Here is a 55,030-nt window from a genome sequence, read left to right on the forward strand (position 1 = left end):
ATCCGTCTCATGCTCCACCGCCTCGCTCACCCGAACCGCAAGCGACTTCCTGCCCCGTAGCTTTCAAAACAGCCTTTTAGATATCGGCCTGCCGCAACGCCCGGCCCGTCACGCTGGCACTACCCGCGCATTTCCGGGCATCCATGCTCGGGATCGTCAGCCGGACCGGAGGTAAAGACCCGGCTCGGCGATCAGGCCGAGCCTCACCCCGAGGACACCATCATGCGCTACTGCGAGATCGTCCGGCGTCCAGCCACGACTAACAGCCATGCCTTCACGGCCGACATCGCCGTCAATCCTGCCACCTTCGACGACTTCGAGCGGGCCATGAAGGACCGCCACGATGTCCGGCGCTTGGCCCAGATCGATCGCCCAACGTCTGGGTGACGCCCATTGCCTGCACGACCGAGAGGGTCAAGGCGGAGGTGCGGGGCGCCTGGGGCTGAGCGTCGCCTGCTGCTCTAACCTTAGTCGAGCGTAAATCCGACCTTGAGGGTCACTTGGTAATGCCCAACCTTGCCGTCCTTCACCTCGCCACGCACTTGGACGACCTCGAACCACTTGATGTTGCGGACAGTGGCGGCCGCTCTCGTGATGGCATTTTGAATGGCGTCAGAGACGCTGGCACCAGAGGTGCCCACAAGCTCCACCAGCTTGTAGACGTGCTCGGTCATGATGGGCGCTCCATGCGCTCCGCTCGGTCCACCCGGTGAGGCGCCCATCGATCCTGACTTCCACCGTGGCTCGGGACAAGCGCGGCCTAGACCCGGCTCGATCTCGGAATCGTGAGTAATTCCGCACCACCGACCCTGACCATCCGACATGAACAAGGCAAGGCTTGGCCCCAGGCGTTCTGGCCCAGAGGTAAAAAGACCGCAACTCCCACAATCGTCGTTGGCTTGAACAACCTGGCCAAGCTGACCGCGCCGGTATTGGCGGCCTGGGCAAAAATCCTCGCCGCCCTGCCGGAGGCGCGGCTGGTGCTGCGGACCCATGCGCTGGGCGAGGCGGCGGCGCGGGACCGCTTCGCCCAGCGCCTCGGCGCGGCCGGCCTGCCGATGGAAAGGGTGGCGCTGGAGCCAGGCCTGCCGCATGCCGGGCTGATGGCGGCCTATGGCGGGATCGACATCGCCCTCGACCCCTTTCCCTATACCGGCGGCCTCACCGTCTGCGAGGCGCTGTGGATGGGCGTGCCGGTGCTGGCCGTGGCCGGGGACAGTTTCTGCGGCCGACATGCGGCGAGCCATCTGGGCAATATCGGGCTGGAGGCTTGGGTGGCGGCGACGCCTGAGGCTTATATCGCCCAGGCCATCGCCCGGGCGGGGGACCTGCCGGCGCTGGCGGCTCTACGGGCGGGGCTGCGGGGCCGGGTCGCCACCTCGCCGCTGACCGATGCACCGCGCTTCGGGCGCAACTTGGCGGCGGCGCTCCGCCAGGCCTGGGAGGGGGCTGCTCCGTAAAACGTCATACCGTGCTGTTAGGGTTCCGGTAACCTTCGTCTCGGCAGGCGCGAAGCCGCCCCCATTTAGGCGGAACCGGTCGGTCCCTGAGATCGTTCCGCACCGTGGTGAGGAAGGAAGCAGGAGCGCCCATGACCCTTCTCGACCAGCATCTGCTCCCGACGACCAGAAACCTGTCGGAGCGCTATGCCGCCATCCGGGACCGCACCGAACGCCTCGCCGCCCCGCTCTCGCCCGAGGACCAGGTGGTCCAATCCATGCCGGATGCCAGCCCGACCAAATGGCACCGGGCGCATGTGACTTGGTTCTTCGAGACCTTCCTATTGCTGCCGCATTTGCCCGGCTATCGGCGGCTGCGAGAGGAGTATGCCTTCCTCTTCAACTCCTATTATGAGGCAGCCGGACCGCGGCATGCCCGACCCAAGCGCGGCATGCTGACGCGGCCCTCGGCGGCGGAGGTCGGCGAGTATCGCGCGCATGTGGATGCTGCCATGGCCCGGCTGCTGCGCGACCCACCGCTCGAGGTGCTGCCGCTGGTCGAACTCGGCCTGCAGCATGAGCAGCAGCATCAGGAGCTGTTGCTGACCGATATCCTCCATGCCCTATCGCAAAACCCGCTGCTGCCCGCCTATGACCGCGACTGGCGCGATCCGGCGCCGCCCCCTGGCGGGATGCGGCTGCTGGAGGGGCCGGAGGGCGTGCAGCGCATCGGCGCCGAGGGATCCGGCTTCGCCTTCGACAATGAGACGCCGCGGCACCGGACCTGGCTCGATCCCTACCGCATCGCCGACCGGTTGGTGACCAATCGGGAATGGCTCGAATTCATGGGCGATGGCGGCTACCGCACCGTCTCCCTCTGGATGAGCGAGGGCTGGGCCGCCTGCCAGGCCGAGGGCTGGGAGGCACCGCAGTACTGGCACCAGGGCGATGGCGGCGGGATGCAATTCGGCCTCGCCGGGCTACGGCCGCTCGACCCCGGCGCACCTGTCCATCACATCTCCTGGTACGAGGCGGAGGCCTTTGCCCGCTGGGCTGGCCGCCGTCTGCCGACCGAAGCGGAGTGGGAGGCGGCGTGCGGTCTGCCCGGCTTCCTTCAGGCCCATGATGTGGCCTGGCAATGGACCGGCAGCGCCTATCGGCCCTATCCCGGCTTCCGCCCCTGGGAGGGCGCGGTCGGCGAATACAACGGCAAATTCATGATCGGACAGATGGTGCTGCGCGGCGGCTCGCTCGCCACCCCGCCGGGCCATGCGCGGCCGAGCTACCGCAACTTCTTCCCGCCCGGGGTGCGCTGGCAATTCAGCGGGCTGCGCCTCGCGGCGGATGCGGCATGAGTGCCGCCACCGCCCGTGATGCCGCGGCGCAGCAGCGCGCCGCCCTCATCGCCGATGCGCTGGCCGGGCTGACTGCCCCGCGCAAGACCCTGCCCTGTAAATGGCTCTACGATGTAGAAGGGTGCCGGCTGTTCGAGGCGATTACCCGCCTGCCCGAATACTACCCGACCCGAACCGAGATCGGCATCCTGACCGATCAGGGCGCCGCCATCGGCGCGGCGGTGGGGCCGGGTCGGGCGGTGGTGGAATTCGGGCCCGGCGATGGCGAGAAGGCGGCGCTGCTGCTCGGCATGCTGGTACGGCCAGCTGCCTATGTGCCGGTGGATATTGCCCCCGAATGGCTGGAAGGCGCGGCCAATCGCGTGAGCCTGGCGCGGCCGGGCCTGCCGGTGCTGCCAGTGGTGGCGGATTTCACGGCTTCCTTCCCGCTGCCGGCGCGGATCGGCGCGGCGCCGCGGCTCGGCTTCTTTCCCGGCTCGACCATTGGTAATTTCGAGCCCGAAGGGGCGGTGGCCTTTCTCCGCCGGGCCCGGGTGACGCTCGGGCCGGGGGCGCGGATGCTGCTGGGTGCCGATCTGGTGAAATCGCCCGCGGTGCTGGAGGCGGCTTATGACGATGCCGCCGGCGTCACCGCCGCCTTCGACCTGAACCTGCTGCACCGGCTGAACCGGGAGGCGGGGGCGGATTTCGATCCCGGCGCCTTCCGGCACCGGGCCGTCTGGAACGAGGAATTGGAGCGGATCGAGATGCATCTCGTCTCGGAACGGGCGCAGGTGGTCCATCTGGCAGGGCGGGCGATCCCCTTCGCCGCCGGCGAGACCATCCATACCGAGAGCAGCCACAAATACCGGCCCGAGCGGCTGGCGGAACTCGCCGGCGCCGCCGGCTGGCGGGTCGCGCAGCGCTGGACCGATCCGGATTCGTTGTTCGGACTCTGGCTACTCGACGCATGACGGAGATCGCCAGCCATCGGGGCGGGGCCATCCTTTGGCCCGAAAACAGCCTGCAGGCCTTCCGCCAGGCCCTGGCCCTGCCGGCGGAGCAATTGGAGATCGATGTCCATCTCACCGCCGATGGCGAGGTGGCGGTGATGCATGACGCGACACTTGACCGCATGACGGATGGACGTGGGCCGGTGCGGGAGCGGAGCCTGGAAGAGTTGCGCCGCCTGCGGGTGAAGGGCACGGGCGGGGAGGGGGTGCCGAGCCTCGCCGAGGTGGCGACGCTGGTGCGCGATGCAGGGCGCATCCTGCGGCTGGAGATCAAGGCGGACAGTGCCGGCCGGCCCTATCCCGGCATCGTCCCCGCCTGCCTCGCGGTGCTGGATGGGCTGGAGATGCGCCGGCGCACGGTCCTGATGAGCTTCGAGCCGATGACGGTTGCCGCTGCGGCCGCCGCGGGCGGCTTTCACCGGCTGGTGCTGCTGATGGAGTCGAAGCCCTGGCGTGGCATGGGCCCGGAGAGCGCCATTGCGCTCTGCCGCGCCTGTCGGGCGGAGGAACTTGGCCTGCCGATCAGCGAGTTGGACCGCGATGCGGTGGCCGCGCTGCGCGATGCGCGGCTGGCGGTCAGCGCCTGGGGCACGAATGACGCGGCGACGATCGGGCGGGGGCTGGAGCTCGGGCTGGACGCCATCGCCACTGATGACCCCGTGCTGGCGCTGCGGCTGCGCGGCTAGAGCAAACTCCGATCAGGTGGAATCAGCTGATCGGAGTAATTTGCTCGCTCAAACAACAACCTAGAGCGGCTTCGGTGAGCCAAGGCGAACGGAAACCGCTCTAGGCTCCAAACCCAATCAGCTCTGGCGGCGGTGCGGCTGGATGTGATTCAAGCTGCTGGGTGACGGAGCTTGGGTCATGGCGGGAGAGTTTTGGCTGTCGGACCGGCAGTGGGCGGCGATCGAGCCGCTGCTGCCGACGAACCAGCCCGGCGCACGTCGGGTGGACGACCGGCGCGTCATCAGCGGCATCGTGCATATGCTCAAGAACGGCGGGCGCTGGCAGGACTGCCCGGCCTGCTACGGCCCCTCGACCACGATCTATAACCGCTACCATCGCTGGTCGGGCCGCGGCATCTGGGCGGGCATACTGGCCGCCCTGGTCGAGGCGACGCCGGGCGGGCTGCAACTGATCGACAGCACCACTGCCAAAGCGCACCGTTCGGCCGCGGGCGGAAAAGGGGGGCTGACCTCCAGGCCATAGGCCGCTCGCGTGCCAACCTGCCGCCACCTGCCTTCTGCGCCGCCGATGCCGCCTACGACAGCAACGGCCTGCGCCACTTCCTGCTCGGGCGCGGCACCACGCCCGTCATCCCGAACAACCCCACCCGCAAGACCCCGCATCCCTTCGACGAGCGCTCCTACAAAGCGCGAAACATCATCGAGCGCACCATCGGACGGCTCAAGGACTGGCGACGCATCCACACCCGATACGACAAGCTCGCCGCCAACTTCGCCTCAGCCGTCGCCATCGCCGCCATCCTCCTCGGATGGACCTGATTGAGTCCGGACCCTAGTCCCGGCGGCAGACACCGTCGAGCGCCAAGGCAATATGGACCGCGACGATGTCGTCGCGGCCAAGCCGGCCGCTGGGCCGGTACCAGGTGCAGACGCCGGTCAGCATGGCGAGCATGGCATAGGCGGCGACCCGGACATCCTCCACCGCGAGCAGGCCAGCCGCCACGCCTTCCTCCAGCAGCGCGATCAACCGTGCTTCATAGTCGTGGCGGAGCCCGAGGATGACCGCGGCATTGGGCGGGTCGAGGGCGCGCAACTCGAAATTGGCGATATAGACCTCGCGCTTGCGCTCCAGGTGATAGAGCACGTGATGGCCGATGAAGGCGCGCAGCCGGTCCATGAGGGCTGGGCCGGCGGCGGCGAGCGCTGCATCGGTCTCCGCCAGCAGCGTCGTCATGTGCTCATGGACCAGGTCGAAGAGCAGGTTCTGCTTGGTCCGCATATGGTTGTAGAGCGAGGCGGGGCTGATGCCGACCTCGGCCGCCAGCTCGCGCAGGTTCATGGCGGCGAAGCCCTGGCGATGGATCAGCCGCAGCGCGGCGCGGCGGATCAGGGCAGCCGTCCTCTCCCCGTTCGACCCGGCGATGCGTCCCATTGCGGCCTTTCCGTCCCAGCTGGAAACTGAAGTCGGAATCCCCTTGCGGTCAATCGGAAAACGAACATATGTTCGTTTAGCAGCGGATCGGCACAGATCCGGCGGGAGGGACGGAACGGTGGCACCAGACGCGCCGATTCTGGCGGCGGAGCAGGTGAGCCTGCGCTTTGGCGGCGTTCGCGCGCTGACGGATGTCTCCTTTGAGATCCGGCGCGGCGAGGTCTTCTCCATCATCGGCCCGAATGGTGCTGGCAAGACCTCTATGGTCAATTGCATCTCCGGCCGCTATCGCCCGACCGCAGGGCGCATCCGCTTCGATGGTGAGGACATCACCCGCCTGCCGACCCGCAAGCGCGCCGCCATCGGCATCGGCCGCACCTTCCAGAACCTGGCGCTGTTTGGGCACATGACCGTGCTCGACAATATCATGGTCGGCCGCCACCATCTGATGCGGCACGGCTTCCTCTCCGGCATGGCCTACTGGCTCGGCGGCGCGCAACGCGAGGAGATTGCGCACCGGCGCGAGGTCGAGGAAATCATCGACTTCCTCGAGATCCAGCATGTGCGGAAAGCGCCGGCCGGCACGCTCTCCTACGGCTTGCGTAAGCGGGTGGAGCTGGCGCGCGCCATTGCACTGCGCCCGAAGCTTATCCTGCTCGATGAGCCGATGGCGGGGATGAATCTCGAGGAGAAGGAGGACATGGCCCGCTACATCCTCGACCTCAACGAGGAATGGGGCATGACCGTGCTGATGATCGAGCACGATATGGGCGTGGTGATGGACATCTCGCACCGCGTCATGGTCCTCGATTTCGGCAAAAAGATCGCCGAAGGCGCGCCGGACGCGGTGCTGGCCGATCCGCATGTGCGCCGCGCCTATCTGGGTGAGGCCGATGAGGTGGTGAGCGAGCCCGAGGAGGCGCTCGCACCATGACCGATACGCTGCCCAAATTGCTGTCCCGCAATGCCCGGGAGCATGGCGGCGAGGTGGCGCTGCGCGAGAAGCAATTCGGCATCTGGCGCGCCTTCACCTGGACGGAATACGAGGCGCGGACGCGTGCCTTCGCGCTCGGCCTCCAATCGCTCGGCCTCGGCGCCGGCGATGTGGTCGGGCTGATCGGCGATAACAGGCCGGACTGGGTGATGGGCGAGATCGCGGCGCATGCGATCGGCGCTCGCTCGCTCGGCATCTATCGCGATGCGCTGGACGACGAGGTCGCTTACCTGCTGGAACATAGCGGCGCCAAGGCCGTGATCGCCGAGGATGAGGAGCAGGTCGACAAGCTGCTCGGCATGGGCGAGCGGGCGCCGGCGCTGCGGCACATCATCTATTCCGACCCGCGCGGCATGCGGAAGCACCAGGACCCGCGGCTGCTGCCGGCCACCGAGCTGGTGCGGCTGGGCGAGGCGGCGCATGCGGCCGATGCGGGGGCCTATGCGCGGCTGGTCGAGGCGACACGGGGCGAGGACATCGCCGTCCTCTGCACCACCTCCGGCACGACGGCGCGGCCGAAGCTCGCCATGCTGCGCGGCGGTGCGCTGGTGCGGCATTGCGAGAGCTACCTCAAGGCCGATCCGAAGGGGCCGCAGGACGAATATGTCTCCGTCCTGCCGCTGCCCTGGATCATGGAGCAGATCTACGTCCTCGGCTGGGGTCTCATCGCCCGGATGAAGGTGAACTTCGTCGAGGAGCCGGAGACGATGATGGCCGATTTCCGCGAGATCGGCCCGAGCTTCGTCCTCTTCGCCCCACGCCTCTGGGAACAGATCGCGGCCGAGGTGCGGGCCAAGGTCATGGATGCCTCGCCGCTCAAGCGGCGGATGTTCGAGCTCGGCATGCAGCGCGGCCTGGCGGCGCTCGACCGTGGCGGACGGTCGGGCCTGGCCGATACGCTGCTGTTTCGCGCGCTGCGCGACCGCCTGGGCTTCAGCAACCTCCGTTCGGCCGCGACCGGCGGGGCGGCGCTGGGGCCCGATACCTTCCGCTTCTTCCTGGCCATGGGCGTGCCGCTGCGCCAGCTCTATGGCCAGACCGAATTGCTCGGCGCCTATACGCTGCACCGGCCGGAGGCGGTGAATTTCGACACGGTCGGCGTGCGCTTCGATGAGACCATCGAGATGCGGATCGACAAGCCCGACCAGAATGGCGTCGGCGAGATCGTGACGCGCCATCCCAATATGTTCAGCGGCTATTTCGGCACGACCGAGACCGGCGACATGCGCGACGGCTGGCTGCATACCGGTGATGCCGGCTATTTCGACAAATCCGGCCATCTGGTGGTGATCGACCGCATCAAGGACATCGCCACCACCAGCCGCGGTGACCGGTTCAGCCCCCAGTACATCGAGAACAAGCTGAAATTCAGCCCCTATGTCGCGGAAGCGGTGGTGCTGGGCGACGGGCGGCCGCATCTGGCGGCGATGATCTGCATCCGCTTCCCCATCGTCTCGAAATGGGCGGAGCGCAACCGGATCGCCTTCACCACCTATACCGATCTCTCGGCCCGCGACCAGGTGCTGGAGCTGTTGCGGGGCGAAGTGGCGCGGGTGAATGCCACCCTGCCGGAAGCACAGCGCATCCGCGACTTCGTCCTGCTTTACAAGGAGCTCGATGCGGATGACGACGAGCTGACCCGCACCCGCAAGGTGCGCCGCGGCGTCATCAACCAGAAATACGCCGAGATCATCACGGCGATCTATGCGGGGGAGGCGGCGATCCCGGTGGATACCACCATTGCCTTCCAGGACGGCACGCGCCAGCGCATCCGTACCACGCTCCGCGTGGTCCCGATGCGCGAGGCGGCCTTGGCGCAGGCGGCGGAGTAGGGCGATGGATTGGACGCTGCTGCTGCAACTCACGCTGAACGGGTTGATCGTGGGCGCGCTCTACGGCGTCGTCGCGATGAGCTTCGTGTTGATCTACAAGGCGAGCCAGGTGGTGAATTTCGCCCAGGGCGAATTCCTGCTGGTGGGCGCCTGGGTCTGCTGGTGGCTGCTGACGGAATGGCAGCTGCCCTTCTGGGCCGGCTTCCTGGTGACGCTCGCCTTCATGACCGCCTTCGGCCTGATCCTGCAGGTGGTCGTGCTGCGGCCGCTGATCGGGGAGCCGGTGATCAGCGTCATCATGGCGACGATCGGCCTCGGCATCTTTTTCCAGGCGCTGATGAAATGGATCTTCGGCGTCTTCGCCAAGCCCTTCCCGCCGATCTTCAGCACCGAGCGGGTCAATGTCCTCGGGCTGGAGGTGCAGCCGGTCTATCTGATGAGCCTTGGCATCTCGATCCTCATCATGGCCGGCTTCGCCTGGTTCTTCACCGCCTCGAAGCATGGCCTCGCCATGCGGGCGACGGCTTTCGACCAGCAGGTGGCGCAGTCGCTAGGTATCTCGGTGCCGAAGGTCTTCGCCATGTCCTGGGCGATTTCGGCGGTGGTCTCCTCGGTGGCCGGGATCGTGGTGGGTGTGGTGAATGGTGTCTCCTCGGCGCTGTCCTTCTACGGCATCAAAGTCTTCCCCGCCGTCATCCTGGGCGGGCTTGATAGCGTCGCTGGCGCGGTGCTCGGCGGGTTGATCGTCGGCGTGCTGGAGAATTGGGCGCAATATCTCGATGCCGGCTGGCTGAACTGGGGCAACATGGTCACCATCGCGCCCTTCTACGCCCTGATCCTGATCCTGCTGATCAAGCCCTACGGGCTGTTCGGCACCAAGAATATCGAGCGCGTTTGATGGACCTGGCCCCCGCCGGCGACTACCGGAGCAGCTACCGGGAAGACATGACGATCTTCCCGACGCGGAACAGCCGCATTGCGATGTGGCTCGGCCTCGCCCTGCTCTGCGCGGCGCCGCTGGTCCTCGGGCGCTACGAGCTCGGCCTGCTGATCAATATCGGCACGCTGGGTATCGCCGCGCTCGGGCTCAACATCCTGGTCGGCTTCACCGGGCAGATCAGCATCGGCCATGCCGCCTTCTTCGGCTTCGGCGCCTTCGCCAGCGCCTGGCTGCATGAGCGCTGGCACATCCCGGTCGCGCTCTGCATCCCGCTGGCGGGGGCGATGACGGCGCTGGTCGGCCTCGTCTTCGGCGCGCCGGCGGGGCGGTTGAAGGGCCTCTATCTCGCCATCGCAACCCTCGCCGCGCAGTTCATCCTGGAGGATTTCTTCGCCCGCGCCCAATGGTTCACCGGCGGCGTGGCGGGACGGATCACCGAGCCCTTCGCACTCGGTTCCTGGGTGGCGGACCGGGAGGAGACCTACCTCTATGTCGTCATCGCCTATGTGGTGGTGATGTATGCCGCCGCGGCGAACCTGATGCGGACGCGGGACGGGCGGGCGCTGGTCGCGGTGCGCGACCACTACCTGAGCGCGGAGGTGATGGGCATCAACCTCGCCTATTACCGCACGCTCTCCTTCGGCATCGCCTCGCTCTATGCCGGGATCGGCGGTGCGCTCTACGCGCATTACCTGCTCTTCGTCAGTGTCGAGGCCTTCAACATCCTCTTCTCCATCCAATTCCTCGGCATGGTCATCATCGGCGGGCTGGGCAGCGTGATGGGCAGCCTGATGGGCGCCGCCTTCATGGTGCTGCTGCCGGAACTGGTGCAGGCCGGGGCGGACGCGCTCTCAGGCAGCGCGATCGACCGGGTGCTGAAACTCGGCGCCTCGATCTCCTTCCTGCGCGAGATGGCGGTGGGTGCCGCCATCATCCTGTTCCTGATCTTCGAGCCGGATGGCCTTGCCCACCGCTGGCGGCTGATCAAGGCCTATTGGAAGCTCTACCCGTATTCGCATTGATGGGGAGGACAAGAATGACCATGAAGGCAACGATCCTGGGCTTGGCCACGGCCGCGGCGCTGACCCTGCCGGCGGCGGCGCAGCCGGTTCCGGTCGCGCATCTGATGGACCTCTCGGGCGCCACCAGCGATGTCGGCACGCCCTTCGCACAGGGCGTCAACGACACCTGGGCCTGGCTCAACCGCACCCGCAACGGCGTCGCCGGGCGGCAGGTGAATGTGCTGGCCTTCGACTACGGCTACCAGGCGCCGCGCGCCGTCAGCCAGTACCAGGCTTGGAGCCGCGACCGCGTCGTCGCCATCAATGGCTGGGGCACGGCGGATACCGAGGCGCTGGTGCGCTTCGTGACGCGCGACAAGGTGCCCTATGTCTCGGGCTCCTACTCCGCGGCGCTGACCGATGCCGGCGGCAAGTCCGGGCGGCAGGGCGTGGAGGCCTCGCCCTACAACTTCTTCTACGGCCCATCCTATTCGGATGCGCTGCGGGCGATGCTGATCTGGGCCGCCGAGGACTGGAAGGGGAAGGGCGGGCAGGGGCGGCCGAAATACGTCCATATGGGCGGCAACCACCCCTATCCGAATTCGCCCAAGGCGGCCGGTGAGGCACTGGCGGCGGAACTCGGCTTCGAGGTGCTGCCGGCGATCGTCTTCGCGCTGACGCCGGGCGACTACACCGCGCAATGCCTGACGCTGAAGAACCAGGGCGCCAATTACGCCTATCTCGGCAATACCGCGGGCTCCAACATCTCCGTGCTCCGGGCCTGCCAGACCGCGGGGGTGAATGTCCAGTTCATGGGCAATGTCTGGGGCATGGATGAGAATGCCATGAAGGCCGCGGGTCCGGCGGCAAATGGCGTGGTCTTCCCGGTCCGCACCGGCGCGGTCTGGGGCCAGCAGGCGGCGGGCATGGCGAATGTGCAGGCGATCAGCCGCATCTCCGACCAGGCCGGCACGGCCTACCGGCCGGTCCACTACCTCTCCGGCATCTGCAGCGCCATGCTGATGGCGGAAGCCATGGAGACGGCGGCGGCGAATGGCGGCCAGATCACCGGCGAGCGTATCCGCGACGGCTTCTATGCCCGGCAGAACTGGGTGCCCAATGGGTTCGACGGTGTCTGCTCGCCCTCCAACTTCACCGCGGCCGATCATCGCGGCCAGCTCTCCGTCGCGCTGTATCGCGCGCGCGTCACCGGCGATACCAGCCAGGGCAGTGTCGGCGAGCTGATGCAGAACGGCACGATGCGGCTGGAGCCGGTGAAGACGGTCACGCTCGACCGCCGTGCCGACTGGCTGGGCTGGTAACCAGCCAATGGAGGCCGCGCCGCTCCTCGAGGTCAACAATATCGAGGTCGTCTATAACGACGTCATCCTTGTGCTGCGCGGCCTCTCGCTCAAGGTGCCGCAGGGCAAGATCGTTGCCCTGCTCGGTGCGAATGGCGCCGGGAAATCGACGACGCTGAAAGCGATCTCGGGCCTGCTGAAGACAGAAGAGGGCGAGGTCACCCGCGGCGAGATCCGCTTCGCCGGCGAACGCATCGACGGGATCGATCCGCATATGATCGTCCGCCGCGGCATCTTCCAGGTGATGGAAGGCCGCCGCATCATTGCCGACATGACCTGCCTCGAGAATCTGCGCCTCGGGGCCTTTACCCGCTCCGATAACGACGTGAAGCCGGATATCGAGCGGGTCTATGGCTATTTCCCGCGGCTGAGGGAACGCACCGGCCTTGCCGGCTACCTCTCGGGCGGGGAGCAGCAGATGCTGGCGATCGGGCGTGCGTTGATGGCGCGGCCGAAGCTGATCCTCATGGACGAGCCCTCCATGGGCCTCTCGCCGCTGCTGGTGAAGGAGGTCTTCTCCATCATCCGCCGGCTGAACGAGGAACTCGGCATCACCATCCTGCTGGTCGAGCAGAATGCGCGCATGGCACTCTCGGTCGCGAGCTATGCCTATGTGATGGAGCAGGGCAAGGTGGTGCTGGACGGCACAGCGGAGGCGCTGGCCGACAATGAGGATGTGAAGGAATTCTACCTCGGTGGCCATGGCGCCGAGCGGAAGAGCTTCAAGAACCTCAAGAGCTACAAGCGGAGGAAGCGGTGGCTCTAGCGGAATATTTCGACGCGCTCGAGACCCGCAGCGCCGACGAACGGGAAGCGGCACAGGCCGCGGCGCTGGCGCGGCAGATCACCCATGCCCGGACCCAGGCGCCTCATTATGCCGGTCTGCCGGACGGGCCGCTCACCGCGCTACCGGTGACGCGGAAGTCCGAGCTCGTGGCGCAGCAAAGTGCGCGGCCTCCCTTCGGTGGTGTGGTGGCAACGCCCTTCGGCCAGCTCGCCCGCGTCTTCGCCTCGCCCGGCCCGATCTATGAGCCGGAAGCGGCGGTGCCGGATTACTGGCGCTATGCGCGGGCGCTGCATGCGACCGGGCTGCGCGCCGGCGAGTTGCTGCACAACTGCTTCGCCTATCACTTCACCCCGGCCGGCAGCATGCTGGAAGGCGGGGCACGGGCGCTGGGCTGCCCGGTCTTTCCGGCCGGCACGGGCAATACCGAGATGCAGGCCCAGGCCGCGGCGCAACTCCGTCCGCGCTGCTACAGTGGCACGCCGGATTTCCTGAAGACGATCCTGGAGCGGGGCGACGCGCTCGGCCTGGATCTGTCTTCGCTGAAGCTCGGCCATGTAACCGGCGGCGCCTATCTGCCGAGCCTGCGTGCCTGGTATGCGGAGCGCGGGCTGACCGTGCTGCAGAGCTACGGCACCGCCGATCTTGGCCTCATCGCCTATGAGAGCGAGGCACCCGAGGGGCTGATCTTTGATGAGGGCGTGATCGTCGAGATCGTCCGGCCGGGCACCGGCGACCCGGTGCCGGATGGCGAGGTGGGAGAGGTCGTGGTGACCACGCTCAACCCGCATCATCCGCTGATCCGGTTCGCCACCGGCGACCTGTCCGCCATCCTGCCAGGGCAATCGCCCTGCGGCCGCACCAACCGGCGCATCCGCGGCTGGATGGGGCGGGCCGATCAGGCCGCTAAGGTGCGCGGGATGTTCGTGCGGCCGGAGCAGGTGGCGGCGGTTCTGCGCGCCGTGCCGGGCGTGGCCAAGGCGCGGCTGGTTGTCTCGCTGGAGGGCGAGCGCGACGTAATGCTGCTGCGCGCTGAGGCACCGGCCGAGGCGGCCGCGGCGCTGGCCGAAGCCTTGCAGGGGGCGACCAATCTGCGCGGCCAGGTCGAATGCGTCCCGCCCGGGAGCCTGCCGAATGACGGCAAGGTCATCGACGACACGCGGCCGGTGCCGGGCTGATGCTGCCGCGGGGCGACAGCTACGAAGCGATCCGCGCCGCCTTCCGCTGGCAGGTGCCGGAGCGTTTCAACATCGCCGCCGCTTGCTGCGATCGCTGGGCGGATGGCAGCGGCCGGCCCGCGCTGCTGCATCTGCGTACGGATGGCGCGATGGAGCGCATCAGCTTCGATGCCTTGCGGGCCGAGAGCAACCGGCTGGCCAATGCCCTCACCGCGCATGGCATCGGGCCGGGCGACCGGATCGGCGTGTTGCTGCCGCAGGTGCCGGCTGCGGCGATCGCACATCTTGCGGCCTACAAGCTCGGCGCCATCGCCGTGCCGTTGTTCCAGCTGTTTCAGGAACAGGCGCTGGAATATCGGTTGCGCGATTGCGGGGCGGCGGCGCTGGTGACGGATGCGGTGGGGCTGGCGAAGATCGCCGGGCTTGATCTGCCGGCGCTGCGGCTGGTGCTCAGCGCGGATGGGGCAGGGCCAGGGGCGCTCGACCTCCGCGCCGAGATGGCCCGGGCGAGCGACGCCTTCGCAACGCGTGACACGGCGGCCGACGATCCCGCTGTCATCATCTATACCTCCGGCACCACCGGCGCTCCGAAGGGGGCGCTGCATGCGCATCGCGTGCTGCTCGGCCATCTGCCGGGGGTCGAGATGCCGCAGGACCTGTTTCCGCAGCCGGGCGACCTGTTCTGGACGCCGGCCGACTGGGCCTGGATCGGCGGGCTGTTCGATGTGTTGCTGCCGAGCCTCTATCACGGCGTGCCGGTGCTGGCGCATCGGATGGCGAAATTCGATCCGGAATTCGCCTACCGGCTGATGGCCGAGCATGGGGTGCGCAATGCCTTCCTTCCGCCGACCGCGCTGAAGATGCTGCGCCTGGTGCCAGACCCGACGCGCTTCGGCGCCCGACCGCGGAGCATCGGCAGCGGCGGCGAGACGCTGGGCGCCGAGCTGCTGGACTGGGGCCGCGCCACCTTCGGCTGCACGATCAACGAATTCTACGGCCAGACCGAATGCAACTTGGTCGTCTCCTCCTGCGCCGCGCTGATGCCGGCGCGGCCAGGCTGGATGGGCCGTGCCGTACCGGGGCATGAGGTGGCGGTGGTGGATGCCGAGGGCCGCGTGCTGCCGCCCGGGCAGCAGGGCACCATCGCCATCCGCCGACCCGACCCGGTGATGTTCCTCGGCTATTGGAACAGTCCGGAGGAGACGGCGGCCAAATTTGCCGGCGATTGGCTGCTGACCGGCGACCAGGGCGAGCAGGACGAAGCGGGCTGGTTCCGCTTCGTCGGCCGCGATGATGATGTCATCACCTCCGCCGGCTACCGCATCGGGCCAGGCGAGATCGAGGATTGCCTCGCCGCACATCCCGCCGTCGCCATGGCCGCGGTGATCGGCCTGCCCGATCCGTTGCGGACCGAGGCGGTCACCGCCATCGTCGTCCCGGCACCGGGTGTCGCTACGGATGAAGCCTTGGCGCGCAGCTTGCAGGACCATGTGAAGACGCGGCTCGCCGCGCATGTCTATCCGCGTGCCGTGCATTTTGCCGATGCGCTGCCGCTGACCGCCACCGGCAAGGTGATGCGCGGGGAGCTGCGCCGCCGCTATACCAAGGGAGAGGGCTGATGCCCGGCAATGTCACCATCCCGAGCCTCGACCATGGGCTCGGCGAGGAGATCGATGCGCTGCGCGACAGCGTCCGCGGCTTCGCCGAGAGCCGCATCGCGCCGATTGCCGCCGAGATTGATCGCACCGATGAATTCCCGCGCCATCTCTGGCCGGAAATGGGCGCGCTCGGCCTGCACGGCATCACCGCCAGCGAGGAGCATGGCGGCGCGAATATGGGCTACCTCGCGCATTGCGTGGCGATGGAGGAGGTGAGCCGGGCCAGCGCCTCGGTCGGGCTATCCTATGGCGCGCATTCCAATCTCTGCGTTAACCAGATCAGCCGCAACGGCAATGAGGACCAGAAGCGCCGCTACCTGCCGAAGCTGATCAGCGGCGAGCATCTCGGTGCGCTGGCGATGAGCGAGCCGGGGGCGGGGTCGGATGTTGTCTCCATGCGGCTGCGCGCCGAGAAGCGCGGCGACCGCTATGTGCTGAACGGCACCAAGCTCTGGATCACCAATGCGCATTACGCCGAGACGCTGGTGGTCTATGCCAAGACCGATCCGGAAGCCGGTCCGCGCGGCATCACCGCCTTTCTGATCGAGAAGGGCTTCAAGGGTTTCCGCCCGGCGCAGAAGCTCGACAAGCTCGGCATGCGCGGCTCCCCCACCTCTGAACTGGTCTTCGAGGATTGCGAAGTGCCGGAGGAGAATGTCCTCGGCCGCGTCAACGAAGGCGTGCGGGTGCTGATGTCCGGCCTCGACTATGAACGCGCTGTGCTGGCGGCCGGGCCGCTCGGCATCATGCAGGCGGCGCTCGATATCGTCGTGCCCTATATCCATGAACGGAAGCAGTTTGGTCAGCCGATCGGCGAGTTCCAGCTCATCCAGGGCAAGGTCGCCGATATGTACACGGCGCTGAATGCCTGCCGTGCCTATGTCTATGCCGTGGCGCGGTCCTGCGACCGCGGGCAGACCACGCGGAAGGACGCCGCCGGCGCCATCCTCTACGCGGCCGAGGCGGCGACGCGCATCGCCCTCGACGCCATTCAGATCCTCGGCGGCATGGGCTATATCAACGAGACGCCGACCGGGCGGCTGCTGCGCGACGCCAAGCTCTATGAGATCGGGGCCGGCACCAGCGAGATCCGCCGCATGCTGATCGGCCGTGAACTCTTCCGCGAGACCGCATGAGCATCCTTACTTCGGCCATCGAGACGCGCGGCAGCGAATTCCGCGCCAATGCCGCTGCCATGCGGATCTTGCTCGCGGAACTGGCCGAACAGACCGCCCAGGCAGCGCTCGGTGGGCCGGAGGCGGCACGGCAGCGCCATGCGGCCCGCGGCAAGCTGCTGCCACGGGAGCGGGTGGAGCGGCTGCTCGACCCTGGCGCGCCCTTCCTCGAGCTGTCGCCGCTCGCCGCCCATGGCCTCTATGGCGGCGAGGTGCCGGCAGGCGGTATGATCACCGGCATCGGCCGCGTCGCCGGGCGGGAATGCGTCATCGTCGCCAACGACGCCACGGTGAAGGGTGGCAGCTACTACCCCGTCACGGTGAAGAAGCATCTGCGCGCGCAGGAGATCGCGCTGCAGAACCATCTGCCCTGCCTGTATCTCGTCGATAGCGGCGGCGCCAACCTGCCAAATCAGGACGAGATCTTCCCCGACCGCGAGCATTTCGGCCGCATTTTCTACAACCAGGCCAATATGTCGGCCCGTGGCATCCCGCAGGTGGCGGTGGTGATGGGCAGTTGCACCGCCGGCGGCGCCTATGTGCCGGCCATGTGCGACGAGGCGATCATCGTCAAGGAACAGGGCACCATCTTTCTCGCCGGCCCGCCGCTGGTGAAGGCGGCGACGGGCGAGATCGTCAGCGCCGAGGATCTCGGCGGGGCCGATGTGCATACGCGGCTCTCCGGCGTCGCGGACCAATTTGCGCTGGACGACATGCATGCGCTTGGCCTCGCGCGGCGGATCGTCGGGCGGCTGAACCGGCGGAAGTCGAGCAGCCTCGATATCGCTGCACCGGTGCCGCCGCGCTACGACCCATCGGAGTTGCATGGCATCATCCCGCAGGATGTACGCCAGCCTTACGATGTGCGGGAGGTGATCGCCCGCATCGTCGACGGCTCTGAACTCGACGAGTTCAAGCCGCGCTACGGCGCGACACTGGTCTGCGGCTTCGCTCGTATCTGGGGCTATCCGGTCGGCATCATCGCCAATAACGGCATCCTCTTTTCCGAGTCGGCGCAGAAGGGGGCGCATTTCGTCGAGCTGTGCAGCCAGCGCGGCATCCCGCTGCTGTTCCTGCAGAATATCGCCGGCTTCATGGTCGGCCGGAAATATGAAACGGGTGGCATCGCCAAGGATGGCGCCAAGCTCGTCACCGCCGTCGCCACCACCGCGGTGCCGAAATTCACCGTCCTCATCGGCGGCAGCTTCGGTGCCGGCAATTACGGCATGTGCGGCCGCGCCTATTCGCCGCGGCTGCTGTTCACCTGGCCGAACAGCCGCATCAGCGTCATGGGCGGGGAACAGGCGGCGAGCGTGCTGGCGACCCTCCGACGCGACAACATCGAGGCCAAGGGCGGCACCTGGCCCGCCGAGGAGGAGACCGCCTTCAAGGCCCCGATCCGCGCCCAGTATGAGGCTCAGGGCTCGCCCTATTACGCCACCGCGCGGCTCTGGGATGATGGCATCATCGACCCGGCGCTGACGCGGGACGTGCTCGGCCTCGGCCTCTCCGCCGCCTGCAACGCGCCGATCGGGGAGACGCGCTTCGGCGTGTTCCGCATGTGATCAAGACCCTCCTCATCGCCAATCGCGGCGAGATCGCCTGCCGCATCATCCGCACCGCCCGCCGCCTCGGCATCCGCAGCATCGCCGTCTTCTCCGAGGCAGATGCGGGGGCGCAGCATGTCCTCCAGGCCGACGAGGCCTATCCCATTGGCGGCGCCCGCGCGGCGGAAAGCTATCTCCGCATCGACCGCATCCTGGCCGCGGCCAAGGCAGGCGGGGCGGAGGCGATTCATCCCGGCTATGGCTTCCTCTCAGAGAATGCCGAATTCGCCGAGGCCTGCGCGGCCGCCGGCATTCTCTTCGTCGGCCCGCCGCCCGGCGCCATTCGCGCCATGGGCAGCAAGGCGGAATCAAAGCGGCTGATGGAAGCCGCCGGAGTCCCCATCGTCCCCGGCTACCATGGTGAGGCGCAGGAAGAGGCGTTCCTTGCCGAACAGGCGGCGCGGATCGGCTTCCCCGTGCTGATCAAGGCCAGCGCCGGCGGCGGTGGCAAGGGCATGCGCCCGGTGCTGCGCGCGGAGGATTTCACCGCTCAGCTCGCCGGCGCGAGGCGGGAAGCCAAAGCCGCCTTCGGCGACGACCGTGTTCTGCTGGAGCGCTACCTCCAAAAGCCACGGCATGTGGAGGTGCAGGTCTTTGCCGATCGCTACGGCAACACCATTCATCTCCATACCCGCGACTGCTCCGTGCAGCGCCGCCACCAGAAGGTGCTGGAGGAGGCGCCGGCGCCGGACCTCTCGCCCGCTTTGCGCGCGCGGCTGCATGAGGCGGCGATCGCTGCGGCCCGGGCTGTCGGCTATGTCTCGGCCGGCACGGTGGAGTTCATCGTCGAGGCCGAGGACGCCTTCTTCATGGAGATGAACACCCGGCTCCAGGTCGAGCATCCGGTGACGGAGATGGTCACCGGCCTCGATCTGGTGGAATGGCAGCTCCGCATCGCCGCCGGCGAGCCCCTGCCGCAGACGGAGGCCCCGGCGCCACATGGGCATAGCGTCGAGGTCCGGCTCTATGCCGAGGACCCGGCGCAGGATTTCCGCCCTTCGACCGGGCCGCTGCGGCGGTTCCGCCTGCCGGCGCCTGCCTTTGATCTGCGGATCGAGAGCGGTGTGGTGCAGGGCGATGCCATCACCCCCTATTATGACCCGATGATCGCCAAGCTGGTCGCCTGGGGACCGGATCGGCGGGCGGCGCTGGCCCGGCTCTCGGCCGCGCTGGTGGAGTGCCGGGTCGCGGGGATCACCAGCAATCTCGGCTTCCTCGGCCGCCTCGCCGCGCATCCGGCGATGTTGGCGGCGGAGCTGGATACCGGCTTCGCCCTGCGTCATGCCGCCGATCTCCAGCCGCCGGCCCGGCCGGCGCCGCGCCTTGCCCTGGCCGCTGCCGCGCTCGATGCCCTGCTGCCGCCGGATGCGGCCCCCGGCGATCCCTGGGACCGGCAGGATGGCTGGCGGTTGCAGGGTGCCGGCTCCCGGCTGGTGGCGCTGGCGGATGGCGAGGCGACCCATCGCCTCCGCCTGCTGCGCGCCGGGGCGGGCTGGGAGGGCGACCTCCAGCTCGCCGGCCGCCGCCTGCCGGATGGGGCCTTGCAGGTCGTGCTGGACGGCACGGCGCATCGCGTCCCTGTCCTTCGCGACGGAGATGCGGTGCAGGTGCTGCTGCCCGAGGGCGAGTGGACCCTCCGCTGCCTCGACCCCTATGCGCCGCCCGGCGGCGAGGTGGCCGGGCAGGGTCGGCTCTCGGCCCCCATCCCCGGTCGCGTCGTCCAGGTGCTGGTCCGGGAAGGGGAGGCGGTGAGCCGCGGTCAGGTGCTGGCGGTGCTGGAGGCGATGAAGACCGAGCTCCGCATCACCGCCCCGGCCGATGGCGTGGTCACCCATATCGGCTGTGCCCCGGGCGACAGCGTGGAGGAGGGGGCGGAGCTGGTGACGCTGGCCGCTGGCGATTGACCTGGCCGGGGAATGGGTCTCTCGTAACCTGAGACACCACCTCGGACCGGGATGAACGTCCTCAGTGAAACCCGCCCGGCGCCGCCGGCCGCCAGCATCGGCGCGGGGCCACGGCGCAGCCCTTGGCGGCTGCTCCGCTGGCCGCTCCTGGCGCTGGCGCTGCTCGCTCTGGCCATCGGCGCCAATTGGTGGCTGCTGGTCGGGCGCTGGATGGAATCCACCGACAACGCCTATGTCCAGGGCGACATCGCCGTGCTGGCCCCGCGGATCGAGGGCCATGTCGCCGCCATCCGCGTGGCCGACCACCAGCGCGTCTCGGCAGGCGACGCGTTGATCGAGCTGGATGGCGGCCTCTGGCGTGCCCGGCTGGCCGAGGCGGAGGCGACGCTGGCCGAGACCCGCGCTGCCATCGCCACCAACCGCCAGCAGCTCGCCCAGCAGCGGGCGCAGATCGAAAGCGCCGAGGCACAGCTGGAACAGGCGCGGGCCGAGCAGGTCCGGGCGCTCGGCGAGGCCCGGCGGGCCGGAGAGCTGGTCGGCGCCGGCTGGACCAGCCGCCAGGCGAATGAGCGGGCAGTGGCCGACCAGCGCAAGGCGGATTCGGCCGTGGCCGCGGCGCTCGCTCAGCTCAGCGTCGCCCGCCAGCAGCTCGATGTGCTGGAAGCGATGCAGGCGCAGCAGGAGGCGCGGCGCGACCAGGCGGCGGCGGCGGTGGAGCGGGCGCGGATCGATCTCGGCAATACCGTCATCCGTGCGCCCTTCGACGGCATCACCGGCAACCGGGCGGCGCAGCTCGGGCAGTTCGTCCGCACCGGCCAGCAACTGATCGCCGTGGCGCCGCCGCCCGAGCGGCAATGGGTGACGGCGAATTTCAAGGAGACGCAGCTGCCGCGCTTCCGCCCCGGCCAGCCGGTGCGGCTGAAGGTGGATGCCTTTCCGGGCCTGGTGTTGCAGGGCCGGGTGGAGAGCTTGGCGCCGGCCACGGGGGCCCTGTTCAGCCTGCTGCCTCCGGAGAATGCCACCGGCAACTTCACCAAGATCGTCCAGCGCGTGCCCGTGCGCCTGGCCTTGGACGGCGAGGCGGCGGCGAAGCTCGCCCTGCTGCGCCCCGGCCTCTCGGTGGCGGCGGAGGTGGATACGCGGGAGGATCCGACGGCGCCGCGCGATGCCTGGTCCGCCGCCCTGGCCCGCTGGAGGGACTGGCGCGGGGCGCCATGACCCGGCCGAGCCTCCGCCACCGGATCGGCTTCGCCGCGACGGTGGTCGGCCTCTTCATGGCGATCCTCGACATCCAGATCGTCTCTGCCTCCCTGGCCGAGGTGCAGGCGGGATTGTCGGCGGCGCCGGACGAGGCGAGCTGGATCCAGAGCAGCTACCTGATCGCGGAGATCGTCATGATCCCGCTCTCGGGCTTCCTCTCGCGTGCCATCTCCAGCCGGGTGCTCTTCACCCTGTCCTGCGCTGGCTTCACGGTCTTCTCCGCCGCCTGCGCCTTCGCCGAAAGCCTGCCCGCCATGGTCGTCGCCCGCGCCCTGCAGGGCTTCGTCGGCGGGGCGATGATCCCGGTCTGCTTCTCGACGAGCTTCCTGCTCTATCCTGGCGAGAACCGGGTGAAGGTCAGCGTGCTCATCAGCCTGACCGCGACGCTGGCGCCGACCATCGGGCCGAGCCTCGGCGGCTGGCTGACCCAGGCGCTGTCCTGGCACTGGCTCTTCCTCATCAACCTGCCGATCGGTGCCGTGGTCGGCGTCATCGTCTGGCTGACCCTCGATATCGACCGGCCGGAGCCGGGCCTGCTGGCGCGGTTCGACTGGTGGGGGCTGCTCTTCATGGCCGGCTTTCTCGGCACCGCGGAATACGTGATGGAGGAGGGGCCGCGCTGGGGCTGGTTCGATGATGCGCATATCGCGGAGCTGGCGGCGGTCTGCGCCCTGTGCGGCGGTCTCTTCCTCTGGCGCGCCTTCACCCGGCCAGAGCCGATCATCCAGCTTCGCGCCTTCGGCAACCGGAATTTCGCCACCGGCTGCGCGCTGAGCTGCATCGTCGGGGTCGGGCTCTTTGGCCTGGTCTATGTGCTGCCGCTGTTCTTCGCGCGCATCCGTGGCTTCGATTCCATGCAGATCGGCGAGACGCTGTTCATCACCGGGCTCTGCATGTTCCTCTCGGCGCCGGTGGCGGGGCGGCTGGCGCGGCTGCTGGACCTGCGGGCGATGCTGGCCCTCGGCATGGTACTCTTTGCCCTCTCCTGCCTCTGGATCGCGCAGCTCACCAATCTCAGTGGCTTCTGGGAGATGGCGGTGCCGCTCGGGCTGCGCGGTGCGGCGCTGATCTTCATGTTCATGCCGATCAACCAGATCACCTTCGGCACCCTGGCGCCGGCCGAGATCAAGAATGCCGCCGCACTCTACAATCTCATGCGCAACCTGGGCGGGGCGCTGGGGCTGGCGGCGATCAACAGCGTCGTGGTCTGGCGGGGCGCGGCGCATCGGCAGCACCTCTCGGAGAATGTCACCTGGGGGCGGGGCAACGTCCAGCCCTGGCTCGACAACCTCGCGGCCCGCATCGCCGCGGCGCAGCCGGACCTGGCACCGGAACTGGCGGCCCTGCGCCGCCTCCAGGCGCTGATGCAGCGGGAGGCGCTGGTGCTCGCCTATAACGACGTGCTGCTGCTGATGGCGGCGCTGTTCCTGCTGGGGTTGCCTTGCATTGCCCTGGTCGCCCGGCCGCGGGCAGCGGCCGGGGGCGGACATTAGGACATCACCGCAGGCGCAGCGGATTCCGCAGCAGTAGCCCCGCCTGGCTGAGGGCGAGGCCGAGCCGCACCGCCTCCGTCATCGCGGCCTGCGCGGCCGTCAGCGGCAGGTGGCGCAGCAGCAGGCCGAGCGCGCGGGCGCGGCAGCCGCGCTGTACCAGGGCCAGGGCCAGCAGCAATTCCGCCTCCGCCCCGGTGAGGCGGGGGCAGAGTGGGCAGCCGAGTTGCGGCAGGCCGCCCTCGGCCGCGGCGCGCAGCAGCCCATCGAGAGGCCGCGCCGCCGGGCCGGCATCCTCGGCGATGAAGGGTGGCCAGAGGGCGGGCAGGGTCGGCGCCCCTATCCGCGCCGCCATGGCCCAGCGGCGCATGCCCTCCAGCACCAGGCCCTCGGCCGGCGGCAGGTTGGCGGTTTCGGTCTCGGCCCAGGGCCAGGCGGGAAGCCCATGCGTCGCCATGTCGCACTCTCCAGCGTGTGGATCGGGCTTACCGCAATTGAGAAGCGTTCGCAAATAACCCGTGCCGTCAGCGGGCCCGGCGGCGGGTCGGGGCGGGCGCCGGCTCGGCCCCCAGCACATCCAGCTGCTCCGCCGCCGGGCGCCAGACCGCATCCCAGGCGCCGGGCCGCCCGCCCTGGCAGCGCAGCAATTCCAGCCGCCATTGTGGGTCGCCGAGTCCGGCCCCGCCATCGCCGCCGACTCGCCAGAGCGTGAGGGGCAGGCGCTCCTCACCACCCGCCGCCTCCGGCCGCAGCAGCAATCCGACCCCGCCGCCTGTGCCCGCCGCTTGATCGAGGCGCCGCATCGCCTCTGGCCCGATCTCGCCGGCCACCAGGACGGCGCCCGCGATGGCCGGGCAGCGCAGCCCTTCCTCCATGGCCCAGAGCGCATCCTCCGGCCGCAGCGCCAGCACGACGATCAACTCCGCGGCCGGCAGGCCGAACCGGGCGGGCGGAGGCGGCCAGGACTCCATCGCATCGGCAACCCAGAGCAGGCTGCCGCGTCCAGCCCCGGCGCGTGCCAGCAGCATGGCGCAGAAGCCGGCGGCGGCGCCGGGCTCAGCCGCAAGCACCTCGTGCAGCCCGGCCCGGGCCAGCCCGCCGCCGGGCAGGGACTGGTCGATCGGTCCGCAGAGAAGCAGGCTACCGGTCACTGGTCCCTCCGTCCGGGCCAGCCGCGCGCGCAGCGCGGCGGCAAGGGCGGGCCGGTCCAGCGGCAGGGCCTCGGGCTCGGCATGGGAGGAGGGGGGTGTCGTCATGGCGGGTTCGTATTATGTTCTGAAGCTCAAACCGGTTGGCCGCAAGGCCGATCCAGCCGCGCGGCAGCATTGCGCTGGGGCCCCCTTGAATCCACCCGCCGCCCGCCCGCAGATCAGCAGCCAGCAAGGACCGGAACTGCCATGAGCGCTGCGCCCCCCAGCCCGCCCGCCCGGATCGTGGACGGCCTCGCCGGTGCCATCGGCGATACGCCGCTGATCCGGCTCCGCCGCGCCAGCGCGGCCACGGGCTGCGAGATTCTCGGCAAGGCCGAGTTCATGCAGCCCGGTGGCAGCGTAAAGGACCGCGCCGGCCTCGGCATCATCGAGGATGCGGAGGCACGCGGCCAGCTCATCCCCGGCGAGCCCGGCATCGTGGTGGAGGGGACGGCCGGCAATACCGGCATCGGCCTCACCCTCGTCGCCAATGCCCGCGGCTACCGCTCCATCATCGTGGTGCCGGAGACCCAGGCGAAGGAGAAGCTGGATTTCCTGCGGATGATCGGCGCCGACCTCCGCCTGATCCAGCCGAAGCCCTATCGCGATCCTGGCCATTACGTGCACACCTCCCGCCGCATCGCCGAGGAGCTGGCCGCGCAGGGCGAGCGCGTGGTCTGGGCCAACCAGTTCGGCAACCTCGCCAACGCGGCGGCGCATGAGGCGACCACGGGCCCCGAGATCTGGGCCCAGACCGGCGGGCGCATCGACGCCTTCACCTGCGCCTGCGGCACCGGCGGCACGCTGGCCGGCGTCGCCCGGGCGCTGAGGGCGCGCAAGCCGGATATCCGCATCGTCCTCGCCGACCCGATGGGCAGCGGCCTCTATAGCTGGATCAAGACCGGCGAGGTGAAGGCCGAGGGCAATTCCATCACCGAGGGCATCGGCCAGGCCTCCACCGTGCCGGGCAATCTGGAACAGGGGCGGGACCTTATCGATGATGCGTTGCAGGTGACGGACCCCGTGGCGCTGGAGCAGGTCTATGACCTCCAGCTGCATGAGGGGCTGTCGGTCGGCGGCTCGGCCGGCATCAATGTCGCGGCGGCCATCGCCCTCGCGCGGCAGATGGGGCCGGGCCACACCATCGTCACCATCCTTTGCGACGGCGGCGCCCGCTATCAGAGCAAGATCTTCAACCCGGCTTTCCTGCGCGAACGCGGCCTGCCCGTTCCCGCCTGGCTGCAATAGGGGGACATGGCCGTGGAACTCCTCGAACTCGCCCGCACCATCCGCGCCCGCGACCCGGCGCGCCCGACCTGGATCGAGGCCTTCACCTGCTATGCCGGGTTGCAGGCCGTCCTCATGCACCGGGTCGCCCATGCGCTCCACCGCGCCGGCCTCAAGGCCCTGGCCCGCATGGTCTCCCACACCAACCGCTTCATCACCGGGATCGAGATCCATCCCGGCGCCACCATCGGCCGGCGGCTCTTCATCGACCATGGCATGGGCGTGGTGATCGGCGAGACCGCGGAGATCGGCGATGACGTGCTGATCTATCACGGCGTGACGCTCGGCGGCCTTTCGGGCCAGCCGGGCAAGCGGCACCCGACCATCGGCCATAACGTGGCGATCGGCGCCGGGGCGCAGGTGCTGGGCCCGATCCGCATCGGCGACAATGCCCGGATCGGCGCCAATGCCGTGGTGGTGGCCGAGGTCCCGGCCGGCGAGACGGTGGTCGGCATTCCCGCCCGGCGGCCGCAGGAGCAGCGGGTGCTGCCGGCCCGCCCGGCGCCGAGCCCCGGCTATGGCCTGCTCGATGCCCCCTGCGACCCGGTGGGGGAGGAGCTGGCCGAATTGCGCGCCGAGGTGGCGATGCTGCGGAACGAGATGGCGCTGCTGCGCGGCCAGCAACAGGCGGCGCGGATGCCGGCGGCCGAATAGGCTGGACGGACGCCGCCGGCGCCCCAATCTCCTGTCCCGCAACAAGGCAGGAGATACCCCATGGCCAGCATCCACCGCACCGCCAGCGCGCATTGGGAAGGCAGCGGCAAGGAAGGGACCGGCAACCTCACCACCCAGTCGGGTGTGCTGAAGGACAGCCAGTACGGCTTCAAGACCCGCTTCGAGAACGGCCCCGGCACCAATCCGGAGGAGCTGATCGCCGCCGCCCATGCCGGCTGCTTCACCATGGCGCTGGCCTTCCAGCTCTCCGGCGCCGGCCATGTGCCGCAGGCGCTCGATACCTCGGCCAAGGTCTCGCTGGAGCAGGAAGGGGCGGGCTGGAAGATCGCCGCGGTGGCGCTGACCCTGAAGGCCAAGGTGCCCGGTCTGTCGCAGGAGGAGTTCCAGAAGCTCGCCGATGCGGCCAAGGCGGGCTGCCCCGTCTCCAAGGTGCTGAACGCCAGCATCACGCTGGACGCGACGCTGGAGGCTTAACCTGCGATCGCCCTGGGTGGAGACATCCAGGGCGTGAATCGCCGGCTCGACAAAGGCCCGGCGCCAGCCGCTACACTCCCCGGCAAAACTGGGGAGGCTTCCATGACTAAGACAGGCGCCCGGGCCAGGCGCAACACCATCGGCGATGCGCTGAGCCGCGCCGCGACCCGCTTCCGCACCAGCCAGGCGCTGCGCTTCGCCGGGCGCGACTGGAGCTATGCCGCGCTGGATGCGGCGGCGACGCGGGTCGGCCGCTGCCTGCTTGCGGCCGGCCTTGTGCCGGGCGACCGCGTCGTCGCCTATGGCCGCAACTCGGATGCCTATCTGCTGCTCTGGCTCGGCTGCGCCCGGGCCGGGCTCGTGCATGTGCCGATCAATTTCGCCCTGACGCCGAAGGAGGTGGAATACGTCCTCCGCCAGTCGGGTGCGGCGTTGCTGCTGCATCAGCCGGCGCTCGCCGCCGCGGCCGAGGCGGCGCGGGGCGCCGTGCCGGGCGTGCGGGGCGGCACCATCGATGCCGGGGAGGGGCCGCTCGACATCCTCGCCGCCGCGCTCGACCCACGCTGGGATGCAGGCGAGCCGCTCGGGGAGGAGGTGGAGGACGAGGATCTCGTCCAGATCATGTACACCTCCGGCACCACAGGCGCGCCGAAGGGCGCGATGATGTCGCACCGCGCGCTGCTGACCGAGTATCTCAGCACCATCATCGAACTCGAGATGGCACGCGACGACCGCGCCCTGGCCGCCCTGCCGCTTTATCACACGGCGCAGATGCATGCCTTCACCATGCCGCAGCTGCTGCAGGGCATCCCGACCCTGCTGATCGATGCGCCCGTCCCCGCCACCTGCCTCGAGCTGATCGAGCGGGAGCGCATCACCGGCTTCTTCGCCCCGCCCACGGTCTGGATCAGCCTGCTGCAGCACCCGGATTTCGGCCGCCGCGACCTGTCCTGCCTGCGCAAGGTCTATTACGGTGCGAGCATCATGCCGGTGCCCGTGCTGCAGGAACTGCGTGCCCGCCTGCCCGGCGCGCGCCCCTTCAATTGCTACGGCCAGACCGAGATCGCGCCCTTGGCGACGGTGCTGCGGCCGGAGGAGCATGAGGCGCGACCCGGCTCCATCGGCCGGCCGGTGCTGAATGTCGAGACACGCGTCGTCGACGCGGAGATGCGCGACGTGAAGCCCGGTGAGCGCGGCGAGGTCATCCATCGCTCGCCGCAGCTCCTCCTCGGCTATTGGAACATGCCGGAGGAGACGGCGCGCGCCTTCGAGGGCGGCTGGTTCCATAGCGGCGATGTCGCGACCATCGACGAGGAAGGCTACCTCGCCATCGTCGACCGCACTAAGGACCTGATCAATACCGGCGGGGTGCTGGTGGCGAGCCGCGAGGTGGAGGAGGCGCTCTTCACCCATCCCGCTGTCGCCGAGGTGGCGGTGATCGCCGTGCCTGACCCGAAATGGATCGAGGCGGTCGCCGCCGTCGTCGTCCTCCGCCCGGAAGCACCGGCGGATGTCGAAGCCGCCCTGCTCGCCCATGCGCGCGGGCTGCTGGCGCCGTACAAGCTGCCGAAGCGCATCATCGTCGCCGAGAGCCTGCCGAAGAACACGGCCGGCAAGCTGCTGAAGCGGGAGCTGCGGCAGCTCTATGCGGGGACCGAGAGCGGCGCCCTCGGCGCGGGGTGACGGCCGCCCGGGGCCTCGCTATGGTCCCGCCACCCGAGGGATTGGAGATGCAAGGATGACGCAGGCAGGGCAGGGCGAAGCGCGGCTGGGTGGGCATATCCTGGCCGATGCGCTGGTGGCACAGGGCGTCACCCATGCCTTCTGCGTCCCCGGCGAGAGCTATCTCGACCTGCTCGACGGACTCTATGCAAGGCGGAACCGCATCGAGCTCGTGACGTGCCGCTTCGAGGCCGGGGCGGTCCATATGGCCGAGGCCCATGGCAAGCTGACCGGCAAGCCGGGCGTCGCCATCGTCACCCGCGGCCCGGGCGCCTGCCATGCGGCCATCGGCGTGCATGTCGCCTTCCAGGATTCGACGCCCCTAGTGCTGCTGATCGGCCAGATCCCCTTCGAGGAGACGGACCGCGAGAGCTTCCAGGAGGTGGACTACCGCAAGATGTTCGCCCCGCTCGCCAAGTGGGTGACTCAGATCGACGATGCGGCCCGCATCCCGGAGCTGATGGCGCATGCCTTCGACGTGGCGACCAGCGGCCGGCCAGGCCCGGTTGTCGTCGCCATCTCGGAGGAGATGCAGCGCAAGATGGTCACGGTGCCCGATATCGGCCCGGCCGAGGTCGCGCCGGCCTATCCCTCGCCGGCGGCGATGGAGCGGATGATGGCGCTGCTGGCCGGCGCCAAGCGGCCGCTCGCGGTGCTCGGCGGCGGCGGTGCCTGGACGGCGCAGGGCCGCGCCGATATCCGAGACTTCCTCCTCGCCAACGACCTGCCGGTCGCGGTCAGCTTCCGGCGCCAGGGGCTGTTCGACAACACTTCGCCCAATTATGTCGGCGATCTCGGCGTCGGCGCCGATGCGGCGTTGGTGGCGAGGGCAAAGCAGTGCGACCTCTTCCTCGCCATCGGCACCCGGCTCGGGGAGCCGATCTCGCAGGGCTACACGCTGTTCGACATGGCGGGCGGGACGCCGATCGTCCATGTCTATCCCGACCAGGCGGAGATCGGCCGGGTCTATCGCCCGGCGCTTGGCATCACCAGCGACCTGGCCGCCTTCGCCGCCGCCGCCAAGGCGACGCAGCCCGTGGCGAACCCGGCCTGGACCGGCTGGCGGGCGGAGCTGCGGATGGCGCGCGAGGCGCAGGCGAAGGCCGGCAGCTATGAGGGGCCGCTGAACCTCGCTGTCGCCCTGCAGGAGCTGGAGAAGGCCCTGCCGCCCGACACCATCTACACGACCGATGCCGGCAATTTCGCCACCTGGCCGACGCGCTTCATGCATCTGACGGAAGGTCAGGATTTCCTCGGGCCCACCAACGGCGCCATGGGCTACAGCGTGCCGGCTGCGATCGGCGCCAAGATCACCTATCCGCAGCGCACCGTCATTTCCTTCGTCGGCGATGGCGGCTTTCTGATGACGGGGCAGGAGATAGCGACCGCCTTCCATCATTCGGTCAACCCGATCATCCTCGTCTTCAACAACGGGATGTACGGCACGATCCGCATGCATCAGGAACGGCATTATCCCGGCCGCGTCTCCGCGACCCAGCTCACCAACCCGGACTTCGCCAAGTTCATCGAGAGCTTCGGCGGCCATGGCGAGGTGGTCGAGGCGACCGACCAGCTGGTGCCGGCGGTGAAGCGGGCGATCGCCAGCGGCAAGCCCGCCATCGTCGAGGTGCGGACCAATCCGGAGCAGGTGACGAACCGCTCGACCATCGAGCAGCTGCGCGAGCAGGCACGGAAGGCCGCGACGGCGCCTGCCCAAGCTTAATCCAATGCGCCCGGTGCCCCGCCAGGGGCGAGGCCGGGCCGTGATGCCTGCGTGCGGTGGGGCTTACCGCCCCACCGCATAACCCTGCATGCCGCGCGGATTGGCGCCGGCAAAGATCTGCCCATCGGCCTCCAGCCTCGCCCCGGTGAGCCGGCCCTCGGACCATTCGCCGCCCAGCTCGGCGACATGGCCGCGCGATGTCAGCTCCTCCAGCACCGCCAGCGCGTAGCCGCCTTCCAGCACCAGCTTCCCCGGTCGGGCGCCGCGGGGCCAGAAGCTGCTGATCCAGTGCTCGGAATGGAAGCTCGGCAGGTCAATCGCCTGCTGGATGTTGAAGCCATGGTTCAGCATCCGCGTCAGCATGATCGGCTGCCACTGGTCCTGCTGCTCGCCGCCCGGCGTGCCAAAGCTCATCCAGGGCTTGCCGTCGCGCAGCACCATGGAGGGCGAGAGGGTGGTGCGCGGCCGCTTGCCCGGCTGCAGGCCGTTCGGCAGCGACTCGTCCAGCCAGAACATCTGGCAGCGGGAGCCGAGGCAGAAGCCGAGGCCCGGAATCGCCGGGGAGCTCTGCAGCCAGCCGGCCGAGGGGGTGGCGCTGACGAAATTGCCCCACTGGTCGATCACATCGACATGGCAGGTATCGCCGCCCGAGGCGCCGAGGCGGGAGACGGTCGGCTCGCCCGTGCCGGCGGCCATGGTCAGCGCGCCGGCCCGCTGCACCGCCGCGGCATAGTCGGTGCGCGGCTGCCGCCCATCCGGCGTGCCGGGGCGGAATTCGTTGTTCGCCTCGCGGCCGATCAACGCGCGGCGGGCGGCGTTGTACTCGGCCGAGAGCAGGGTCGCCATCGGCACATCGGTGAAGGCCGGATCGCCATAGAAGGCCTCGCGGTCGGCGAAGGCGAGCTTCATCGCCTCGGTCACGGCATGCGCATACTCCGCCCCGACCGGATCCATGGCCGCGAGGTCGAAGCCTTCCAGCAGGGCGAGGGTCTGGAGCATGGCCGGACCCTGGCTCCAGGGTCCGCATTTCAGGACGGTATGGCCGCGATAGTCCTGGGTCAGCGGCTGCTCGATGCCCGCGTGCCAGCCAGCCATGTCATCCCCCGTCAGCAGCGAATGATGCCGCCGGCCGGAGGTGTCGAGCGCGGCGAAGTCGCGACCGAAGCGGTCGATCGCCTCAGCGACGAAGCCGCCATACCAGATGTTCCGCGCCGCCTCGATCTGCCCCTCGCGGTCGCTGCTCGCCGCCTCCGCCTCCCGCACCACCCGCCTATAGGTCTCGGCGAGATCGGGATTGGTGTAGAGGCCGCCCGGCGTCAGACCGCGCAGCCAAAGCGCAGCGGAGGTCTTCCACTCCGTCTCGAAGAGCGGCCGCACCGTCTCGATGGTGGCGCAGACGCGCCCCACCACATGGGCGCCGCGCGCGGCATAGCCGATCGCGTAGTCGAGCACGTCGCGCAGCCGCCAGGTGCCATGGTCGCGCAGCATCAGCGCCCAGGCATCGAAGGCGCCGGGGATCGGGGCGCAGAGGAAACCGGTGCCGGGCACGATATCGAGGCCGAGCTCGCCCTTCAGCTTCTGCACCGTCATCGCCGCCGGCGCCGGCCCCTGGCCGCAGATCACCTGCTGCGCACCGAGCCGGGCGCTGTGCAGGATGATCGGGCAGTCCCCGCCCGGCCCGTTCAGATGCGGCTCCACGATCTGCAGGGTGAAGCCGGCCGCCGCCGCCGCGTCGAAGGCATTGCCGCCCCGCTCCAGCACGGACATCCCGACCTGGGACGCGATCCAATGGGTGGTGGCGACGGCGCCGAAGGTGCCGGCGATCTCGGGCCGCGTGGTGAACATGCTGATTCCGTCTCCCGGAGGGCGTTGCCTGATGGCGTTCGGACGGGCAGAGAACGCCGGGCGGATGAGGAAGGCAAGCATGCTGGTCGGGGTGGTCGGGCCCTCCGGGGCGGGGAAGGATACGCTGATGGCCGGGGCCCGTGCCGCCCTGGCCGGGGAGCCGCGCTTCCATTTCATCCAGCGCAGCATCACCCGCCCGGCCGAGGCGGGCGGCGAGGACCACCGGGCGCTGAGCCGCGCCGCATTCGAGGCCGAGCGTGCCGCCGGCTGCTTCGCCCTGTGGTGGGAGGCACATGGGCTGCTCTACGGCATCCCGGCCGATCTTCCGTCCGGGGCGGTCAACATCGCCAACCTGTCCCGCACCGTGCTGGCCGCGGCGGCGGCGCGGATGCCGCTGCTGGTGCTGGAGATCACCGCCCCGCCCGCGGTGCTGGCGGCACGCCTCGCCGCGCGCGGGCGGGAGAGGGAGGCGGATATCGCCGCCCGCCTTGCCCGCCAGGCGCCGTTGCCCGAGGGGCTGGCGGTGGTCCGGGTGCTGAACGATGGCCCGGTGGAGCAGGGCGTCGAACGGGTCGTCGCCGCGCTGCGGGCTATCCCCTGAGCGGCACCCGCTCCGCGATCAGGAAGGGCGCGCCGGATGCCGCCTGGGTGAAGAGGGTGATGGCGGAGACCCGCCGCGGCCGGCCCGGCGCATCGCCGAGGAAATCGGTGACCGCGGGCCGCACCACCGCCATCTCCGCCGGCGTCAGGCGCCGGGTGAGGGTCACGTGGAAGCGCCATTCCTCCATCACATAGGGGTAGCCGTAGCGGGCCAGCAGTTCCTCCTGCCGCGGTGTCAGCCGGGCGCGGCGGCGGCGGGCCAGCTCCGCCTCGTCGGGCGGCAGGCGGCAGGGCTCCAGCGCCTCGACGCAGGCATCGGCCAGTGCTCCGAGGGCCGGGCAGGGGGCGGTCTCGCGCAGCGCCAGGAAGCCGTCGAGGTTCTCGACCGCGAGCGGCGGCAGGTCGAAGGGCGCGGTACGGGCGGCCAGCGCCTCGGTCGCCGCCATGGCCTCGGCCCAGCTCAGCGCCAGGCGGAAGGGCGGCTTCAGCGTCGCATGCAAGCCATAGCCGCGCGGGTCGGCGGTGAGTTCGGCGATGTCGAGCTCCGGGAGGCTGGGCTGCGGCACGGGCGCGCCGGTCTCGGCATCCCGCCCCAGCCAGGCCGAGCCCAGCCGATGCAGCGGGTCGCCCGTCTCCGGCGCCCAATAAAGGGCGAGGCGCGCCTCCGGCGCCGGCGCCCCCATCATGCGACGCGCGCGCCTTCCCGCCAGACCGCCTGGATCATGGGCTGGCCGTCGAGCGGCCGCACCCGCACCAGATCCGCCCGCAGCCCCGGCGCCAGCCGGCCGCGATCCGTGAGGCGGGCCATCCGCGCCGGGCCATCGGTGATGGTGGCGACCGCCTGGGGCAGGGAGATGCCGGTCGTCGCCGCCGCGATCCAGGCGGCCTCGATCATCGAGGCGGGGACATAGTCGCTGGCCAGCGCATCCACCGCCCCGGCGCGGATCAGGTCGGCGGCGGCGACATTGCCGGAATGGCTGCCGCCGCGGACGATGTTCGGGGCGCCGGCGATGACGGTCACGCCGATCTCCCGCGCCGCCTTCGCGGCATCCATGGTGACAGGGAATTCGCTGATGCGGATGCCGTCCGCCGCATTGCGGGCAATATCCGCGATATCGTCATCATCATGGCTGGCGAGCGGCAGGTCGCGATGCGCGAACCGGTCCAGCAGCCAGCGCCGCTGTGGCTCGCGCAGCCGCGCGCGGCGCTCCAGCAGTTCGGCGATGCGGGCATCGACCTCAACATCGCTCATCTGCTTCTGCCGCTGGCGCATGGCGCGGTAGCGGGGGATGTCGCGGTACTGGCCGACGCCGGGCGAATGGTCCATCAGGCTGACCATCGCCACCAGCGGATGATCGGCAACGCTCTCGACGGCCGGGACCATGTCGGTCGCCGGCAGCTCGCAGCGGAGATGCAGCAGGTGCTCCGCCTTCAGCAGCCCGGTCGGGGCAAGGGCGCCGAGATCGGCGACGCCGTCATAGAAGGTCTGCACCCGGCCGGGATCGAAGCCGAGATCGCCGAGGCAAAGCGCATCGAAGACGGTGGTCACGCCGGCCGCCGCGCATTGCGCGTCATGCGCCAGCAGGGCGGACCGGCTGGGCCAGCGGGCATTGGCGCGCGGCTGCACCTGGCGTTCCAGGTTGTCGGTGTGCAGGTCCACGACGCCGGGGATGATGTGGTCGCCGCCGCAATCCACCGCGCCGGGCAAGGCGCTGCGGCCGGGCTGGATCTCGGCGATCCGGCTGCCGCGCAGCACCAGCGTGCCGGGGACGACATCCTCGGGCAGGACGAGCAGGGCGTTGGTGAGGATGGTCTCGGACATCAGGCGGCGGCCGGCATGGGTTGGACCTCGAACAATCGGTCCGCGACCTGGTCGCGCACCTCGGTGTCATGAAAGATGCCGATGATGGCGGTGCCGGCGGCTTTCGCCGCCTGGATCAGCCCCACCACCACGGCGCGGTTGGCGGCATCGAGGCTGGCGGTCGGCTCATCCAGCAGCAGCACGGGGTAGAAGGGGGCGAAGCCGCGCGCCAGGTTCACCCGCTGCTGCTCGCCGCCGGAAAAGGTGGCCGGCGGCAGCCCGTGCAGCCGGGCCGGCAGGTTGAGCCGCGCCAGCAGCTCCGCCGCCCGCGCCCGTGCCGCCTCGCGGTCCAGACCGCGGGCCATCAGCGGCTCGGCGACGATATCGAGGGTGGGGACGCGCGGGATGACGCGGAGGAATTGGCTGACATGGCCCAGTGTCTCCCGCCGCACCTCCCGCACCAGCCGAGCATCGGCGGTGACGAGATCGATCTCCGCCCCCGCATGGCGGATCAGGATGCGGCCGGCGCCGACGCCGTAATTGCCATAGAGGCAGCGCATCAGGGTGGATTTCCCGGCGCCGGAGGGGCCGGCCAGCGCCACGCATTCGCCGGGTGCGACCTCCAGCTCCACCCCCTCCAGCACGGGGATGCGGGTGCCGCCCTGGAGATGCAGAGTGAAGGACTTGCCGAGCCCCTCGGTGCGGATGGCCCAGCTCATGCCGCGAGCACCGAGGCGACGAGGAGCTGGGTGTATTCGTGCTGCGGATCGTCCAGCACCCGGTCCGTCAGCCCCTGTTCCACCACCTGCCCCCGGCGCATCACCAGCAGCCGGTGCGCCAGCAGCCGCGCCGCGGCGATGTCATGCGTCACGATCACCACCGCGATGCCGAGATCGGCGACCAGCGCCCGGATCAGGTCGAGCAATCTCGCCTGGACGGAGACGTCGAGCCCGCCCGTCGGCTCATCCATGAAGACCAGCCGCGGCCGCGTCACCAGGGTGCGGGCAATTTGCAGCCGCTGCTGCATGCCGCCCGAAAACAGCGCCGGCATGCCGTCGATCCGCTCCGGGTCGATCTCGACGCGGCGCAGCCATTCCGTCGCTTCGGTGCGGATGCGGCCGTAATGCCGGGCGCCGGTCGCCATCAGCCGCTCGCCGATATTGCCGCCGGCCGAGACGCGCATCCGCAGCCCGTCGCGCGGGTTCTGGTGGACGAAGCCCCAATCGGTGCGGTGCAGCTGGCGCAGCGCCGCCTCGCCCATCGCATGGATCACATGCACAGCGCCGTCCGGGTCGCGGTAGCGCACCTCGCCGGAGTCCGGCCGCATCATGCCGGAGAGGACGCGCAGCAGCGTCGTCTTGCCCGAGCCGCTTTCGCCGACGATGGCGACCACCTCGCCGGGATGGACCTCGATCGAGACATCCTCCAGCGCCGGCACGGCACCGAAGCGGAGGTTGAGGCCATGCGCTTCCAGCAGCGCGCTCATTCGGCCGCCTCCCGATGCGTCTGGCGAGTGTTGCAGTAGTCGGTGTCCGAGCAGACGAACATCCGCCCGCCCTGGTCGTCGGTTAGGACTTCGTCCAGGTAGCTCTCCCGGCTGCCGCAGAGGGCACAGGGCGCATCGGCGCGGACCGGCTGGAAGGGATGATCCTCGAAATCGAGGCTCCGCACCGAGGTATAAGGCGGCACGGCATAGATCCGCTTCTCCCGCCCGGCGCCAAACAGCTGCAAGGCCGGCATGCGGTCCATCTTCGGATTGTCGAAGGCGGGGATGGGCGAGGGCGACATCAGGTAGCGCCCGCCGACCAGCACCGGATAATTGTAGCTGATCGCTACATGGCCGTGGCGGGCAATATCCTCATAGAGCTTCACATGCATCAGCCCGTAATCGGCCAGCGCATGCATGCGCCGGGTCTCGGCGACGCGCGGCTCCAGCCGGAACAGCGGTTCCGGCATCGGTACCTGGTAGACCAGGATCTGCCCCTCCCGCAGCCGCGTCTCCGGGATGCGGTGACGGGTCTGGATGATCGTCGCCTCGGCGGTGCTTTCGGTGGTGGCGACGCCGGCCACCTTGGCGAAGAAGCGGCGGATGGAGACGGCATTGGTGGTGTCGTCCGCGCCCTGGTCGATCACCTTCAGCCGGTCGCCGGTGCCGATGACGCTGGCGGTGACGGCGATGCCGCCCGTGCCCCAGCCATAGGGCAGCGGCATCTCCCGCGCGCCGAAGGGCACCTGATGCCCAGGGATCGCCACCGCCTTCAGCAGGGCGCGGCGGATCATCCGCTTGGTATTCTCGTCCAGATAGCCGAAATTGTATCCGAGCGCGGTCATTCCCCGCTGGCCTCCCGCCGCAGCAGCCGGATCTTCTCCAGCTCGCTCTGGAAATCGACGTAATGCGGCAGCTTGAGGTGCTCGACGAAGCCCGTCGCCTCGACATTGTCGCAGTGGTACAGGACGAATTCCTGGTCCTGGGCTGGTGCCTCCACCGGCTCGCCCAGCTCCGGCGCGCGCAGCGCCCGGTCTACCAGCGCCATGGCCATCGCCTTGCGTTCGCCATGGCCGAAGACCAGGCCATAGCCGCGGGTGAATTGCGGCGGCTCGGTCTTCGTGCCGGCGAACTGGTTCACCATCTGGCATTCGGTGACGGTGATCTCGCCGAGCTCGATAGCGAAGCCGAGTTCCGGTGGTTCGAATTCCACCATAACGGCGCCCATGCGGATCTCGCCGACGAAGGGATGGGCATTGCCATAGCCGCGTTGGGTCGAATAGCCGAGCGAGAGCAGGAAGCCCTCATCGCCCCGGGCCAGCGCCTGCAACCGCAGCGGCCGCTCGGCGGGAAAGGCCAGCGGCTCCCGGGTCAGGTCGCACGGCTCGGCCTCGGACGACGCCTCGGGCGCCATCAGCCCCTCCTGCGCCAGAAGGCCGGTGACGCGCGGCATGACGGCCGGTGCGGCCTCCGCCTCCGGCGCGGGCGGCGGCGTGCCTCCCTCGGCGGCCAGGGCGAAATCCAGCAGCCGGTGGGTGTAGTCGAAGGTCGGGCCCAGCACCTGGCCGCCCGGCAGCTCCTTGTAGGTGGCGCTGATGCGGCGGCGGATGCGCATCGCATCGGTCTCCAGAGGCAGGCTGGCGCCGAAGCGGGGCAGGGTGGTGCGGTAGGCGCGCAGCAGGAAGGCCGCCTCGATCAAATCACCCCGGGCCTGCTTGATGGCCAGCGCCGCGAGGCCGCGATCGTGGCAGGCCCCCTCCGCCATGACCCGGTCCACGGCGAGGCCGAGCTGCGCCTCGATCTGGTCCAGGGAGAGTTCCGGCAGGGCGGGGTCGCCACGCCGCTCCTCCGCCAGCCAGGCATGCGCGGCCTCGATCGCCCGCTCGCCGCCCTTGACTGCCACATAGGCCATCAGCCGGCCTCCTCGATGCGGGTGGTACGGGGCAGGGCCACGAGCCGCGGCCCGGCGCAGAGCACCAGATCGACGCCGCGCGGAAACCGCGTCGCATTCGCGGCCCAATCCGGCAGGAAGGAGTCCGGCAAGCCTTCGACCCGCAGGGGATGGCTGTTCTCGATCCCCGGGCCGGACAGGCGCCAGGCCTCTTCCTCCTCCAGCGCCGCGACCTGGAGGACCAGCGTCGCCGAGCGGTGCGGCTCCTCCTCGGTCCCCGCCGCCAGAGCGGCCAGCGGCGGCATCGGGCCGCTGGCCAGCAGGAAGGCGGCCTCGCCCGGCCTGGCCACCAGCGGGCAGCCGGCATGGAAGCGCAACCAGGCCTCGGCGGCCGGGCCGGCATCGGTCCAGACCGGCGTCTCGGCATCGGCCATGGTCAGCAGCGCCGCGGCGGCGGCCGGGGAGAGCGGCGCCGGCGCCTCCGGCAGGGCCGCGAGGCGCTGCACCCGGCCGGGCCGGGCCATCGCTTCCAGCAGGGCGCGGAAGCAGGATTGCGCATCCGCCACCGGATCGGCGAAACCGGGCGTCAGGGGCATCGAATCCAGCGGGGTCATCGCATCGTCGCCATGGTGAAGAACTCCACCCGCGTGGCTGCGGCCTTCGCCGCCTCCCGCGCCGTCCGTGCCGCCTCCGCCGCGGCCAGGGGCTCGATCACCGCCGCCAGCAGCGCCGGGCGCCGGTCGGGATCCTGCAAGGCGGCATCCAGCACCGCCGCCAGTTCCGCCTGGCGCGCATCGCGGCCGGCGACATAGGCATGGCCGACCGTGCCATCCTCCAGCCGCACGCTGCACCGGGTCACGGTCATCTCGCCGAGGTTGAAGGGCGCGCCATCGCCGCCCTGGCGGCCGCGCGTCATCACCAGCCCGGTCTCCGGACCGCGGAGCCGGATATGCGGAGGCAGGGCGGGTGCCTCGGCGAGTCGGGCCGCAATGGTGGCGGCATCGGCACGGGCCAGCAGGCCCATCCATCGCCGGCGCATCGCCTGGAGCAGCGGCGGATCGGGCAGGGCGGGTTCAGGAACCATATCCTCACTCTAAAGTCTAGACAAGTGGACGTCCAGCCATTTACGGTTCCCGACAATCACATGGCAGGCGAGGCCCATGGTTGAAAATTTAATGAACAACGGCGCAGGTCATAGCGCCGGTGCTCCCCTCGCGCGGGGGCAGGGGGTCGCGCTCTGGCGGCAGATCGCCGGCAGCCTGGAGCGGGAGATCTCGGGCGGCGGCCTTGCCCCTGGCGCTCGGCTGCCGACCGAGGCCGAGCTTTCGGCCCGCTTCGGCGTGAACCGCCATACCGTCCGCCGCGCCATGGAGGAGCTGGAGACGCGCGGTCTCGTGCGGGTCGAGCAGGGCCGCGGCAGCTTCGTCGCCGAGGATGTCCTCGACTACCCGGTCGGTCCCCGCACCCGCTTCTCCGAGACCATCCGCCGGCAGAACCGCGAGCCCCAGGGCCGGCTGATCCGGGTGGAGGAGGTGCCGGCCGAGGCCTCGATCGCCGAGCAGCTCCGCCTCCGCCGCGGCCGCCCGGTGATCATGGCGGAGCGGCTGAGCCTGGTGGATGGCAGGCCGGTAGCGATCGGCACCCATTGGTTCTCCGCCGCGCGCTTCCCGACCATCGCGGCGCTGCTGAGCGAGGATTCCTCGATCACCCGGGCGCTGGCCAAGCTCGGCGTGCCGGATTTCCAACGCCAGGCGACCCGCATCACCGCCCGTCTGCCGACGCCGGAGGAAGCCGTACTGCTGGAGCAGTCGCGCAACCGGCCGGTGCTGGTGACCGAGGCGTTGAATGTCGATCCGCAGGGCAATCCGGTGGAGGTGAGCTTCGGCTGCTACGCCTCCGGCCGGGTCCAGATCGTGGCGGAGAGCTGACCATGACGGGCTGGCGCATCGCCGGCGGCACGGTGCTGCGGGACGGCGCCCTGGCGCCGGGGGAGCTGGCGCTGGCCGATGGGTATGTGGCGGAGGCGGTACTGCCCGGCGCCCGGCGGCTGGATGCCTCCGGCCTGCTGGTGCTGCCCGGGCTGGTCGATATCCATGGCGATGCGCATGAGCGTGCCTTGCAACCGCGGCCGGGAATCGGCTTCCCGCCGGCGCTCGCCATCCGCGACAGCGCGGCGCAACTCCTCGCCGCCGGCATCACCACCGCCTTCCTCGGCGTGACCCTGTCCTGGGAGCCGGGGTTGCGGTCGCTGGAGATGTGGCGGGCGCTGATGGCGGCGCTGGATGCGGCCCGGCCGCTGCCTCTCGATGTCCGCGTCCATCTCCGCTTCGAGGCGGATAATCTCGAGGCGCTGGAGGATGCGCTGGCCGATATCGCGGCCGGGCGCGTGCATCTGCTCGGCTTCAACGACCACACGCCCTCGATCCTGAAGAAGCTCGGCAATCCGAAGGAGCTGGCGAAATATGCCGGCCGCGCGGGCCTCTCGCCGGAGGCCTTCCGCGAGCTGATCGAAGGCATTGCCGCCCGCCGCGATGCGGTGCCGGCGGCCCGGGGGCGGCTCGCCGATGCCGCCGCCACGGCCGGCATCCCGATGCTCAGTCATGACGATGCGACGCTCGGCGACCGCGCGCTCTACCGCTCGCTCGGCGCCCGGCTCTGCGAATTCCCGATGGCGGAGGAGGTCGCCGCCGATGCCTGCGCCCATGGTGAGGCGGTGGTGATGGGCGCGCCGAATGTGGTGCGGGGCGGCAGCCATCTCGGCTGGGCCAGCGCCGCGCCGCTGGCCGAGCGCGGCCTCGTCACCGTGCTCGCCAGCGACTATCACTGGCCGGCCCTGCTGGAAGCGCCCTTCGCCATGGCGCGGCGTGGCCGGCTGGGGCTGGCGGAGGCCTGGGCGCTGGTCTCGGCCAATCCGGCGGCGGCGGCGGGGCTGGCGGATCGCGGCGCACTGCGGCCGGGAATGCGGGGCGATGTGGTGGTGGTCGATCCGGCCGGGCCCACCGTGCTCGCCACCTTCTGCGGCGGCGAGCCGGCACTGCTGACCGGGGCGGCGGTGGCGCGCCTCGGCTAAGGCCTCTCCCAGGTGAAGCGCCGCAGGTCGAGGGCGCAGAGGCCGGTCACGCCCCAATGGGCCGCATAGGCGCGCACCTGCGGCAGGTAGTCCGGGTCCTCGGGGATGGCTGAGGGCCAGAAGGGTGGGTTGAAGGTGGAGATGCCGTTGATCGTCGGCACATGCCGGACGGCCGCCACCAGCATCGCCTCGGTATTGTGGTTGTAGGGGTTGGCGATCTCCTCGCCGAAGCGGCTCTCGGTCCGCGCGGCGGAGACATAGAGGGCGCGGCATTCGGGCGGCGCCGGCGGTACTGCGGCGAGCCGGCCCGCCTCCAATGGCCGGTCGAGGAAGAGCGGCGCATAGCCATTCGCCTGCTCGGCCAGTAGCAGGGCGCAGAGTGCGGCCATGGCCAGCCGCGGCAGGCGCCGTGCCTCGGCCGAGAGCAGCGCCATCGCCAGCAGCAAGACCGGCAGGGTGAGGAAGATCTGGTAGCGTGCCACCACCCGCGCCGCCTTGGCCCCCGGCACGAAGCGATAGACCAGCGACCAGCCGGTGACGCCATCGGCCTGGAGGCAGAGCGCCCAGGTGACGACGACGGCCAGCGCCAGGGCCCGCAGCAACGCGACCCGCCCCGGCGGCACCGCTCCAGCGCCACGCCAGAGCCAGACCAGGGAGCCAGCGAAGGCGAGCAGCAGCAGGGGCGGCATCCCCGTCATCCGCTCGGACCAGAAGGGGAAGCCGGGGCGGAAGGCGGCGTTCAGCCCCCGCACCAGCCAACCCCAGAGGTAATTCGCTTCCCCCACATGGATGATGTCGAGCGGCGAGGGGACGTGCAGCAGCACATCCGACCAGGGATGCATCCCCGTCTCTGCAGCCTTCGGCAGGTAGAGCAGGAGGAAGGGCAGTTCCAGCAACGCCGCCAGCAACGCCAGGCCGAGCAGCGGCCAGGCTTCCGCCCGCATCGCCGCCCAGAGCCGCCGCCGCGCCACCGGCCCCGCCACCAGCAGCCAAGCGAGCAACATCACCCCGCCGCACCAGGCGAAATACCAAGCCATGTAGAAGCCGGTCAGCAGGCAGGCGGCGAAGCCGACGGCGAATCCGGCGCCCCAGCGCAGCAGAGCGCCACGCCGGCCCTCCAGCAGTGCCCTGACCGTGCCATGCGCCAGCAGCGCCAGAACCGGGACGAAGCCGATGCTGAAGAGCTGTGCATGGTTGCCGCGGATAAAGAGGTTGTTGCTGATGGTGAAGAGCGCGGCGCCGAGCAACGCCCAACCCCAGCCCAGGCCGAACATCCGCCGCCCGAGCGCATAGGTGCCGAGGAAGCCGATCACCCGCGTCGCGGCATTCACCAGCTCACCGCCCAGGAAGGGATCGGCACCGGCGGCGCGGAAGCCGGCCTGCAACAGGCCGAACAGCAGGTAGCCGTCGTTGTAGCCGAGCGTGCCGGGAACCGGGAAAAAGTAGTCCGTCCGGTCCCAGGCCGAGAAGCCGCGCAGCAGATTCGGCCAGTGCTCCATGATCGCCAGCGCGATCACCGCGTCGTGCCGGTCGCCCAGCAGCAGGGTGAAGCCATTGCCGATCTGCTGGCGGAAGAAGAAGGCGACGGCCAGCAGGCAGGCGAGGCCGATCGCGAGCGACCGCCTCATCGCGCCGCCGCCAGCCGGGCCTGCCAGAGGCAGAGCAGCGGCGTCACCACCAGCTCCATCCCGAGGGCAGCCAGCATCGGCGCCCCCGGCCTGCCACGCAGCAGCAGGCCGAGCAGCCGGGCGAATCCGCCGAGGACGACGATCGCGGTGAGCAGCCGGAACCGGCCGGTGTGGCGGGCCGGGTCGGGCAGGGTGCTCCAGAAGCCGAATCCGATTCCGAGCAGGAGGCCGGAGAGATAGCGGACATGGCTATCCGCATCCTCGCCCACCTCGGCGCCGAGCATGCCGAGGCCCGTGAGAACCCCTGCGAATCCGGCCAGGACCGGCACCAGCCCGCCGAGCGCCACGGCGAGCCGCAAGCCCATGGCCGAGGTCACAGATAGCGCCCGCGTTCCAGGATCTCGAGCGTATAGGCCTTGTAGGTCATGCCGAGTTCCTCGGCCCGCGCCAACCGGCGCAGCGCGATCTCGCGCGGCGGGGTCTTCCAGGCCTTCTTATGGGCACGGCGCCAGACATAGCCGCGCCAGGATTCCTCCGGGTCGAGCGGGGGGCCGCCATTATGGCCGATGCGCGGGATGTCCATGCGCCACCGATAGCGGTCGGGGCGGGGGATCGGCAAGCGGGTGGGGAAGGATGGCTCCGGCGGTTGGATTCGAACCAACGACCAACGGATTAACAGTCCGCTGCGCTACCGCTGCGCCACGCCGGATCAGCCAGGGCGGCGCCTATAGCAGGCTACCGCCGCCGACGAAAGTCCCCTTGGAGGTCCGGGGCGGAATTGAACCGCCGTAGCAGGTTTTGCAGACCTGTGCCTGACCACTCGGCCACCGGACCGCCGAGGCGAAGCTCGTGCGACCGCGCCTCTATCGGGCCAGCGGGCCGGCAGGTCAAGCGCTGCGCCGCAACAGGGCGGCTTGGCTTGGCGCCGGGCCGGCCCGTATAACCGCCTGCATCCCCGGGGGAACGCCCCCGGGGTGCCTGGAGGTCGTGGCTCAGATGGACTACGCGGATGCTCGCCGGCGCATGGTGGATGGCCAGCTTCGCCCGAACAAGGTGACTGACCCGCGCCTGCTCGAGGCGATGCGGACCCTGCCGCGCGAGCGCTTCCTGCCCGCCGCGGTCGCGGCCCGCGCCTATACCGATGAGGATGTGCCGCTGCCGGGCGGCCGGGCCATGATGGAGCCGATGGTGCTGGCGCGGCTGGTCCAGCTCGCGGCGCTGCGGCCCGGCGACCGGGCCCTCGTGGCCGGCGCCGGCACCGGCTATGGCGCCGCGGTGCTGGCCCATATGGGCGCCCGCGTCACCGCGCTGGAGGCGGATGCGCCGCTGCTGGCGGTGGCGCGCACAGTCCTGCCGGACTGCCTCCCCGCCGGCGCGGTCCGGCTGGAGGCGGTGGACCCGACAGGCGGTTTCGCCGCCGGCGCACCTTATGACATCATTCTGATCGAGGGTGAGGTGCCGGAGGTTCCCGGCCCGCTCGCCGATCAGCTGGCCGAGGGCGGGCGCCTCGTCACCGCGATCGGCATCGGCCGGCGGCAGGGCAAGGCCATCCTGGGCCAGCGGATTGGGGGCGCCTTCACCACCACCCCGGTCTTCGACTGCGCGGTGGCACCGCTGCCCGCCTTCGCCCGTAGTGCCGGCTTCGTTTTCTGAGGCCGATGACCACAGTCTCGCACCCGGTCCGGGACTGCGGTAGGACTAGATCAATGGTTTCGCGCAAGGATCAGGCCCGATGAAGTCGACCCGCACCCTGCTGATCCTGGCCGCCGCCCTCGTCGCCCAGGCGCCGCGGGCCGACGCCCAGACGCTGGCGGATGCCCTGGCCCAGGCCTATTCCAACAATCCCGCCCTGCTGGCGGCCCGGGCCCAGCTCCGCTCGGTCGATGAGAATGTTCCGCAGGCCCTGGCCGGCTGGCGGCCGACGGTGTCCATCACCAGCAGCATCGGCTACCGCGACGGGCATACCCGCACCCTGGCCTCGGCGGTCGACCCGGTGACCGGCGGGGTGCGGCAATACGGCGCCACCTCCCATCTCGACGGCACGGTGGCGACCAATTCCGTGGTCCTGACCCAGCCGATCTTCCGGGGCGGCCGCACCGTCGCCACCACCCGGCGGGCGGAGAACCAGGTGCTGGCCCAGCGCGCCCGGCTGCTCGCGACGGAGCAGCAGGTGATGCAGGACACGGTCACCTCCTATGTGAACGTGATCCGCGACCAGGAGCTGCTGCGGCTCAACATCAACAACGAGCAGGTGCTGACCGAGCAGCTCCGCGCCACCAACGAGCGTTTCCGCGTCGGCGAGATCACCCGCACCGACGTGGCGCAGGCGGAATCCCGCCTGGCCGGCGCCCGCGCCAGCCGCGCCCAGGCCGAGGGCAACCTGCAGATCTCGCGCTCCACCTTCGCCCGGCTGGTCGGCATGCAGCCGGGCACGCTGGTGGCGCCGCAGCCGATCCGCGTGCCGATCCGCAGCGGCGCCGAGGCGGCCCAGACCGCCGCCGCCAACAACCCGAATGTCGTCGCCGCCCTGTTCGACGAGGCGGGGTCGCGGGACAACGTCAATATCCAGCTCTCGGCCCTGACGCCGCAGCTGAGCGTCAATACCCAGGCAGGGCGGAACGACAACTCCACCCTCAACCACACCCGGCAGACCTTCGCCCAGGTCACCGCCAACCTCACCGTGCCGATCTACCAGGGCGGCGCCGAATACGCCGCCGTCCGCCAGGCGCGGCAATCGGCCCAGCAGTCGCGCCAGCAGGTGGACGACCAGCGCCGCACCGCGGCGCAGCAGGCCACCCAGGCCTGGGAACAGCTGCAGAGCTCCCGCGCGCAGGTGGACAGCGTCCGCGCCCAGATCCGCGCCGCCGAGATCGCGCTGGATGGCGTCCAGCGCGAGGCGATCGTCGGCAGCCGTACTACGCTCGACGTGCTGAATGCCGAGCAGGAACTGCTCAATGCCCGGACCAGCCTGGTCCAGGCGCTCTCGACCGTGGTCTCGCAATCCTATGCGCTGGCGGCGACGATCGGACGGCTCACCGCGAGCGATCTTGGCCTTGCCGTGGAGCTCTACGACATGCGCGCCTATTACAACGAGGTCCGCAACCGCTGGGCCGGGCTCGGCGACTATTCCGGCGTGGCGGAGCGCCGCTGATGGCCGAGAACCGCAACCCGCCCCCTGGGGGCGCCGCCCCGCCCGGCGATCCGAGCATGGAGGACATCCTCGCCTCCATCCGGCGCATCCTGAACGAGGATGAGACGCTGCCCCCGGGCACGTCGCCGGCGCCCGCCCCGACGGCGGAGCCCCTGGTCCTGACCGAGGACATGCTGGTGCGGGAGCCCGAGCCGGCCGCGCCGCCCCCGGCCGCCCTGCCGGAGACGCCGCCAGAGCCGGCGATGGCCGCGCCGCCGGCCCCGGCGATGCCCGCCCCGCCGTCTGCTCCGGCGGCCACGCCCGATCCCTCGCCCGAAACGCTGCTGGCTCCGGCCGTCGCCGCGGCGGCCAGCGCCTCGATCGGCAGCCTGTTGCGCGCCGTCTCCCAGGACCGCAGTGCCGCTGTCCGCAGCAACGGCCCGACCATCGAGGACATGGTGCGGGAGGAGTTGCGGCCGATGCTGAAGGATTGGCTCGACCAGTTCCTCCCCACCATCGTGGAGCGGTTGGTCCGCGCCGAGATCGAACGGGTGGTTGGCCGCGCGATAGGCTGACCACCGCGCACGCCCCTTGACGCCGAAGGGGCGTCAGAGGACGGATGCGCCCATGCTGGACAAGACCCTCACCCCGGGCAGCTTCGAGACCCGCCTCTATGAAGGCTGGGAGCGCTCGGGCGCCTTCGCCTGCGACTCGGCCTCGGCCGCGCAGCCTTTCACCATCATGATCCCGCCGCCGAACGTCACCGGCAGCTTGCATATGGGTCATGCGCTGACCTTCACCATCCAGGACACGCTGGTCCGCTGGCGCCGGATGCAGGGGCGGGATGCGCTCTGGCAGCCCGGCACCGACCATGCCGGCATCGCCACCCAGATGGTCGTGGAGCGCCTGCTGGCGACCGAGGGCAAGCAGGACCGGCGCAGCATGGGCCGCGCCGCCTTCCTCGACCGCGTCTGGCAGTGGAAAGCGGAGTCGGGCGGCACCATCACCCGCCAGCTCCGCCGGCTGGGGGCCAGCCTCGACTGGCCGCGCGAGCGCTTCACCATGGATGAGGGCCTGTCCAAGGCCGTCCGCGAGGTCTTCGTCACGCTGCACAAGCAGGGGCTGATCTACCGCGACCGCCGCCTGGTGAACTGGGACCCGAAGCTGCAGACCGCCATCTCCGACCTCGAGGTCGAAAGCCGTGAGGTGAAGGGCAGCCTCTGGCACATCCGCTACCCTGTCGAGGGTGGCGGCGAGATCGTGGTGGCGACGACCCGGCCGGAGACCATGCTCGGCGACACCGCCGTCGCCGTCCATCCCGGCGATGCCCGCTTCGCCGCCTTGGTCGGCCAGCAGGTCATCCTGCCGCTGACCGGCCGCCGCATCCCCATCGTCGCCGACGAGTATTCCGACCCGGAGAAGGGCACCGGTGCGGTGAAGATCACCCCGGCGCATGACTTCAACGATTTCGAGGTCGGCCGTCGTCACAGCCTGCCGATGCCGTCCGTCCTCGATGCCGAGGCGCGGGTCGACCTCGCCGAGCTGCGCCCCGACCTCGGCGCTGAGGCCGACCTCGCCTTCCTCGACAGCCTCCAGGGCATGGACCGCTTCGCCGCCCGCAAGGCGATCGTGGCCCGCCTCGAGGAGCTTGGCCTCCTCGTCCAGGTCGAGCCGCATACCCACCAGGTCCCGCATGGCGACCGCGGCGGCGTGCCCCTGGAGCCGCGGCTGACCATCCAGTGGTATGCCGATGCCGCGACCCTGGCGAAGCCCGCCATCGAGGCGGTCGAGACCGGCCGCACCCAATTCGTGCCGAAGCAGTGGGAGAACACCTTCTTCGCCTGGATGCGCGACATCCAGCCCTGGTGCGTCTCCCGCCAGCTCTGGTGGGGTCACCAGATCCCGGCCTGGTACGCGCCCGACGGCAGCGTCTTCGTCGAGCGGACGGAGGAGGAGGCGAAGGCTGCCGCCCGCGCCAAATTTGGCGAGGATGTCGCCCTGGAGCGCGACCCGGACGTGCTCGACACCTGGTTCAGCAGCGCGCTCTGGCCCTTCTCGACGCTCGGCTGGCCGGACAAGACGCCCGAGCTCGCCCGCTACTACCCGGGCGACGTGCTGGTCACGGGCTTCGACATCATCTTCTTCTGGGTCGCCCGGATGATGATGATGGGCCATCACTTCATGGGCGATGTTCCCTTCCGCCACGTCTACATCCATGGCCTCGTCCGCGACGAGAAGGGCCAGAAGATGTCGAAGTCCAAGGGGAACGTCATGGACCCCCTGGAGCTGATCGACGCCTATGGCGCCGATGCGCTGCGCTTCACCATCTGCGCGCTGACGGGCCCCGGCCGCGACGTGAAGCTCGGCCGCAAGCGCGTCGAGGACTATCGCAGCTTCGCCACCAAGCTGTGGAATGCGGCCCGCTTCTGCGAGATGAACGGCATCGCGCCGCAGCCCGGCTGGAATCCGGCCGCGGCCCGGACACCGCTCGCCCGCTGGATACTCGATACGGCCAATACCGCCATCGCCGAGGCGACCGCGGCGCTCGAGGCCTATCGCTTCGACGACTATGCCGCTGCCAGCTACCGCTTCGTCTGGGGCAGCTTCTGCGACTGGTTCCTGGAATTCGCCAAGCCCGTCTTCAACGGCCCGGACGGTGCCGAGAAGGATGAGGTGAAGGGCGCCGCGCAATATGTCCTCGGTCTCATCCTCCGGCTGCTCCATCCGGTGATGCCCTTCGTCACCGAGGAGCTGTGGGACCGCTTCGGCTACGGGCCGGAATGCAGCCTGATCCACACCCCCTGGCCAGAAGCGGTGCCGGTCGCCGAAGCAACGGCGGCGCGCGAGGAATTGGACTGGATCGTCCGCCTCATCTCCGAACTCCGCGCTGTCCGCGCCGAGGTGAACATCGCCCCCTCCGTCACCACGCCGCTGCTGGTGAAGGACGCCGCGCCGGAGAATCTCGCCCGCGCCGACCGCTGGATCGAGGCCGTCCGCCGCCTCGGCCGCGTCACCGAGATCACGCCGCTGGAAGGCGAGGTGCCGAAGGGCGTCGCCCAGGCCGTGCTCGGCGAGGCGACCCTGATCCTGCCGCTCGCCGGCATCATCGACCTCGCCGCCGAGCGCGCCCGGCTCACCAAGGACCGCGCCAAGGCCGAAGCCGAGGCGAGGAAGGTGGAGGCGAAGCTCGCCAACGCCGACTTCGTCGCCCGCGCGAAGGAGGAGGTGGTCGAGGAGAACCGCGAGCGCCTGGCCAATTTCCAGGCCGAGATGGCCCGCCTCGACGCAGCGATGGCCCGCATCGGCGATTAGACCCAGGCCGCCCCACCGGCGTTGTGGCGGCGGAGGGGCATCCCGCCCGTCCGGGAAGGGGACATGTCGCATGGCCAGGATGGACCGCGATCGCGGAGGGGCGATGCCGCTGCTCGCCGCCGGGCTGCTGGCGGGGGTGGCCGGCGTCGCCGCCATGACGCTCGGGGAGAAGCTGGAGCAGGCGGTGACCGGGCGCCCGAACTCCTTCGTGCCAGCGCATACGCTGGAACGCCTGCTCGGCCGCCCCGCACGCCCGGACCGCGAGCGGCAAGGCCTCAACTGGGCGATGCACTGGGGCCAGGGCATCCTGCTCGGCATGGTCCGCGCGGTGATGGCGCGGGGCGGCGTCGGCGGGCCCTTCGGCTCCTTCCTCTTCCTCAACCTGCGCCTGCTGAACGATCAGAGCCTGGAGAACGCCACCGGCATCGGCGCGCCACCCTGGACCTGGCCGCGCGACGAGCAGGTGGTCGATCTCCTGCACAAGGCGGTTTATGCCTTCGCCACCGGCGCCGTCGCCGACCGGTTGGTGACCGGGCGGGCCTCGCCGGGGACGGGGCTGCGTGAGCCGGAGGGCTGGCGGCGCGTCGACCACGCCGCGCGCTCGGCCGCCCTGCGGCGGGCCGCCTGAAGGGTCGTTCCGCCGGGATGCCGCGACGCCGGCCGCGCTGCGGCGTTCGATCCCCATCAGGGGAGACACCGCATGCCGGCCCAACGCCTGCCACTCGCTCTTGCGGTCCTCGGCTTCGCCATGGGCGGCTTCTTCGACGGCATCCTGCTGCACCAGGTGCTGCAATGGCACCATTTCCTCAGCCTCGTCGGCGGCGAGGCGCTGCGCGATATCCGCGTGCAGATCCTCTGGGACGGGCTGTTCCACGTTGCCGTCTATGCCATCGCGCTGCTCGGCCTCTTCCTGCTCTGGCGGGCCCGGTCGGGGCTCGCCGAAACGGGAGGGATGCGGCTGTTCGGCTGGGCGCTGCTCGGCTTCGGCATCTGGCAGCTGGTCGATGTGGTCGGCTTCCACTGGATCGTCGGCATCCACCGCATCCGGGTGGATGTGCCGAACCCGCTGGCCTGGGATATCGGCTGGCTCGCGGTCATCGGCCTCCCGCCATTGCTGGCCGGGGCGTGGCTGCTGCGGCGCGGCGATGCGGGGCCGCCCGGCCGTGGCGGGTTGCGGGTGGCGGCGATGCTGGCGCTGGCCGTCATCGGCGCGGCGCCGGTGGCGGCGCTGCCGCCAACGGATGCCACCACGGCCCTGGTCCTGTTCCGGCCGGGGATTGGTCTTGACGGCGCAGTCGAGGCCGTCGCGGCCGCCGATGGACGCATCGTCTGGGCCGATGCCTCCGGTGAGCTGGTCGCGGTCGACCTGGGCGAGGCCGGCAGCGCCTGGGCGCTCTACCGCCGCGGCGCGATGCTGGTCGGCACCGGGCTGCCGGTGGCGAATTGCCTCGGCTGGTCGCGGATCTGACGGGGCGGCAGGCGCCGCGCCGCGGCCTCTGCCATCTCCGCTTGCCTTATCCGGAGACTTTGCGACCCTCACGGCCAGAACCGGAGGATACGCCATGACCGAATGGGACAAGTCGAAGCTCCCGAGCCGCCACACGACCGTCGGCCCCGAGCGCGCCCCGCATCGCAGCTACTACTATGCCATGGGCCTTACCGAGGCCGAGATCGCCCAACCCTTCGTCGGCGTCGCCACCTGCTGGAACGAGGCCGCCCCCTGCAACATCGACCTCCACCGCCAGGCGCAGAGCGTCAAGCAGGGGGTGAAGGCCGGTGGCGGCACGCCGCGCGAGTTCACCACCATCACCGTCACCGACGGCATCGCCATGGGCCATCAGGGGATGAAGTCCTCGCTGGCCTCGCGCGACGCCATCGCCGACACGGTGGAGCTGACCGTGCGCGGCCATTGCTATGACGCGCTGGTAGGCCTCGCCGGCTGCGACAAGTCGCTGCCGGGGATGATGATGGCGATGCTCCGCCTGAACATTCCCTCCGTCTTCATGTATGGCGGCTCCATCCTCCCCGGCACCTATAAGGGCCGCGACGTCACCGTGGTCGATGTCTTCGAGGCGGTCGGCCAGCACGCCGCCGGCAACCTCTCGGAGGAGGAGCTGCACGAGCTGGAATGCGTCGCCTGCCCGAGCGCGGGCGCCTGCGGCGGCCAGTTCACCGCCAACACCATGGCGACGGTCTCGGAGGCGATCGGCCTCGCGCTCCCCGGCTCCGCCGGCACCCCGGCGCCCTTCGAGGAGCGCGACCGCTGGGCCGCGGAGTCGGGGCGGGCGGTGATGGAGCTGATCCGCCGCAACCTCCGCCCGCGCGACATCGTCACGCTGAAGTCGCTGGAGAATGCCGCCGTCATCGTCGGCGCGACGGGCGGCAGCACCAATGCCGGCCTCCACCTGCCGGCCATCGCGCATGAAGCGGGCATCCGCTTCACCATGGACGATGTCGTCGCCATCATGCGCCGCACGCCCTACATTGCCGATCTCAAGCCGGGCGGGAAATACGTCGCCTATGATGTGCACAAGGTTGGCGGCATCCCCGTCATCATCAAATCGCTGCTCGAGGCCGGCCTGCTCCATGGCGACTGCATGACCGTCACCGGCAAGACCTTGGCTGAGAACCACAAGGATGTCGTGTTCCCGGAGAACCAGGACGTCATCTACCCGGTGAGCAAGGCCCTGTCCCCAACCGGCGGCGTGGTTGGCCTCAAGGGCAACCTCGCACCCGACGGCGCCATCGTGAAGGTCGCCGGGATGAAGACGCTGCGCTTCGAGGGGACGGCCCTCTGCTTCGACAGCGAGGAAGAGGCTTTCCAGGCCGTCGAGCAGCGCGCCTACAAGCCGGGCGATGTCATCGTCATCCGCTATGAGGGGCCCAAAGGCGGCCCCGGCATGCGGGAGATGCTCTCCACCACCGCCGCCATCTACGGCCAGGGCATGGGCGAGAGCGTGGCCCTCATCACCGATGGCCGCTTCAGCGGCGCCACTCGCGGCTTCTGCATCGGCCATGTCGGGCCGGAGGCGGCGGTCGGTGGCCCCATCGCCCTGCTGCGCAATGGCGACCGCATCGTCATCGACGCGGAGAAGGGCACCATCGACATGCTGGTGGAGGAGCCGGAGCTGGCCCGCCGCCGGGCCGAATGGAAGCCGCGGGCGACGGACTACAACTCCGGCGGCCTGTGGAAATACGCCCAACTGGTGGGCCCGGCGCATCTCGGCGCCGTGACACATCCGGGCGGCGCCGCCGAAACCCATTGTTACGCTGACCAATAGCGCGTGGTCCGGCGCCGGAAGGGCGCGCATGGCAGGAGATTCATGCGCGCTGCCCGCGTTTCGTCACAGAGAAGGCGTTTGAATCCACGCCATCCCAATGAGGAGCGATCGCCATGAAACGACTGCTGCCGCTGCTCCTGTTGCCGGCGCTCACGCTGCTCTCCGGCTGCGTGGTGGCGCCGGCACGGCCCTATTATGGCCGAGCCTATTACGCGCCGCCCCCCCCGCCGCCGGTCGTCTATTCGCGGCCCTATTATGGCGGCTATGGTTGGCGGCGCTGGTAAGGGCCGAACGGTGCTGAATCGCCGTTGCTTTGCCGGCCTGCTCGCCGGCCTCGCCGCCCCGGCCGCCCTCGCGGGCCCCGCCCAGGCGCAGCCCTTCCGCCCGCCACCGCCGCTGCGGCTGGAGCCGCCGCCGGGCCGCGCGCCCGGACCGCGCCTGGTCTGGCAGCCCGGGCACTGGGTCTGGAACCGCCGCGACTATGTCTGGGTGCCGGGCCAATGGGTCCGCGCCCGGCGCGGCGGATGGGTGCATGGCCATTGGGATGACCGGCCGCGCGGTCGGGTCTGGGTCCCGGGCGGGTGGCGGTAACCTAAGGCAGGACGACCACCGTGCCGCGCTTGCTGCCGGATTCCACGGCCTCATGCGCGGCAGCCGTCTCCGCCAGGGGATAGGTGCCGGCGACGCGGTGCAGCCGCGGCGCCTCCCGCAGCCAGGCGGTGATGTCCTCCATGGCTTGGCGCCTGGCTGCGGCGGGGGCGCTGTTCAGCACCACGCCGCGCAGGTTGACGTTCCGCCGCATGAGCACGGCGGAGACAGGGATGGCGGGCATCGGCTCGCCACGGCTGGCATAGCCGATGACGCTGCCATTCAGCGCCACCACCTCGGACCACAACGCGACATTGCCACCGACATCGACCTCGACGATCCGGTCCACCCCGCCGGTCGCCGCCATGATCCGGGCGGCGCAATCCGGCGCCCGGTAGTCGAAGACCGCTTCGGCGCCGGCAGCCGCCGAATCCTCCGTCTTCCAGCCGCCGCTGGCCGTGGCGCCGACCCAGGCCGCGCCGCCCCAGCGGGCGAGCTGGATCGCATAGTTGCCGACCGCGCCGCCGCCGCCCGAGACCAGCACCCGCAGCCCCCGCACCGGACCATCCGCGAAGAGGCAGCGATGCGCCGTCATGGCCGGAATGCCGAGGCAGGCGCCGATCTCGAAGGCGATCTCCTCCGGCAACTCGATCACCTGCTCCGCCGGCACGCAGGTCGCCTCGGCCGCGGTGCCGAAGGGCCGGCCGCGCTGGGCGTTGTAGAGCCAGACCCGGCGCCCGAGCAGGGCCGGCTCGGCACCTTCGCCCAGCGCCTCTACCACCCCCGCGCCGTCGCTATGCGGGATGATGAGCGGCCATTCATTGGCCCAGGAGGTACCAGCACGGCGGTAGATATCGGCCGGGTTCACGCCCGAGGCGGCGAGCCGCACCCGCACCTCGCCCGGCGCCGGCTCGGGGAGGGGGCGTTCGCCGAATTCCAGCACCTCCCGCGCCGGTCCGGTCCGCGTGTACCAGACGGCCCGCATCAGTCGAGCGCTGCCACGCATTCGATCTCGAGCAGGAAATCCGGCACCGGCAGCGCGGCGACCACGCAGGTGGTCCGCGCCGGCAGGGCCGCGGCGGGAAAGGCCGCGGCATAGAGCCGGTTCATCTCCGCCACGTCGCCGGCCCGGGTCAGCAGGACATTGGTCTTGATGACCCGGCCGATCTCCGTCCCCGCCTCGGCCAGGATGGCGTGGAGGGACTTGATCACCTCGGCGAATTGCGCGGCGAAATCGCCCCGGGCGAGGCTGCCATCCGGCGTGAAGGGGCCGATGCCGGAGACATAGAGGGTATTGCCATGCCGCACCGCGACCGAGAGGGGCGGGAAGGGCCGCCCATCCTTCGGCGGGGCGAAGCGCTGGATATCGGCCATCAGGCGGCGCACCGCACGAGCCGGCCCGGCAGCGCCCCGGTCGCCTCGCCCTGGCGGTAGGTCACGCTGCCGGCGACGATGGTCGCCTCGTAGCCGCGCGCCCGCTGCATCAGCCGCCGGCCACCACCGGGCAGGTCGTACAGCATCCCTGGCCGGTCAAGCGCCAGCGCATCCAGGTCGATGACATTGATATCGGCCCGCAGCCCCGGCCGCAGCAGCCCGCGATCCGTAAGCCCCGCGGCGCGGGCGGTGTCGCCCGTCTGGCGGCGGATCAGCTCCTCGATCGCGACGCCGCGCTCCTTGCCCCAATAGGTCAGCAGGAAGGTCGGGAAGCTGCCATCCGAGATGAAGCCGACATGCGCCCCACCATCGGAGAGGCCAACGATGGTGTTCGGATGCCGCAGCAGCTCGGCCGAGGCATCGAGCGTGAAATCGGCATAATTGGTCAGCGGGCAGAACAGGAAATTCTGCCCGTCATTCGCCAGCAGCATGTCATAGGCGACCTCCTCGGGGCTGCGGCCCTGCCGCACGGCTTCCGCGGCGACGCTGGTCTCGCGGTGCGGGGCATAGTCGGGCGGATCGCCGAAGGGGAACATCCGCTCGAAGGAGAGGCGCGTGATCAGCGGGAAATTGCTGCCGCTGATCCGGTCGTCGGCCAGGATGCGCGCGCGGGTGGTCGGGTCGCGCATGGCGGCGACGCGCTCCGGCACCGGCAGATGGGCAATGGCCTTGTAGCTCGGCGCACCGCTGAACGGGTTCTGGCTGCCGAGCAGGCCCATCAGGATGCCGATCGGCCGCGGCGGGAAGACCGGGCGGATATTCACCCCCTCCGCCGCCGCCTTGTTGGACAGGGCCAGCAGCTCCT

General features: G+C 70.1%; 54 protein-coding genes, 2 tRNA genes and 1 pseudogene (1 of these 57 cut by a window edge). 36 read left to right on the plus strand and 21 right to left on the minus strand.

Annotation, left to right across the window (positions count from 1 at the left end; translation table 11 throughout):
- The first annotated feature begins 222 nt into the window (after positions 1-222).
- Positions 223-387 (plus strand): hypothetical protein, encoded by a 165-nt coding sequence (locus JMJ55_RS21325; RefSeq protein ID WP_202827632.1) that lies wholly within the window; start codon positions 223-225, stop codon positions 385-387.
- Between the two features lie 80 nt (positions 388-467).
- Here JMJ55_RS21325 and JMJ55_RS21330 read toward each other — a convergent pair whose 3' ends face one another.
- Positions 468-674, minus strand: a complete 207-nt coding sequence (locus JMJ55_RS21330; RefSeq protein WP_202827633.1) for a dodecin — start codon at positions 672-674, stop codon at positions 468-470.
- 225 nt (positions 675-899) lie between these two features.
- Here JMJ55_RS21330 and JMJ55_RS21335 point away from each other — a divergent pair, with 225 nt between their 5' ends.
- The 5 genes and pseudogenes from JMJ55_RS21335 to JMJ55_RS21355 all read left to right on the plus strand — a co-directional run bounded on the left by JMJ55_RS21335 (position 900) and on the right by JMJ55_RS21355 (position 5,291).
- Positions 900-1,460, plus strand: a complete 561-nt coding sequence (locus JMJ55_RS21335; protein WP_202827634.1) for an O-linked N-acetylglucosamine transferase family protein — start codon at positions 900-902, stop codon at positions 1,458-1,460.
- 131 nt (positions 1,461-1,591) lie between these two features.
- A complete protein-coding gene (gene egtB / locus JMJ55_RS21340) occupies positions 1,592-2,794 on the plus strand; it encodes an ergothioneine biosynthesis protein EgtB (RefSeq protein WP_202827635.1) in 1,203 nt (400 codons plus the stop codon).
- A complete protein-coding gene (gene egtD, locus JMJ55_RS21345; protein ID WP_202827636.1) occupies positions 2,791-3,747 on the plus strand; it encodes an L-histidine N(alpha)-methyltransferase in 957 nt (318 codons plus the stop codon). The genes egtB and egtD overlap by 4 nt, the downstream gene beginning before the upstream one ends.
- Complete coding sequence (locus tag JMJ55_RS21350) at positions 3,744-4,472, plus strand: glycerophosphodiester phosphodiesterase (RefSeq protein WP_202827637.1); 729 nt, start codon at positions 3,744-3,746, stop codon at positions 4,470-4,472. The genes egtD and JMJ55_RS21350 overlap by 4 nt, the downstream gene beginning before the upstream one ends.
- Before the next feature lie 178 nt (positions 4,473-4,650).
- Positions 4,651-5,291, plus strand: a pseudogene (locus tag JMJ55_RS21355) (IS5 family transposase).
- Between the two features lie 13 nt (positions 5,292-5,304).
- Here JMJ55_RS21355 and JMJ55_RS21360 read toward each other — a convergent pair.
- Positions 5,305-5,904: a TetR/AcrR family transcriptional regulator gene (locus JMJ55_RS21360; RefSeq protein WP_202827638.1), complete on the minus strand. Its 600-nt coding sequence runs from the start codon at positions 5,902-5,904 to the stop codon at positions 5,305-5,307.
- On the opposite strand from JMJ55_RS21360, the gene JMJ55_RS21365 reads away from it, so the two are divergent.
- Genes JMJ55_RS21365 through JMJ55_RS21425 form a run of 13 tightly spaced genes read left to right on the plus strand, consistent with a single transcriptional unit; the run spans position 5,894 to position 23,091 of the window.
- Complete coding sequence (locus JMJ55_RS21365) at positions 5,894-6,838, plus strand: ABC transporter ATP-binding protein (protein ID WP_202827639.1); 945 nt, start codon at positions 5,894-5,896, stop codon at positions 6,836-6,838. The genes JMJ55_RS21360 and JMJ55_RS21365 overlap by 11 nt on opposite strands.
- Complete coding sequence (locus JMJ55_RS21370; protein ID WP_202827640.1) at positions 6,835-8,730, plus strand: AMP-binding protein; 1,896 nt, start codon at positions 6,835-6,837, stop codon at positions 8,728-8,730. The genes JMJ55_RS21365 and JMJ55_RS21370 overlap by 4 nt, the downstream gene beginning before the upstream one ends.
- Positions 8,731-8,734: 4 nt before the next feature.
- Complete coding sequence (locus tag JMJ55_RS21375; protein WP_202827641.1) at positions 8,735-9,628, plus strand: branched-chain amino acid ABC transporter permease; 894 nt, start codon at positions 8,735-8,737, stop codon at positions 9,626-9,628.
- The gene (locus JMJ55_RS21380) at positions 9,628-10,692 is read left to right on the plus strand and encodes a branched-chain amino acid ABC transporter permease (protein WP_202827642.1); all 1,065 of its coding nucleotides are present in this window, start codon (positions 9,628-9,630) and stop codon (positions 10,690-10,692) included. Before JMJ55_RS21375 ends, JMJ55_RS21380 begins: the two co-directional genes overlap by 1 nt.
- Before the next feature lie 14 nt (positions 10,693-10,706).
- A complete protein-coding gene (locus tag JMJ55_RS21385) occupies positions 10,707-11,993 on the plus strand; it encodes an ABC transporter substrate-binding protein (protein ID WP_202827643.1) in 1,287 nt (428 codons plus the stop codon).
- A gap of 7 nt (positions 11,994-12,000) precedes the next feature.
- Complete coding sequence (locus tag JMJ55_RS21390) at positions 12,001-12,798, plus strand: ABC transporter ATP-binding protein (protein ID WP_202827644.1); 798 nt, start codon at positions 12,001-12,003, stop codon at positions 12,796-12,798.
- Complete coding sequence (locus JMJ55_RS21395) at positions 12,789-13,994, plus strand: phenylacetate--CoA ligase family protein (RefSeq protein ID WP_202827645.1); 1,206 nt, start codon at positions 12,789-12,791, stop codon at positions 13,992-13,994. Before JMJ55_RS21390 ends, JMJ55_RS21395 begins: the two co-directional genes overlap by 10 nt.
- Complete coding sequence (locus JMJ55_RS21400; protein WP_202827646.1) at positions 13,994-15,613, plus strand: AMP-binding protein; 1,620 nt, start codon at positions 13,994-13,996, stop codon at positions 15,611-15,613. Before JMJ55_RS21395 ends, JMJ55_RS21400 begins: the two co-directional genes overlap by 1 nt.
- On the plus strand, positions 15,613-16,788 hold the full coding sequence (locus JMJ55_RS21405) for an isovaleryl-CoA dehydrogenase (RefSeq protein WP_202827647.1): 1,176 nt from the start codon (positions 15,613-15,615) through the stop codon (positions 16,786-16,788). The genes JMJ55_RS21400 and JMJ55_RS21405 overlap by 1 nt, the downstream gene beginning before the upstream one ends.
- On the plus strand, positions 16,785-18,392 hold the full coding sequence (locus tag JMJ55_RS21410; protein WP_202827648.1) for a carboxyl transferase domain-containing protein: 1,608 nt from the start codon (positions 16,785-16,787) through the stop codon (positions 18,390-18,392). Before JMJ55_RS21405 ends, JMJ55_RS21410 begins: the two co-directional genes overlap by 4 nt.
- Positions 18,389-20,338 (plus strand): acetyl/propionyl/methylcrotonyl-CoA carboxylase subunit alpha, encoded by a 1,950-nt coding sequence (locus tag JMJ55_RS21415; protein ID WP_202827649.1) that lies wholly within the window; start codon positions 18,389-18,391, stop codon positions 20,336-20,338. Before JMJ55_RS21410 ends, JMJ55_RS21415 begins: the two co-directional genes overlap by 4 nt.
- A gap of 51 nt (positions 20,339-20,389) precedes the next feature.
- Complete coding sequence (locus JMJ55_RS21420) at positions 20,390-21,556, plus strand: HlyD family secretion protein (protein WP_202827650.1); 1,167 nt, start codon at positions 20,390-20,392, stop codon at positions 21,554-21,556.
- A complete protein-coding gene (locus JMJ55_RS21425) occupies positions 21,553-23,091 on the plus strand; it encodes a DHA2 family efflux MFS transporter permease subunit (protein WP_202827651.1) in 1,539 nt (512 codons plus the stop codon). Before JMJ55_RS21420 ends, JMJ55_RS21425 begins: the two co-directional genes overlap by 4 nt.
- A 4-nt stretch (positions 23,092-23,095) precedes the next feature.
- On the opposite strand, the gene JMJ55_RS21430 is transcribed toward JMJ55_RS21425, so the two are convergent.
- Together JMJ55_RS21430 and JMJ55_RS21435 are read right to left on the minus strand one after the other, a co-directional pair.
- Positions 23,096-23,545, minus strand: coding sequence for a hypothetical protein (locus tag JMJ55_RS21430; protein ID WP_202827652.1), 450 nt, complete (start codon positions 23,543-23,545; stop codon positions 23,096-23,098).
- 67 nt (positions 23,546-23,612) lie between these two features.
- On the minus strand, positions 23,613-24,344 hold the full coding sequence (locus tag JMJ55_RS21435) for an ImuA family protein (protein ID WP_202827653.1): 732 nt from the start codon (positions 24,342-24,344) through the stop codon (positions 23,613-23,615).
- 141 nt (positions 24,345-24,485) lie between these two features.
- Between JMJ55_RS21435 and JMJ55_RS21440 the strand changes: the two genes are divergently transcribed.
- From JMJ55_RS21440 to JMJ55_RS21460, 5 genes are all read left to right on the plus strand, one after another.
- Positions 24,486-25,526: a cysteine synthase A gene (locus JMJ55_RS21440; protein ID WP_202827654.1), complete on the plus strand. Its 1,041-nt coding sequence runs from the start codon at positions 24,486-24,488 to the stop codon at positions 25,524-25,526.
- Positions 25,527-25,538: 12 nt separating this feature from the next.
- Positions 25,539-26,219 carry a serine O-acetyltransferase gene (gene cysE, locus JMJ55_RS21445; protein ID WP_328702733.1) on the plus strand — a complete coding sequence of 227 codons (681 nt, stop codon included), beginning with the start codon at positions 25,539-25,541 and terminating at the stop codon, positions 26,217-26,219.
- A 60-nt stretch (positions 26,220-26,279) separates the two neighbouring features.
- Complete coding sequence (locus JMJ55_RS21450; RefSeq protein ID WP_202827656.1) at positions 26,280-26,714, plus strand: OsmC family protein; 435 nt, start codon at positions 26,280-26,282, stop codon at positions 26,712-26,714.
- Between the two features lie 102 nt (positions 26,715-26,816).
- Positions 26,817-28,397, plus strand: a complete 1,581-nt coding sequence (locus JMJ55_RS21455; protein WP_202827657.1) for a fatty acyl-CoA synthetase — start codon at positions 26,817-26,819, stop codon at positions 28,395-28,397.
- A 55-nt stretch (positions 28,398-28,452) separates the two neighbouring features.
- Complete coding sequence (locus JMJ55_RS21460; protein WP_202827658.1) at positions 28,453-30,159, plus strand: thiamine pyrophosphate-dependent enzyme; 1,707 nt, start codon at positions 28,453-28,455, stop codon at positions 30,157-30,159.
- Between the two features lie 63 nt (positions 30,160-30,222).
- On the opposite strand, the gene JMJ55_RS21465 is transcribed toward JMJ55_RS21460, so the two are convergent.
- Entirely contained in the window at positions 30,223-32,004 is a 1,782-nt protein-coding gene (locus JMJ55_RS21465) for a gamma-glutamyltransferase family protein (RefSeq protein ID WP_202827659.1), read from the minus strand.
- Between the two features lie 64 nt (positions 32,005-32,068).
- Between JMJ55_RS21465 and phnN the strand changes: the two genes are divergently transcribed.
- Positions 32,069-32,605, plus strand: coding sequence for a phosphonate metabolism protein/1,5-bisphosphokinase (PRPP-forming) PhnN (gene phnN / locus JMJ55_RS21470; protein ID WP_236033909.1), 537 nt, complete (start codon positions 32,069-32,071; stop codon positions 32,603-32,605).
- On the opposite strand, the gene JMJ55_RS21475 is transcribed toward phnN, so the two are convergent.
- Genes JMJ55_RS21475 through phnG form a run of 8 tightly spaced genes read right to left on the minus strand, consistent with a single transcriptional unit; the run spans position 32,595 to position 38,866 of the window.
- Positions 32,595-33,290 (minus strand): DUF1045 domain-containing protein, encoded by a 696-nt coding sequence (locus JMJ55_RS21475; protein WP_236033910.1) that lies wholly within the window; start codon positions 33,288-33,290, stop codon positions 32,595-32,597. The genes phnN and JMJ55_RS21475 overlap by 11 nt on opposite strands.
- A complete protein-coding gene (locus JMJ55_RS21480) occupies positions 33,287-34,426 on the minus strand; it encodes an alpha-D-ribose 1-methylphosphonate 5-triphosphate diphosphatase (protein ID WP_202827660.1) in 1,140 nt (379 codons plus the stop codon). The genes JMJ55_RS21475 and JMJ55_RS21480 overlap by 4 nt, the downstream gene beginning before the upstream one ends.
- Positions 34,426-35,124, minus strand: coding sequence for a phosphonate C-P lyase system protein PhnL (gene phnL / locus JMJ55_RS21485; RefSeq protein ID WP_202827661.1), 699 nt, complete (start codon positions 35,122-35,124; stop codon positions 34,426-34,428). Before phnL ends, JMJ55_RS21480 begins: the two co-directional genes overlap by 1 nt.
- Positions 35,121-35,891 (minus strand): phosphonate C-P lyase system protein PhnK, encoded by a 771-nt coding sequence (gene phnK / locus JMJ55_RS21490; protein ID WP_202827662.1) that lies wholly within the window; start codon positions 35,889-35,891, stop codon positions 35,121-35,123. The genes phnL and phnK overlap by 4 nt, the downstream gene beginning before the upstream one ends.
- Positions 35,888-36,736, minus strand: a complete 849-nt coding sequence (locus JMJ55_RS21495) for an alpha-D-ribose 1-methylphosphonate 5-phosphate C-P-lyase PhnJ (protein ID WP_202827663.1) — start codon at positions 36,734-36,736, stop codon at positions 35,888-35,890. The genes phnK and JMJ55_RS21495 overlap by 4 nt, the downstream gene beginning before the upstream one ends.
- The gene (locus JMJ55_RS21500) at positions 36,733-37,803 is read right to left on the minus strand and encodes a carbon-phosphorus lyase complex subunit PhnI (protein WP_202827664.1); all 1,071 of its coding nucleotides are present in this window, start codon (positions 37,801-37,803) and stop codon (positions 36,733-36,735) included. Before JMJ55_RS21500 ends, JMJ55_RS21495 begins: the two co-directional genes overlap by 4 nt.
- Complete coding sequence (gene phnH, locus JMJ55_RS21505; protein WP_236033911.1) at positions 37,803-38,396, minus strand: phosphonate C-P lyase system protein PhnH; 594 nt, start codon at positions 38,394-38,396, stop codon at positions 37,803-37,805. Before phnH ends, JMJ55_RS21500 begins: the two co-directional genes overlap by 1 nt.
- Positions 38,393-38,866 (minus strand): phosphonate C-P lyase system protein PhnG, encoded by a 474-nt coding sequence (gene phnG, locus JMJ55_RS21510; RefSeq protein WP_236033912.1) that lies wholly within the window; start codon positions 38,864-38,866, stop codon positions 38,393-38,395. The genes phnH and phnG overlap by 4 nt, the downstream gene beginning before the upstream one ends.
- 76 nt (positions 38,867-38,942) lie before the next feature.
- On the opposite strand from phnG, the gene phnF reads away from it, so the two are divergent.
- Complete coding sequence (gene phnF, locus JMJ55_RS21515; protein WP_236033913.1) at positions 38,943-39,710, plus strand: phosphonate metabolism transcriptional regulator PhnF; 768 nt, start codon at positions 38,943-38,945, stop codon at positions 39,708-39,710.
- 2 nt (positions 39,711-39,712) lie between these two features.
- On the plus strand, positions 39,713-40,852 hold the full coding sequence (locus JMJ55_RS21520) for an alpha-D-ribose 1-methylphosphonate 5-triphosphate diphosphatase (protein WP_202827665.1): 1,140 nt from the start codon (positions 39,713-39,715) through the stop codon (positions 40,850-40,852).
- On the opposite strand, the gene JMJ55_RS21525 is transcribed toward JMJ55_RS21520, so the two are convergent.
- The 5 genes from JMJ55_RS21525 to JMJ55_RS21545 form a co-directional block, all read right to left on the minus strand.
- On the minus strand, positions 40,849-42,480 hold the full coding sequence (locus JMJ55_RS21525; protein ID WP_202827666.1) for a hypothetical protein: 1,632 nt from the start codon (positions 42,478-42,480) through the stop codon (positions 40,849-40,851). The two genes, JMJ55_RS21520 and JMJ55_RS21525, sit on opposite strands and share 4 nt — an antisense overlap.
- Positions 42,477-42,845 carry a DUF4345 domain-containing protein gene (locus tag JMJ55_RS21530; RefSeq protein WP_202827667.1) on the minus strand — a complete coding sequence of 123 codons (369 nt, stop codon included), beginning with the start codon at positions 42,843-42,845 and terminating at the stop codon, positions 42,477-42,479. Before JMJ55_RS21530 ends, JMJ55_RS21525 begins: the two co-directional genes overlap by 4 nt.
- An 8-nt stretch (positions 42,846-42,853) precedes the next feature.
- Entirely contained in the window at positions 42,854-43,063 is a 210-nt protein-coding gene (locus JMJ55_RS21535; RefSeq protein WP_202827668.1) for a hypothetical protein, read from the minus strand.
- Between the two features lie 51 nt (positions 43,064-43,114).
- Positions 43,115-43,189, minus strand: a tRNA-Asn gene (locus JMJ55_RS21540).
- Between the two features lie 51 nt (positions 43,190-43,240).
- Positions 43,241-43,314: transfer RNA gene (locus JMJ55_RS21545), tRNA-Cys, on the minus strand.
- Positions 43,315-43,476: 162 nt separating this feature from the next.
- Between JMJ55_RS21545 and JMJ55_RS21550 the strand changes: the two genes are divergently transcribed.
- The 9 genes from JMJ55_RS21550 (at position 43,477) to JMJ55_RS21590 (ending at position 52,794) form a co-directional block, all read left to right on the plus strand.
- Positions 43,477-44,133 (plus strand): protein-L-isoaspartate O-methyltransferase family protein, encoded by a 657-nt coding sequence (locus JMJ55_RS21550; protein ID WP_202827669.1) that lies wholly within the window; start codon positions 43,477-43,479, stop codon positions 44,131-44,133.
- Between the two features lie 79 nt (positions 44,134-44,212).
- The gene (locus JMJ55_RS21555; protein ID WP_202827670.1) at positions 44,213-45,631 is read left to right on the plus strand and encodes a TolC family outer membrane protein; all 1,419 of its coding nucleotides are present in this window, start codon (positions 44,213-44,215) and stop codon (positions 45,629-45,631) included.
- Positions 45,631-46,185, plus strand: coding sequence for a DUF2497 domain-containing protein (locus JMJ55_RS31945; RefSeq protein WP_328702734.1), 555 nt, complete (start codon positions 45,631-45,633; stop codon positions 46,183-46,185). The genes JMJ55_RS21555 and JMJ55_RS31945 overlap by 1 nt, the downstream gene beginning before the upstream one ends.
- Before the next feature lie 52 nt (positions 46,186-46,237).
- Positions 46,238-48,922 carry a valine--tRNA ligase gene (locus JMJ55_RS21565; RefSeq protein ID WP_202827671.1) on the plus strand — a complete coding sequence of 895 codons (2,685 nt, stop codon included), beginning with the start codon at positions 46,238-46,240 and terminating at the stop codon, positions 48,920-48,922.
- A gap of 70 nt (positions 48,923-48,992) precedes the next feature.
- Entirely contained in the window at positions 48,993-49,550 is a 558-nt protein-coding gene (locus JMJ55_RS21570; protein WP_202827672.1) for a hypothetical protein, read from the plus strand.
- 72 nt (positions 49,551-49,622) lie between these two features.
- A complete protein-coding gene (locus JMJ55_RS21575; protein ID WP_202827673.1) occupies positions 49,623-50,390 on the plus strand; it encodes a DUF2243 domain-containing protein in 768 nt (255 codons plus the stop codon).
- Positions 50,391-50,484: 94 nt separating this feature from the next.
- Positions 50,485-52,203 carry a dihydroxy-acid dehydratase gene (gene ilvD, locus JMJ55_RS21580; RefSeq protein ID WP_202827674.1) on the plus strand — a complete coding sequence of 573 codons (1,719 nt, stop codon included), beginning with the start codon at positions 50,485-50,487 and terminating at the stop codon, positions 52,201-52,203.
- 113 nt (positions 52,204-52,316) lie between these two features.
- Positions 52,317-52,487: a hypothetical protein gene (locus JMJ55_RS21585; protein ID WP_202827675.1), complete on the plus strand. Its 171-nt coding sequence runs from the start codon at positions 52,317-52,319 to the stop codon at positions 52,485-52,487.
- 10 nt (positions 52,488-52,497) lie between these two features.
- Positions 52,498-52,794 (plus strand): hypothetical protein, encoded by a 297-nt coding sequence (locus JMJ55_RS21590; protein ID WP_328702736.1) that lies wholly within the window; start codon positions 52,498-52,500, stop codon positions 52,792-52,794.
- A gap of 1 nt (position 52,795) precedes the next feature.
- On the opposite strand, the gene JMJ55_RS21595 is transcribed toward JMJ55_RS21590, so the two are convergent.
- The 3 genes in view from JMJ55_RS21595 to JMJ55_RS21605 are tightly spaced (each overlapping or abutting the next) and all read right to left on the minus strand, a layout consistent with a single transcriptional unit that may run on beyond the window.
- The gene (locus JMJ55_RS21595; protein ID WP_202827676.1) at positions 52,796-53,776 is read right to left on the minus strand and encodes an NADPH:quinone reductase; all 981 of its coding nucleotides are present in this window, start codon (positions 53,774-53,776) and stop codon (positions 52,796-52,798) included.
- Positions 53,776-54,165, minus strand: coding sequence for a RidA family protein (locus JMJ55_RS21600; protein ID WP_202827677.1), 390 nt, complete (start codon positions 54,163-54,165; stop codon positions 53,776-53,778). Before JMJ55_RS21600 ends, JMJ55_RS21595 begins: the two co-directional genes overlap by 1 nt.
- Positions 54,165-55,030: the 3' portion of an N-acyl-D-amino-acid deacylase family protein gene (locus JMJ55_RS21605; protein WP_202827678.1), read on the minus strand. Its footprint extends 835 nt past the window's final position; the window shows 866 of its 1,701 coding nt (coding positions 836-1,701); its start codon lies beyond the right edge, outside the window; its stop codon occupies positions 54,165-54,167. The genes JMJ55_RS21600 and JMJ55_RS21605 overlap by 1 nt, the downstream gene beginning before the upstream one ends.

The organism is Belnapia mucosa, assembly GCF_016775475.1.
Taxonomy (GTDB): Bacteria; Pseudomonadota; Alphaproteobacteria; order Acetobacterales; family Acetobacteraceae; genus Belnapia; species Belnapia mucosa.

Bases quoted from the DNA above. Each gene is read 5' to 3' on its own strand.
- JMJ55_RS21325 (WP_202827632.1), top strand. From the start codon at position 223: ATGCGCTACTGCGAGATCGTCCGGCGTCCAGCCACGACTAACAGCCAT.
- JMJ55_RS21330 (WP_202827633.1), bottom strand. From the start codon at position 674: ATGACCGAGCACGTCTACAAGCTGGTGGAGCTTGTGGGCACCTCTGGT.
- egtB (WP_202827635.1), top strand. From the start codon at position 1,592: ATGACCCTTCTCGACCAGCATCTGCTCCCGACGACCAGAAACCTGTCG.
- egtD (WP_202827636.1), top strand. From the start codon at position 2,791: ATGAGTGCCGCCACCGCCCGTGATGCCGCGGCGCAGCAGCGCGCCGCC.
- JMJ55_RS21350 (WP_202827637.1), top strand. From the start codon at position 3,744: ATGACGGAGATCGCCAGCCATCGGGGCGGGGCCATCCTTTGGCCCGAA.
- JMJ55_RS21365 (WP_202827639.1), top strand. From the start codon at position 5,894: ATGCGTCCCATTGCGGCCTTTCCGTCCCAGCTGGAAACTGAAGTCGGA.
- JMJ55_RS21360 (WP_202827638.1), bottom strand. From the start codon at position 5,904: ATGGGACGCATCGCCGGGTCGAACGGGGAGAGGACGGCTGCCCTGATC.
- JMJ55_RS21370 (WP_202827640.1), top strand. From the start codon at position 6,835: ATGACCGATACGCTGCCCAAATTGCTGTCCCGCAATGCCCGGGAGCAT.
- JMJ55_RS21375 (WP_202827641.1), top strand. From the start codon at position 8,735: ATGGATTGGACGCTGCTGCTGCAACTCACGCTGAACGGGTTGATCGTG.
- JMJ55_RS21380 (WP_202827642.1), top strand. From the start codon at position 9,628: ATGGACCTGGCCCCCGCCGGCGACTACCGGAGCAGCTACCGGGAAGAC.
- JMJ55_RS21385 (WP_202827643.1), top strand. From the start codon at position 10,707: ATGACCATGAAGGCAACGATCCTGGGCTTGGCCACGGCCGCGGCGCTG.
- JMJ55_RS21390 (WP_202827644.1), top strand. From the start codon at position 12,001: ATGGAGGCCGCGCCGCTCCTCGAGGTCAACAATATCGAGGTCGTCTAT.
- JMJ55_RS21400 (WP_202827646.1), top strand. From the start codon at position 13,994: ATGCTGCCGCGGGGCGACAGCTACGAAGCGATCCGCGCCGCCTTCCGC.
- JMJ55_RS21405 (WP_202827647.1), top strand. From the start codon at position 15,613: ATGCCCGGCAATGTCACCATCCCGAGCCTCGACCATGGGCTCGGCGAG.
- JMJ55_RS21410 (WP_202827648.1), top strand. From the start codon at position 16,785: ATGAGCATCCTTACTTCGGCCATCGAGACGCGCGGCAGCGAATTCCGC.
- JMJ55_RS21420 (WP_202827650.1), top strand. From the start codon at position 20,390: ATGAACGTCCTCAGTGAAACCCGCCCGGCGCCGCCGGCCGCCAGCATC.
- JMJ55_RS21425 (WP_202827651.1), top strand. From the start codon at position 21,553: ATGACCCGGCCGAGCCTCCGCCACCGGATCGGCTTCGCCGCGACGGTG.
- JMJ55_RS21430 (WP_202827652.1), bottom strand. From the start codon at position 23,545: ATGGCGACGCATGGGCTTCCCGCCTGGCCCTGGGCCGAGACCGAAACC.
- JMJ55_RS21435 (WP_202827653.1), bottom strand. From the start codon at position 24,344: ATGACGACACCCCCCTCCTCCCATGCCGAGCCCGAGGCCCTGCCGCTG.
- JMJ55_RS21440 (WP_202827654.1), top strand. From the start codon at position 24,486: ATGAGCGCTGCGCCCCCCAGCCCGCCCGCCCGGATCGTGGACGGCCTC.
- JMJ55_RS21450 (WP_202827656.1), top strand. From the start codon at position 26,280: ATGGCCAGCATCCACCGCACCGCCAGCGCGCATTGGGAAGGCAGCGGC.
- JMJ55_RS21455 (WP_202827657.1), top strand. From the start codon at position 26,817: ATGACTAAGACAGGCGCCCGGGCCAGGCGCAACACCATCGGCGATGCG.
- JMJ55_RS21460 (WP_202827658.1), top strand. From the start codon at position 28,453: ATGACGCAGGCAGGGCAGGGCGAAGCGCGGCTGGGTGGGCATATCCTG.
- JMJ55_RS21465 (WP_202827659.1), bottom strand. From the start codon at position 32,004: ATGTTCACCACGCGGCCCGAGATCGCCGGCACCTTCGGCGCCGTCGCC.
- phnN (WP_236033909.1), top strand. From the start codon at position 32,069: ATGAGGAAGGCAAGCATGCTGGTCGGGGTGGTCGGGCCCTCCGGGGCG.
- JMJ55_RS21475 (WP_236033910.1), bottom strand. From the start codon at position 33,290: ATGATGGGGGCGCCGGCGCCGGAGGCGCGCCTCGCCCTTTATTGGGCG.
- JMJ55_RS21480 (WP_202827660.1), bottom strand. From the start codon at position 34,426: ATGTCCGAGACCATCCTCACCAACGCCCTGCTCGTCCTGCCCGAGGAT.
- phnL (WP_202827661.1), bottom strand. From the start codon at position 35,124: ATGAGCTGGGCCATCCGCACCGAGGGGCTCGGCAAGTCCTTCACTCTG.
- phnK (WP_202827662.1), bottom strand. From the start codon at position 35,891: ATGAGCGCGCTGCTGGAAGCGCATGGCCTCAACCTCCGCTTCGGTGCC.
- JMJ55_RS21495 (WP_202827663.1), bottom strand. From the start codon at position 36,736: ATGACCGCGCTCGGATACAATTTCGGCTATCTGGACGAGAATACCAAG.
- JMJ55_RS21500 (WP_202827664.1), bottom strand. From the start codon at position 37,803: ATGGCCTATGTGGCAGTCAAGGGCGGCGAGCGGGCGATCGAGGCCGCG.
- phnH (WP_236033911.1), bottom strand. From the start codon at position 38,396: ATGACCCCGCTGGATTCGATGCCCCTGACGCCCGGTTTCGCCGATCCG.
- phnG (WP_236033912.1), bottom strand. From the start codon at position 38,866: ATGGTTCCTGAACCCGCCCTGCCCGATCCGCCGCTGCTCCAGGCGATG.
- phnF (WP_236033913.1), top strand. From the start codon at position 38,943: ATGGTTGAAAATTTAATGAACAACGGCGCAGGTCATAGCGCCGGTGCT.
- JMJ55_RS21520 (WP_202827665.1), top strand. From the start codon at position 39,713: ATGACGGGCTGGCGCATCGCCGGCGGCACGGTGCTGCGGGACGGCGCC.
- JMJ55_RS21525 (WP_202827666.1), bottom strand. From the start codon at position 42,480: ATGAGGCGGTCGCTCGCGATCGGCCTCGCCTGCCTGCTGGCCGTCGCC.
- JMJ55_RS21530 (WP_202827667.1), bottom strand. From the start codon at position 42,845: ATGGGCTTGCGGCTCGCCGTGGCGCTCGGCGGGCTGGTGCCGGTCCTG.
- JMJ55_RS21535 (WP_202827668.1), bottom strand. From the start codon at position 43,063: ATGGACATCCCGCGCATCGGCCATAATGGCGGCCCCCCGCTCGACCCG.
- JMJ55_RS21550 (WP_202827669.1), top strand. From the start codon at position 43,477: ATGGACTACGCGGATGCTCGCCGGCGCATGGTGGATGGCCAGCTTCGC.
- JMJ55_RS21555 (WP_202827670.1), top strand. From the start codon at position 44,213: ATGAAGTCGACCCGCACCCTGCTGATCCTGGCCGCCGCCCTCGTCGCC.
- JMJ55_RS31945 (WP_328702734.1), top strand. From the start codon at position 45,631: ATGGCCGAGAACCGCAACCCGCCCCCTGGGGGCGCCGCCCCGCCCGGC.
- JMJ55_RS21565 (WP_202827671.1), top strand. From the start codon at position 46,238: ATGCTGGACAAGACCCTCACCCCGGGCAGCTTCGAGACCCGCCTCTAT.
- JMJ55_RS21570 (WP_202827672.1), top strand. From the start codon at position 48,993: ATGGCCAGGATGGACCGCGATCGCGGAGGGGCGATGCCGCTGCTCGCC.
- JMJ55_RS21575 (WP_202827673.1), top strand. From the start codon at position 49,623: ATGCCGGCCCAACGCCTGCCACTCGCTCTTGCGGTCCTCGGCTTCGCC.
- ilvD (WP_202827674.1), top strand. From the start codon at position 50,485: ATGACCGAATGGGACAAGTCGAAGCTCCCGAGCCGCCACACGACCGTC.
- JMJ55_RS21585 (WP_202827675.1), top strand. From the start codon at position 52,317: ATGAAACGACTGCTGCCGCTGCTCCTGTTGCCGGCGCTCACGCTGCTC.
- JMJ55_RS21595 (WP_202827676.1), bottom strand. From the start codon at position 53,776: ATGCGGGCCGTCTGGTACACGCGGACCGGACCGGCGCGGGAGGTGCTG.
- JMJ55_RS21600 (WP_202827677.1), bottom strand. From the start codon at position 54,165: ATGGCCGATATCCAGCGCTTCGCCCCGCCGAAGGATGGGCGGCCCTTC.